This window comes from Hymenobacter mucosus (assembly GCF_900188255.1).
GTDB classification, from domain to species: Bacteria; Bacteroidota; Bacteroidia; order Cytophagales; family Hymenobacteraceae; genus Hymenobacter; species Hymenobacter mucosus.
In genome coordinates, this window is the sequence record NZ_FZNS01000001.1 from 344,103 (window position 1) to 401,773 (window position 57,671).

Below are 57,671 nucleotides of genomic sequence, written 5' to 3' on the forward strand. Positions count from 1 at the left end.
GAGTTCCCCTATACTGCTGGCGTGTTTCCCTTCAAGCGTGAGGGCGAAGACCCTACCCGCATGTTTGCGGGCGAAGGTGGCCCCGAGCGCACCAACCGCCGCTTCCACTACGTATCGGCGGGCCTGCCGGCTAAGCGCCTGAGTACGGCCTTCGACTCGGTGACGCTCTACGGCGAAGACCCCGACCTGCGGCCCGACATCTACGGCAAAATCGGTAATGCCGGCGTGAGCATCGCTTGCCTCGACGATGCCAAGAAGCTGTATTCGGGCTTCAACCTGGCTAACCCCAGCACCTCGGTGTCTATGACCATCAACGGTCCGGCGGCTACGCTGGCGGCTTTCTTCATGAACGCGGCCATCGACCAGCAGTGCGAGCTGTATATTAAGGAGAATGGCCTAGAGGCAGAGGTTGACGCTAAGATCAACCAGATCTATCAGGAGAAAGGCCTGGCTCGCCCCCACTACCAGGGCGAGCTGCCCGCCGGCAACGATGGCCTAGGCCTCATGCTGCTCGGCGTGACCGGCGACCAGGTGCTGCCTGCCGACGTGTACGCCACCATCAAGGCGCGCACGCTCAGCCAGGTGCGCGGCACCGTGCAGGCCGACATTCTGAAGGAAGACCAGGCCCAGAACACCTGCATCTTCTCCACGGAGTTTGCCCTGCGCCTCATGGGCGACGTGCAGGAGTACTTCATCAAGGAAAAGGTTCGCAACTTCTACTCGGTGTCGATTTCCGGCTACCACATTGCCGAGGCCGGCGCCAACCCCATTACCCAGCTGGCCCTCACCCTCAGCAACGGCTTCACCTTCGTGGAGTACTACGTGAGCCGGGGCATGGACGTGAACGACTTCGCCCCTAACCTGTCGTTCTTCTTCTCCAACGGCATCGACCCTGAGTACGCCGTAATTGGTCGCGTGGCGCGTCGCATCTGGGCTAAGGCCATGAAGCTGAAGTACGGCGCCAACGCCCGCTCGCAGATGTTGAAGTACCACATCCAGACCAGCGGCCGGAGCCTGCACGCCCAGGAAATCGACTTCAACGATATCCGCACCACGCTGCAGGCCCTCTACGCCATCTACGATAACTGCAACTCCCTGCACACCAACGCCTACGATGAGGCCATTACCACCCCCACCGAGGAATCGGTGCGCCGGGCCATGGCCATCCAGCTCATCATCAACCGCGAGCTAGGCCTGGCTAAGAATGAAAACCCACTGCAGGGCTCCTTCATCATTGAGGAGCTCACCGATCTGGTAGAGGAAGCTGTACTGGCCGAGTTCGACCGGATTACGGAGCGCGGCGGCGTGCTGGGCGCCATGGAAACCATGTACCAGCGCGGCAAGATTCAGGAGGAAAGCATGCACTATGAGATGCTCAAGCACACGGGCGAGTATCCCATCATCGGCGTGAACACCTTCCTCTCCTCGAAAGGCTCACCCACAGTCATCCCGGCCGAGGTAATTCGCGCCACAGAGGAGGAAAAGCAGTATCAAATCACGATGCTCCAGAACCTACACGCCCGCAACCAAGGCACCACCGAGCAGCGCCTGAAGCAATTGCAGCAAGTGGCAGTAGCCAACGGCAACCTCTTCGAGGAGCTGATGGAAACCGTGAAATTCTGTTCCCTAGGCCAGGTGACGAACGCCCTGTTTGAGGTAGGTGGTCAGTACCGGCGGAATATGTAAGCTGCAAAAGAAAAGGAGTGGCAAAACCCACTCCTTTTCTTTTGCAGTCTTATGTCTTTTAACCAAACATGTAAAATGAAATTCAATATAACTCAAGATAGCACTAGACTAAAAGAGCTTGTATCTAGGTTTAACAGCAAAACATTCATAGCAGAAATTATAGAGCTTATTACACATATTCAAGCTCCAAGAATACCATTCCATCCTTTTCAAGGGCTTGATTCGCCTTTCCGTCAACTCTCCTTTCTAGCTGCTTTAAATTTAAGCTCAGATCCAAGTTTAGAAGAAGCTCCACGGAAGATCAGTGATGATGAATGGAAGGAAATAGTAGTTCAGAGTATTAAGGTTAGAGCAGGCTATTACGATGAACTCCTACCCAAAGAAGATGATGATAACGAACAGTTTTATTCTTTCTATAAGACTAGTATGCCCGTATTCAATGATTATTTTGATACTGGTAACTTAAACTTTGAAGAGCAGGAAATCGAGAGGATTCAAGCACTTTTCTCTCCATTTGAAGATACTATTAACGAAGCTCTTGGACTAACGCCAAAAGAGTTCATAGAAATCTACCATGAGATTGATCTACAGCTCTTTAATAATGCAAACTTATCACTGCAGCTTTTAAAGGAATCAGAAACAGCCAAAGCATTTTGGGATGATATGCTTGTATCTAAAACAAGCCCACGCAACTGGAAATATACTGGAAACGATCAAAGCATCATTAAATTGATGAACTATTTTCAAGATAATTCAATTAAATATACTATTCATAAGAGCAAGTTACTCGATTCATTCCCAAAAAATAAAATAAATTCTTTCCTAAGTATTTTAACCATTGACCGAACCTTAGACGAAAAATATTTATATTACACACAACCTAATAAAGTTTTATTAAAACCCATATATAATATTAACAATGAGGACTATCTCATAATAGGCAAAAAACAAATATTGCATGCAATATTTAGAATATTACATAATACAGTTGACATGTCTAATAAAAGAGAGTCATATTTTTCTTTTAGAGGCAACTGGTTGCAGGACAAAACAGAAGAACTATTGCGCAGATATTTCGGCAAAGAAGCTCGTATATACAACGAGTATAAAGTCGATGGCAAAGCCCACGATATTCTACTACTACACAAGAGTCTAGCTTTGATTATCGAGAATAAAGCACATCAAGAAGTACAATTTAGCGGTGTTCCTAACACACTAAATATTTACAAACAATACTTTAGCAGGTTCAAGAAAAGTATTCAAGACGGATATGACCAATGTTGGCGTATTAAAGAAAATTTTTTCTTCGATGACAACTTTACCATTAATGATCTAAAAAACAACCCTATTGCATCAGTAAAAACTAAATCATATCGAGATGTATTTTCAGTTATAATAACATTAGACAAATTCAGAGGACCACAAATAAATACCGCAAATCTTCTTAAGCTTAACGAAGATGATGATGCATACCCTCTTTCAATATCGATTGATGACTTTGAAGTATTGCTTCTAACTTTCAAGAAGCTTAAAATAACTGCGGTAGGCAGGTTCATCCATTTTCTAAGACTAAGAGAACAACTGCAAGGACGACTTGATTCAAATGACGAGCTTGAAGTATGGGGGTCATTTATTCAAACGAAAAGATTTAAAATACCTGAAGACCCCAAAATGCATTTTCAAACAAATCCGTTTATGACTGAAATTTTCGACAGAGAATATGAAACAGGTCTTGGATTTAAAAATGAAAAACACTACAAGGAAAAGAGACAGAGGAAGTATCTAATATTAAATTCAGTAAACAATAGAATTGTTTAGTAACGTCCCACCTATCGCGAGTATAGCGAAGTGTAACTCGTGACAAGCTATGATGCAGAAGTCCTATCCTCCCCTGCCACACCAGGGGCCAGCCAGTGCCTTGTGGCTTGGAGTTAGCTGAGCGGCACAGTTTATCTAGATATACCCACAGCAGCTATGCTGGCCACAACGCAACCGCGCCGCCTGGAGCTATCCAAGCGGCGCGGTTGCGTTGTGGCCAGCATAGCTGCTGCAGAGAAGACAACTTCCCCCTATTCCTGGCCTTGCTCAGCGAGTATCCGCTGGGCGATGTCGGTGTGCTTGTCGTCGGCTTGCTTGGCTTCCTGCACGCAGGCTTTCAGGTTTTGCTCGGTTTGGGTGAGGCCGGCGGAGGCGGCGTACGAGGCTACCGTGCCGAAGGAAGCAATCCAGTAGTGCAGGGCCAGTTGGCCGCTGGCGATGATGCCTAGGTCGCGCGTTGTGTCGGAGGTAGCTTTGGCCCGAATTTCTTTGCTCACGCGGTAGTGTGCTTCCAAGATTTCGTTGTTCTGGTTTTCGGCACCGCCTGCTTCTGCAAGGGCATCCTCAATACGCTGGGCCCATTTCTTGGAGGTTTCGTTGCCTTCCTGCAGGGCAGCTTTCAGCTCGGGGTGCTTGGCGTCGTTGAGGATTTCGTCGGTGGCTTGGGCTGCCACTTGGCTGCCGGCCTGTTGGGCCGATAGGCCGTCTTTGATGAGTTGTTTCAGGTCGTCTGTGTTCATAGCTCAGAAGGATAAAGGGTCAAGAACAAGGTTAGCTTGCTTAGCCTCTCCAACGGTCCTCTGTGTCATTTGTTGAGGCAGCAACCTGTTACGGAATCAGCGTTTTGTTTGCCGCTATTGGCTTATTATCAATATTTTACACTCATCAGATATCCGTTTAGTTCTTGCTGGTAAGAATGATGCCCAGCCCTAAGTATCCGCTTAATGCAATTGTCGTAGCTACCTAAATTCATGCGTAATATTTCAATTCTCTTCTTACAAGCATGTACTTGGCAATCAACGCCGTAATACCTACTTCGTAACAAGATTATTATAGATTGGAAGGCTAAGCTTTCACGTGCAAATCGTTTTATAATAATACTCCACCATTAGTCATTGGGGAGCCAGAAAAGACATGTTAAGCATCGATGAACTCGTCTCCCAGAACTTAGCATAGCAGATTGCCTAAGCCAAAAATGACAATATCCTGTAGGTAATACTTGGTGAGTACAGGATCTATTTCATCTAAGCCAACAAGAAATGTACTGCTCGGTCTTGTGACAGCTCTTTAGAGTAAGTAGTAGCTACGGGGTGGCCAGCGGCGCTCTTTGGCTTATCAGTAGCGGAGGCCCCACGCTTGTCGGTTTGGGCAACACATCTAGGAACTCGGCAACTGCGTAGAGTACCCCAAATGCCCGTGGCTTTACCTGTTTGCAATTTGGAGAATGAGTTTACTAACCGTGTTTTTGGTGCTGGTCACCTGTTCCTCACTTCAACAACCGCAAACTGACATCCCGCCTCAGGCTCCCGATACGAGCATAGTCTACACTAAACGGCGCATCGTGCTGCCCGAGGTGCCGCAGCGCGGCCGCATCCTCGACCGCCACGATTCGGTACTGGTAGCCACCCGTCCGCAATACCGGCTTAAGCTGCCGCGCCGCCCGCCGCTTGATACCCTGGCGCTAGGCCAGTTGCTGGGCTGGGGCCCCACCACCCTCCGCAAGCGCATTGCCGATGCCCTCCCGTATGAGGAAGCCCCAGCGGGCTACCCGGTGCAGCTGCGCCTCACGGCAGCCGAAGCAGCGCGGGTACGCCGTAAAAGCCGCGACTGGCCTACCCTCACCCTGACCGAAAGCCGCCAGCGTACTTACACCACCAGCGTAGGCGCCCACGTGCTGGGTTATTCGGCAGCCGAGGCCGAAGCCTTCTACAGCCAAGCTAAGCGCTACCGCCGCGGACGGTTCTATCAGCTCCGCAACAGTGGCCTAGAGGGCTATTATAACGGCATCCTTAACGGGCGCCGAGGCGTTTTGCACCCCTTGGTAGATGCGCAAGGCCAGACCCAGGGCAGTTGGGCCCCCGACACCACCTTCCAGCAGGGCCAGGACCTGCACATGACCCTCGACGTGAAGCTACAGGCCTACGCCGAACAACTCCTGGGCCGCCGCAAAGGCTACCTGGTGGCCCTCGACCCGCGCACCGGCGAGATACTGGCCTACGTGTCGGCGCCCATCTACAAGCCCGCTACTATTACAGCCCCCGATTTGGCCGGGGTGCGCGCCAAGCTCCTGCAACAGGAAGGCATGCCGCTGATTAACCGACCCGCCATGCGGGCCAACCCACCCGGCTCAGTGTTTAAGCTGGTGAATGCCGCCGTGGCTCTGCAATTGGGCGCCATCACGCCCGCTACCGGCTTTCGTTGCGACCAGAAGCTGGTCAGCTGCGTGCATAAGCACCCGGCGCCGAGCAACCTTACCGCCGGGCTCAAGTACAGCTGCAACCCCTACTTCTATCAGGTAATGGGGAAACTCATCAACTACGTACCCGATAGTCTGGTGCAGGACACTGTAGCTGCCCGCCACGTCAACCTAGCCGAGTGGCGCCGCTACGTCCGCTCGTTTGGCCTAGACTCGGTGCTGGGCGTAGACATACCGCGCGAGGCACCGGGTTTCCTTCCTACCCCCGAGTACTACGATAAGGCCCGGGGCACCACCCGGTGGCGGTACCGCTCCATCTACTCGCTCAGCATTGGCCAGGGCGAAATCAATATGACTGGCCTACAAATGGCCAACATGGCCGCCATCATTGCCAACCGAGGCTGGTATTACCCTCCGCACTTGGTGCGAAGCGTGGGCGATGATGGACCGTTGCCGCGCTTCACCAAGAAGCGTTATACCCTAGTAGACAGCGCCCATTTAGCCGCCCTCATACCCGGCATGATGGCCGTAATGCAGAAGGGCGGCACCGCCGATGCCTCTAGTCTAGAAGATGTGAGCATAACGGTTGCTGGAAAAACCGGCACCGTGCAAAACGACGAAGGCGACGACCATGCCGCTTTCGTGGGCTTTGCCCCCGCCGATAACCCCCAGATTGCCGTAGCGGTGTATATAGAAAATGGGGGCTTTGGAGCGGATGCTGCCGCGCCCTGCGCCGCCTTAGTTATGGAGAAGTACCTACGCGGTAATATTGCCCCCAAGCGCAAACGTTGGGAAGCGCGTATTCAGAGCCGTGCCCGGCATGGATACTAGTTAGTGCTGAGATACACTCTTTGTGTGCCCTTTAAAACCATTTACTGAAGTAAAACTAAGCGCTGATCCAAGCAAACGCCCCTTGTATATGCTCATTGATACTCTCCGCCAGTTGTTTCAACGTGACCTAAATCGGGTGCAGCAAGAACTCACCTTGTACAACGACGAGCATCTAATCTGGCGCGTTGAAAAAGGTATAGCTAATTCGGCCGGCAACCTATGTCTGCATTTGGTCGGCAATCTGAACACCTATATCGGGGCTGAACTTGGCGGTATAGCGTATACCCGGCACCGCGAATTGGAATTTTCGCTAAAAAATATTCCTCGGCTGGAGCTGCTGGAAATGCTACAGGACACCAGCTGCAAAGTAGATGTATCACTAGAGCAAGTAAACCCCGACATATTGACGCGGGAATACCCCCTCCTGGTTTTTGACCAGAAGACATCGACCGAATATTTCCTGGTGCATCTGGCCACTCATCTGGCCTATCACTTGGGCCAGATTAATTACCACCGGCGCTTACTCGACTCCGGGCAGCAGCCTGTTTAGCTACACGCATAGGTAGGAGTTAAGACTTGGGGCCTGTGCTGTCCTCCTTTGCTATCTATGCTGCAAACCAGCATCGGGCGGCTCAGTAGCAAACCCGTTTACCTTGATAAAATGATAGATCCAGAAAAGCCACCCGTTGCCGCCCCTGTTACTCTGGTTCGAGCCTTCGGGGTCGTAAGCGGCACGTTGCTGGTAGCGGGCATCGTGATTGGGTCCGGTGTCTTCAAGAAGATTGTGCCGCTGGCGCAGAGTGGTTTAAGCGCAGAATGGATCCTGGCCGCTTGGGTGGTAGCGGGCCTAGTGACTATTTGTGGGGCCCTGAACCTGTCGGGCATGGCCTCGCTCACGGAAGAATCGGGCGGGGTGTACGAGTACCTGCGGCTGTCGTTTGGTAATTTTGCTTCGTTTCTGTTTGGGTGGACGGATTTCGCCATCATTGGCTCCGCTTCGGTGGCAGCGCTGGCGTTCATCTTTGCCCAATCCGTTAACGCCCTGCTACCCCTGCCCAACCCGGCTCAAGAATGGGCCCACCTCTCCATGGGCGGGCTGATTTACCCATTTGCTGACTCTGGCATTAAGCTCTTGGCTATTACTACCACGGCCGCGCTTACCTGGGTAAACTACCGCGGGGTGAGTGAAAGCGGGCGGCTCAGCAACGTCTTTACAGCGGCCAAAATTGGGGGCATTCTCCTGCTCATCCTCGCGGGCTTGTTTCTGGCCTCTCCTGACACGAGCGGCATTACGGCGGCAGTAGTACCCATACGGGAGGTGTCGTTGGGTAGTGCATTTTTTGGGGCCCTGCTTAGCGTGTTCTGGGCCTATGATGGCTGGGTAGACCTTTCCTTTGTCACGGGCGAAATCAAAAACCCACGGCGCAACGTACCCCGCGCCATCATCGGTGGGGTAAGCATTGCCATTGTGCTGTACGTACTTATCAACTACGTGTACCTGTGCACCCTACCCCTCGCGCAGCTGGCAGCCGTTGGCCCGAACGAAATTGGGGCGGCTGTGGTAGCAGAGGCCTTGCTGGGCAAATGGGGTAAAACGGGCGTTACGGTCCTGATTCTAGTCAGCGTATTCGGCACGCTGAACTCGGTGCTGCTTTCCCACACCCGCGTGCATTTCCGTATGGCCCAGGAAGGGTATTTCTTTCAATCGGCCGCGACGGTGCACCCACGCTACCGCACGCCCTACCGGGCCCTGGCCTTCACCTTTACGTGGAGCAGCCTGCTGATTATTTCCGGCACCTTCGAGCGCCTAACCGACTTAGTGATTTTTGCCACCTTCCTGTTTTATGGCCTGCTGGCGGTGGCCGTGGTAAAAATGAAGCGCCAGGGCCGCATACCAGGTCCGGTGCCGGGCTACCCCTTTGTGCAGCTTCTACTCATCCTGTTCGCCCTTACGTTCACCGGGCACACGCTCATTACGCAACCGACTCAGTCGCTGCTAGGCCTAGGCCTCATTCTGACAGGGCTTCCGTTTTTCGTGTACTTCCGTCGGCAAGCCCGGATGCAATCGGCCAGTAGTGTCAGTGTAGAGGCCTAGGCCATGCAACAATGCGGGGGCGTAGCGGTAGTGCGGGCCAGTTGGCGCGCTCGGGTTACTGCAGAAAGTTGAACACCGCCTCTAGTACCTGGGCTGGCTTTTCCTCGAACATGTAGTGTCCACTATCCTGGAGCCCAATAACCTGCACATTTTCGGCTATGTGGGGCAGGCCCATACTCATGTGGTTGTAGGCCACGTAGCTCGCAATGCCCAGCACGGGCATGGTCAGGCGGGAGTAGGTATTGGCATCGGCAATGTCCTGGTTAAAGGCTTGGTACCAGCCAGTGGCAGCCCGGATGCTGTCGGGGTGGTTGTAAGAGGCGGCGTACACCTCCCGGTCAAATTCCGTCATGTGGCGCTCGTCAATCATCACGTACCCAAAGAGCCAGTCGAGCAGGTAGCGGAAGCGGCCAGCCAGCAGCTGTTCGGGCAGCTCCTTGATCTGGTTGAACGCCATCCACCACATGTAGGGGTTATCGCCATTCATCTTGGCCTCGAAGGTGCCGGGGGCGGGCAGCATAGTCATGTAGCGCATGCCTTCGGTGGGGTGGCTGCCGTCTAACAAAATCACCTTGTCTGTGGCATCTGGGTAGTTGAAGGCAAAACTGAGGGCTACCATTCCCCCGATGTCATGGCCCAGCAATGCTACTCTCGACAGGCCGAGCAGTTGTGTCAGGGCGTACACGTCCTGGGCCATGGTCTTTTTGTCGTAGCCCGCGGCAGGCTTCTCGGAGCTACCCATGCCCCGGATATCCAGGATGATAATGCGGTAGTGCTCGGCCAGCTGAGCGGCTACCGGGTGATAGGACCACCAGGTTTGGGGCCAGCCCGGCAGGCAAATCAGCGGCTCGCCGCTCCCCCCTTCCACATAGTGGAGGTGGATGTCATTGACGGTGACGTAATGATTGGTGAAGCCGGGTAGCTTCTTCACCAGCTCTTCGTCTGAGTAGAGGCCTAGGGCTTCTGCTGGCGTTGGGGCGCTGGGTTGGGCACCCAGGATGCCATTGGCTACTGCAATTGGAGTATGCATAGGAATGATGTGGGGTAAAAGCAGCGGGTAACTGCCTGTTGCATGCTGCAAATTTCCCCGTAACCACTCCGGCGCACTGCCTGATTACTGCTTACTTCTTACAAATTCTTGCTCCCTTTACCCACTAGACTAGCGGTGCTGAAACGCGCGTGGGTTCTGGCCCACAGCCCGCTTGAACGCGGCCGAAAAGTGGGCAGGCGAGGCAAAGCCAAGCGCGTCGCTAATGGCGGCAACAGGCAGCTCTCCAGCGTGCAGCAACTGTTGAGCCCGCTTGATTTTCCAGTCCAGCACGTATTGATACGGCGAGCGTCCGGTAGTCAGCTTAAAACGCCGGGCGAAGTGAAAGACGCTTAGATTAGCTAAATCAGCCAGCGCCGCTAGCGTGATAGTCTGTTCAGCATGGGCTTCCACGTAATTATCTATGCGCGCCAGTACCGCCGCTGGCAGCCGCATGCCAACGCCCACAATGCGCCGCTCAAAAGAAGCATGATGCTCGATGAGATGATACCCCAGCGTGTTTACCAGCGACTCCGCGTAGAGTTGACCAAGCGCATGCTCACGCCCGGCCGCCGCCAGTAATTGACTTCCTAGGTAAGACAGCAGGCCATCCTCAAACCGAAACCGTTCGCGCAGGCTGAAGCGCACCAAGTCTAGACTTTGACGGGCTTTATTTTCCAACCACGCAGGGTCGATATGTACATTGATGATGTTGGCTGGGCCGTTCCAGGCAGAAGGCCCGTACTCCCCGGCAGGATACAACCCTGCGTCGCCGGCCCGGAACAACCCTTCCTCAACCCGGTTCCCACTCGAGCGGTGAGAGGGCACCGCCTGCTCTGCCTGATGAATGAGCAACAGGTGTTGGGCATGAAAATGCGCCGGTACTCCCCCCGCCGCCAACTGATAGCGTTCAACCCGCAGCCCGGGCCACGGCTGCGCCGCGCTGGTTTCCACCGCCGGCTGATTATACAACTCAGAGGTGTAGGTAGAGTAGTTCATGCAAATGGAGTCTATGTTCCGAGTAACCCTGGCACTAGCTGTATGTTCTGCTTTTGCGCTGCTCTAATTGGTTTGGATGTCTCCTCTGCAACCGCATGCTACCGCTTGCCAGCAACATGCCCAACGATGAGCCGGGCCGTAAGGTAACAGTCCAACGGGCAGTTCTGTGAAACAAAGGGTGCTACCTACAGCAGTTGTATCATGGTTTAAGCACTGATTAGATCTGTTCACCGAAAAGCGCAGAACCGACTTCCGGCAATTGGCTAGCTTTACCCCATGCGCACGTCTTTTAAGCGGTGGGAGAATATTTTGCTAGCTCTAGTGCTAGGACTAGCATCCTGCTCGTCCCCCGAACAAAAAACGAATACCCCAACACAGGACCCCGAAACCGGCGAGGTATACACTCGGCGCCGCGTAGTGATTTCCGACTCGCTCATCCGGGGCCGCGTGCTTGACCGCAACGACTCAGTGCTGGTAGACACCCGCTTACAATACCTGCTGAAGCTGCCACGCCGCCCCCCACTCGATACGCTGGCCCTAGGCCTATTGCTCGGCTGGGACTCCGTGACCGTCCGGCGGCGCATTGCCGATGCCCTCCCCTACGAAGGAATGCCGGCTGGCTACCCGGTTCAGCTTCGCATTACCGCGGCCCAGGCCAAGCGCGTACGCCGCGACAGCGCCAACTGGCCCAACCTCCTTCTAACCGAACGCCGACAGCGCGTGTACACAACTAGCGCGGGTGCCCCCGTGCTGGGCTACTTAGGGGCGGAGGCACAGGCCTTCTACCGCCAAGCGAAGCGCTACCGGCGGGGGCGCTTCTACCGCTTACGCAGTGGTGGGGTTGAAACGTACTACAACGGCCTGCTCAACGGCCGCCACGGCTACTTGCACCCTTTAGTAGACGCGAAGGGTCAGCAGCACGGCACCTGGGCCAAAGACACTACCTTTCAGCAAGGCCAGGATCTCCACCTGACTATTGACGTGAAGCTGCAGGCCTACGCTGAGAAATTGCTGGGCGGCCGCCGGGGCTACCTCGTGGCCCTAGATCCGCTAACCGGAGAAATTTTGGCTTACGTATCGGCGCCCGTGTATGACCCGGCTACCATCACCGCACCCGACCAGGCTGGGGTGCGGGCTACGCTGCTGGGGCACGAAGACATGCCCTTGCTGAACCGGCCCGCCATGCTGGCCAACCCGCCCGGCTCCGTGTTTAAGCTAGTAAATGCTGCCGTGGCGTTGCAGCTTGGCGCCATCACGCCGGCCACGGCCTTCCGCTGCGACCAGTCGCTGGTGAGCTGTGTGCACCGCCACCCCCAGGCCAATAACCTGACTTTAGGGCTGAAGTATAGCTGTAACCCGTACTTCTACCAAACAATGCAGAGCCTTATTAACCGTATGCCCGACAGCCTTGCGGTAGATACGGTGGCTACCCGCCACGCCAACTTAGAACTGTGGCGGCGCTATGTCCGGTCGTTTGGGTTAGATTCGGTGCTGGGCGTGGATGTGCCCCGCGAAGCGCCTGGCTTTCTACCTACCGCCGCGTATTATGATAAGGCCCGCCGTACTACTCGCTGGACGTACCGCTCTATTTACTCACTCAGCATTGGACAAGGCGAAATTAACCTGACGGGCCTGCAAATGGCCAATATGGCCGCCATCATTGCCAACCGCGGCTGGTACTACACACCTCACTTGGTACGCCAGGTTGGAACGGGTGGGCCACTGCCGCGCTTTACCGAAAAGCACCGCACCCTTATCGACAGCGCCCACTTTGCCGCGCTAGTGCCCGGTATGGTAGCCGTTATGCAGCGCGGCGGCACCGCCGACGCCTCCAGCTTGGCCGATGTGGGCATTACAGTAGCTGGCAAAACCGGCACCGTGCAAAATGATGAAGGCGACGACCACGCGGCTTTCGTTGGGTTTGCCCCCGCCAACAACCCCAAGATAGCCGTGGCAGTGTACCTCGAAAATGCCGGCTTCGGCGCTACGGCCGCGGCGCCGTGTGCTGTACTAGTAATGGAGAAATACCTACGCGGCAGCATTGCTCCCAAACGCAAACGTTGGGAGGCGCGCATTCAGCGCCGCGCCCGAAACGGGTACTAGAAATTACTAACCGGGTCCCATACCAACGCTTCCGCTGCAAAGCGGCTTTCGGTACCAAGGATAACCAGTAGTAAGCCGTATAAACCAACTAGAAACTACCAGGTGAGCTTTGCTAGCTATACCATAAAAAAGGCTGCCTCACGTGTGTGAGGCAGCCTTTTCTTTATACCTACTAAGGTAGAAGCACAGCTCTACGCAGCATCCAGCGCCTCGCGCAGCTCCTTAGCAGCGGCAGCAGGGTCGGCGGCTCCGTAAATAGCGGCACCAGCTACGGCCACTACTACGCCCGACTGCTTCACGGCGGCAATAGTTTTTACGTTTACGCCACCAGCAATAGATACTGGTACCCCAGCCCGGGCCGCTTCGTCGATGAGTACCTGAATGGAGTAGCCGGGCTGCGCCTGCTCGTCGAGGCCAGCGTGCAATTCCACAAACTCAACGCCCAGGGCGGTTACTTCCTGCGCCCGCTTTACACGGTCGGCAACCCCAATAGTGTCTACCACCACGGCTCTGCCGTGCGCTTTGGCGGCTTTCACCGCTCCCTCGATGGTAGCATTGCCCGTAGCGCCCAGAATTGTGATGTAGTCGGCACCTGCCTTGAAGGCCATATCAGCCTCTAGTTCGCCAGCATCGGCCGTCTTGAAGTCAGCAAACACCAGCTTATCAGGGAAAGCCTGCTTCATAGCGGTGATAACCGCCAAGCCTTCGCTCTTAATCAGCGGGGTACCCAGCTCAATGATATCAATGTAAGGCGCCACTTTCCCGGCGAGTTCCAGGGCATCTTTGGTGGTCAGAAGGTCAATTGCAACTTGCAGCTTTGCCATGTTATTCAAATTTTAATCTACTGTTAATCAATTAACTACAACCTGATTGTTACTCCAGGTTGGCGTGTCTTTTCCAAAGTTCTTCGGCCGGTGTACCGTCTTGGGCCCACAAAGTCTGGAACAGGGCATCACCGAGAAGCAGCACCGCTTGCTCGAACAGGCTCCCGGCATACTGCTGGGAAATGGTGCCCCCATGATCCTGCTTTTGTGCCGCCGGCAGCACAACTACCTGGGTGGCGAGTTTGGCCAAGGGCGACTCAGCAGTAGTAGAAAGTGCTACTACCTGCCCTTGGGCGGCTACCGTTTTTTCGGCGGCCTTCACAATGCTGCTTGTAGTGCCGGAGCCGGAGCCTGCCAACAATAAGTCGCCGGCTCCAATGGCGGGCGTGGTGGTTTCACCAACCACGAATACACTGAGGCCCAAATGCATAAGTCGCATGGCAGTGGCCTTCAGGGCCAACCCTGTACGCCCGGCGCCCACAACAAAAATCCGATTGGCCTGTTGAATCAGCGGCAGAAGCGCAGCCACTTGCTCAAAGTTGATTTTTTCTAGTAGCGCCTGATTTTCGCGCACAACCAGTTCCAGGTTGCGGTGCACAGCAGCAGCAGGCGTTTGTTGGGTTGGGCTCGGCATCAGGGTAGCGGTGAAATGGACAGCAGGTACTCCCGGGGTGAAAGTGCTGGCAAAGGTACCGGGTACTGGTGCGGAACAGGTTATACAATCAGCGCATCATATGGGACTATTTGGAAACGCTACAATGCCTAGTAGCTATTTTTTCTCAGCAATAGGTAGTAATTTCAGAATAGTGATAGTGCCATGAAGTAGAAACTCCCTGCCCGTTGCTCCTCGCTTACAGCCGCTTCTCTCCGCTTGGCGTCCTTACCTAGGTATCCTATGCCCTTCACCCTGAACGACACACTGATCTACGTTACGAACTTGGCTAATTGCCCAGGCAGCTACCTTGATGACCCCGTGCGGCGGGAGTTCTTCGAAATTGTCTGGCTTCAGAACGAGAATGCCCTGCACACCCTGAAAGACGCCACGCACGCATTGAAGGGCGACTGGATGTACCTGATACCGCCCTACCGGGTGCACCAGCTTAATAAGGCCGGTAAACGGGGCGTGCTGATTTCCTTTCGTCGCGAAGTGCTGGACGAGGACGTGAAAGAATTCCTGCTCGACGTTTTCAAAATTTTCAATATCCAAGGAGAGTTTTCGTGCCTACCTATTGACGCTTCAACGGCCACCCAGCTACACAAAATCTACGAACTCATTGATTCAGAATACGAACAGCCCGACAGCAGTCTTCTGATTCTTAAGTCGTTACTAAAAGTACTACTCCTAACCCTGGTGCGGGTGAAGGAGCAGGAATTCACCACGCAGGATGTCAACCAGAAACGCGTTTATGATTTCATGGTGCTGCTGGAAATGAACTACCAGCACATTCGGAACACCGATTTTTACGCCGCCAAGCTCAGCATCAGCTCCAAACGCCTAAACCAGATACTAAAAGAGAAGCTGGACAAAACTGGTATGCAGCTTATTCATGACCGTATTATTCTGGAAGCAAAGCGGCAGATCATCCATAGTGAGCACACCATCAAGGAAATAGCCTACTTGCTAGGCTTTAAGGATCGTCCGTATTTCAGTCGTTTTTTCAAGCAGCACACCACTCAAACGCCCGAGGAGTTTCAGAAGCAAGCGCGGCAGCATATCAATTCCAGGTTCAATACGCTGGTAGACTGAGTTACTACCCTTAGGCGGCAAATGCGCTAACCTACCGCCTACGCTACCCAACCCCAACCCACGGTCGTTTTCACCTCTTTCCTTACCACCCATGACGATTACTATTGCCCAACATTCAGCCCACCCGCTTACTGTAAACCGTTTCGGCTACGGCACCATGCGCCTAACGGGCCCAGAAGTGTGGGGCGAGCCAGCTAACCGCGCTGAGGCCCTGGAAATCTTGCGCACGGCGGTGCAATCGGGTGTTAACTTTCTGGACACCGCCGATTACTACGGAGAGGATGTCACGAACCGCTTGCTAGCAGAAGCCCTACATCCCTACCCCGCTGACTTAGTTATTTGCACCAAGGTAGGCGCTACCCGCCGACCCGATAAAAGTTGGGTGCCCTTCAACACACCCGAAAACCTGCGCACCAGCATTGAGAACAACTTGCGGACCCTGCGGCAGGAGCAAATTCAGTTGGTACACCTGCGCCTGATGGGGCCCGGCCCGGTGCCACTGGCAGAGCAGCTAGGTGCCCTATTTGAGATGCAGCGGGAGGGAAAAATCCTGCACGTGGGCTTGAGCAACGTAACGCGGGCCGAGCTGGAAGCCGGCTTGCAGTTGGGGCCCATTGCAACGGTAGAGAACATGTACAGCTATGCCCAGCGTACCACCGTATCGCTACCCCACGGCGCCAACCCAGGCGGGGAGGAAGTGCTGGACCTCTGTGAACAACACGGCATTCCCCTCATTCCTTTCTTCTCCCTACTCCACGCCTTGCCCAAACAGCTTGACAAAATTGCCGAGGTAGCTCGCCAATACCATGCTACGCCCGCCCAAATCAACCTGGCCTGGCTACTGCACAAGTCGCCTTGGATTCTGCCAATCCCGGGTACTTCGTCGTTGGCCCACCTGCGCGAGAACCTGGCGGCAGCCAGCATCAAGCTAACGGCGGCAGATATGGCGTACCTCGGTTAGTAAGTAACCCCTGGGTTGGTTGCGTAGCTGATTGAGAGCAGGAGCTTTGAGCACATAGGCTTCTCCAGCGGAGTCAAACCAGAGGCACCTCACTACGTGAAAGATCAGAGCCAGACTATGACGCAGTACCTTGTGTTATCAGCAGATTGGTTTGTATCATTCGACTTCAACTTGAGGAGTACTTGGTGGCAATGAAGAACAGCACGTGGTATAGAATACTAGTGGTCTTTCTGGGGGTATTGCTTGTGAAACCAGGCCAGGCGCAATCCTTGGCGGGTATTTGGCAAGGCGTGGAAACCGACAGCCGCGAACCGGGACAAACTTGGCCGTCGGAGATGCGAGTACAGAAGGGCAAGGATGCTGACCTGTTCGGCATACTCTACCAAGAAGTGGGTGAGCAGCCCAACATATCTGTCACGTTTCAGGTGGAAGCTACACGCACAGCCGCCGGCATGCGCCTAGACCACGTGCGCAAGCTCACGGAAACGGGCCGCAGCCCCGTTAGCTACTGGTGTGAGGGCTCCATCAGCTTCACCTACGACCCCAAACTGGAAAAGCTAACCGGCCAGGCAACCTACCAGCCAGTGGGCGACTGTGACATTGGTTCGTTTACGTTTTACCGCGTCAAGCTGCAGTCGGCGGCTACGGTGCGCGCCAACGCAGCCACTACTATTCGGGTATCGGGGCGAGATGTGCGCTGGTATGCCGATGCCGAGCTAAAGAAGCCCCTAGCCACCGGCAATTCCTACGCCACTAAGCTGCGCGCTACTACGACCTATTACCTCACCCAGGGCTACCACCCCACCCGACAGCGGGCCGTCACGCCCATTACAATTAACGTAACGGGGGCCGGCGCGGCGCCCAAACCAGCCGCGCCCGTGCCGCCGCGCCAGGTGCCACTGCCCACCCCGCCAGATACAGCCCGCTTGGATACTGTGCGCCGCAACCCAGCTCCCCTAGTGGTGCCCACGCCGGTAGTACTGCCAACCGTGTTGTTCCACCAGGGCAAGGCCGATCTGCTGCCTGAAAGCCGCCCCGCCCTCAACCAGCTAGCGACGGAGCTTATGGCCCGGCCCACGCTCAAGCTGCGTATTGCTGGCCACACCGACCGGGTTGGGGAGCCCGAAAAGAATCAGGTGTTATCGGAACAGCGCGCGGAGGCCGTGAAAGCCTACCTGGTGAAGGCCGGCATTGCAGCCGAGCGCATTAGCACCATCGGCTACGGCGACTCCCGTCCCCTTTACCCTTCCCCGGATGTGCGCAACCGCCGGGTAGAGGTTTCACAAGCTGCTGAATAAGACAAGCAAACGGCACTTATATACCTATGTTTTCAAAGGCCGCTTGATAGCAACTAGTAATTCCACATTACAAATCAAGAAGGCGGAACTGGTAATTAAAAAGTACAGCTTAGCTTGCGGGCACTCTGCTTCTACATGGAAGTGGCCCCGTTGCTGTCCGATTATATTCCGTATGACTCCTGCCCTCCGACTTCTCAGCTGTGTTTCTGCCTTCCTACTCGCCGCTAGCTTCGCGAGTCACGCCCAAACTACTCGCCCCTGGAACAACAAGCAGTGCGCCGTGGTACTGACCTACGATGATGCCATTGATGTTGACCTGGACAATGCCCTCCCCGCCCTTGACTCAGTGGGGTTGCGGGGCACCTTTTACCTCATTGGCTCCTCGCCGGTAGTGGCGCGCCGGCTGCCGGAATGGCGCCGGGCCGCCCAGAGCGGGCATGAACTTGGCAACCACGCCTTAATGCATCCCTGCGATGGGTCTCTGCCCGGCCGCAGTTTTGTCACGCCCGATACCGACCTGAGCAAGTATACCGTAACAAGGGCCGTCAGTGAAGTTCGGGCAGCTAATGTGCTGCTATCCGCCATCGACGGCAAAACCGACCGCACTTTCGCCTACCCCTGTGGCGACCGACAAATTGGAGGCACCTACTTTTACGAGCAGCTACGCCAGGATTTTGTGGGTGCGCGCGGCGTCACGGCGGGCTTGCAAACGGCAGCGCAAGTAGACCTAGCCAACATTGACAGCTATATGATCAACGGGCAGTCGGGCGACTACTTGGTGGATTTGGTGAAGAAGGCGCAGCAGTCGCACACACTTTTGGTGTTTTTATTTCATGGGGTAGGCGGCGGCCACGGCCTAAACGTAGACCTGAAGGCGCACCGCCAGTTACTGCGCTATTTGAAAGCCCACGAGCAAGACATTTGGGTAGCTCCTATGGTGGAGGTAGCCGCGAAAGTGAAGGCTACGCAACAAGGCAATGCCAAACCACGAGGGTAGCGGTACCAGCAGCATCCTACTGCTTACGGCCGCTTAAAAGCACTTAGTCAGAAAGACTCTTTCAAAAGAAAGGCCCCGCCCCCATTCGGGAGCAGGGCCTTTCTTTTAAGGTAGGCAGCTTACAGGTTTACTTTTCCTATTTCGCCACCCGAAACGCCGGTGCCGCTGCTAATGCTGTTGCCGCCTACGTCGCCATCTTCGGCATTGCCAGGCGCATCGTAATTAGGGGCCCCAGAGCGCACGCGGGCACCCGTTATTTCTTTGCCGCCTTCGGTGCCGCCGCTACCAGAGTTGTCGTCCGCGTTGAGGCCGGTGTCGTGGCTGCCGGGATTCTGGCGGCCTTCGGGCTGGCGCTGGGTCGATTGGTCGTCGGTAGACTTGGGGCGGTTATTAGCGTCGGCGGGGTTGTCGTGAGTAGCCATAGCGAGAGAAAAGGTGGAAAGGTAGATCGGGAGAGGATGCTCTCTATACGCACCAGATAGGAATAGCGTTAGCCTGCAAGCCTGTGGCCTCCATGCTCGCCTTGGATTTCCTACGCTACCTTTCCCAACTTTTAGGTCGATTTGCCCTGCCTTGAGCAGTAGATTCGTGACGACTATCCTCCTGTATTTCCGCTTCCCTCGTCTATGCCTCTCACCCAGCGTTTCCACCAGCTCTATCATCTGTTATTCTGGCTGCTAGGTGTTGCGGGTCCGGCGGCAGCCCAGCAACACCCCTCCCCCCGCGACACGTCTTTTACGGTACACAGCGCCTACAGCAAAGCCCGCAAGCAGCACCCTACCATCAGCATTGCTCGGCCGCCAGTGCCTGCTACCATCACCATCCACCCAAACCTCACCTACTGCACCCGTGGTAGTCATACCTTGCAGCTCGATGTTTTCTCGCCACGGCGGGCCAAGCGCCGCCAGCAGTTTCCGGCGGTAGTATTGGTGCACGGCGGCGGCTGGCGCTCCGGCGACCGGTCGCAGCACGTGCCATTTGCCCAGCAGCTAGCTGCCCGCGGTTACGTGGCCGTCACGGTCGAATACCGACTTTCTACGGAAGCGCCCTACCCAGCAGCTGTGCAGGATCTGAAAGCCGCCGTACGGTGGCTGCGGGCCCACGCGCGCACCTACACCATCGACACCGCTCGCATTGGAATATGGGGCTTTTCGGCGGGGGGGCAACTCGCTACCTTGGTCGGCACTACCAACGACAACCCGCTGTACGAAACCCCTGACTGCTACCCCACCCATTCCAGCAGCGTGCAAGCCATAGTTGATGCCGACGGCATCTTGGCTTTTTTGCATCCTGAGTCGGGGGAAGGCGACGACCGCAAAAGCACTTCGGCAGCTACCTACTGGTTTGGCAGCCCCAAAACCGAACATCCTGAGCTATGGGAACAAGCATCGGCGCTTACCCATGTTGGCCCGCATACTCCTCCCATTCTGTTCATCAACAGCGGCGTAGACCGCATGCATGCCGGCCGCGACGACATGATTCGGCAGCTTACCACTTTCGGCATCTACACGGAAGTGCAGCGCTTTCCCGGAGCGCCCCACCCGTTTGTGCTGTTCAATCCGTGGTTTGAGCCCACCTTGGAGTACACCGTCAATTTTCTGAACAAGACCCTCCGGGCCCGATGACAGCCCCATTACTAATTATATGCTACTGAGCGCGCAAAACTAGGCCCAACCCTTTAATGAAACGGGCAGCGTTGAAACTACTGGAGTAATAGTAACCCAACAAAAATATGATGCTTGCATAACACTTTTATACAACTTATGTTGTACATTTGCATGCAACAATCTGACTTGCACTACCCTACATACTGTACTATGAAAAAGAGCACTGCTGCTGTTTCCTCGCTGTTGTTTCTTGGCGGTCTTGGTTCGCTGGGTTACCTAGCGGCTCAGGTACTAGACCTGAATTTATTTTTCGACCTGCGCGACGAGGAAGAGCTAGACTTCTGCTAAGCAGCTGATACGTTGTTTTTTCGACGGACTCCGCCCCTAGCGGAGTCCGTTTTGTTTATGGGTGGGAAGAAACCGGGATTCTGAATCAATAGGTTAGCCTTCGGCTCTGAAAAAAAACACATCCATTCGCGGCCGTTTTCGGTACTTCACAGCAGCGGTCCGCGGTGGACCGTTATTCTTCTTTTCAAATGCTGTTGCACAGGCCCGCAAACGAAAGTCAGCCGAGCCGGTTTACCAGCAACAATCCGTGATTTATGAATCTGAGCAGCCTGAAAGAGCAGATCAGCTACATCATCGGCCGCGACATGGCCCGCAACTTCGCCCAACAGGGCCTGGACCTGGACGTAGATGTACTGGCCCAAAGCATGAAGGAAGCCCTAGGTGGCGAGCCGAGCCGCCTGAGCCCGGAACAAATGCAAAGCGCCATGCAGCAGCTGCAAGAGCAGCTAGGCGGCGCCGATGACGACGACAACCAAGACCCCTCTACTATGAGCAACAACAAAGCGGAAGGCGAAGCCTTCCTGAAGGAAAACGCCAACAAACCCGGCGTAACTACCCTCCCCAGCGGCCTGCAGTACGAAGTACTGACGGAAGGCACGGGCAAGAAAGCTGGCTCCAGCTCGTCGGTAACGACGCACTACCACGGCACCCTCATCAACGGTACGGTATTCGACAGCAGCTACCAGCGCGGCCAACCCGCTACCTTCGGTGTGAACCAAGTAATTGCTGGCTGGACTGAAGCACTTCAGCTGATGCCCGAAGGCTCGAAGTGGCGCCTCTACATCCCTTCGGACTTGGCCTACGGCCGCCGTGGTGCAGGCCGCGACATCGGACCCGACACAGCCCTCATTTTTGATGTAGAGCTGCTGAAGGTTAACAACTAATTCGCTTTTATCCGTGAAAGCCCCGCTGACGCCCGGAACCATCGTCCCGCCCCGCTGGACGCGCACTTCCACCGTCGGCGGGGCTTTTCTGGCTATGTCAGACGCACCCCACTCCTTCTCACCAGCGCCTACCGGGGCAGCACCAGATACGCCGGGCATCCCAGAGCAGCAAAAGGCTGCGCCTGCGGAGCCACTCCCCTCAGCTGTTACTGGCACTCCCATGCCAGCGGCATCAGTACCGGAGGGCTATGCTAATGAACCGATACCAGAGCTTGGGTTTCGGCCGCTGCTCCCACCTCCACCGGAAGTATTCGCGCTAGTACGGAGTGAGGACGGGCGCCTGAGTCTTACCAACGACGCCTTGGAGATTCAAGGGCAGACGTTCGGGTGGCGGGAGCTGGCAGGCGTGGACGTGCAGCCCGTCCGTTGGTTGCTGTGGTTTTTGCTGGGCTGCTTCACACTGGCTGGCTTCATGCTGGGCTTTCTGCAAAACTGGCTGCACACGGGTTCGGCCGCCTTGGGTATGGCCTCGGGCGCTCTGTTGCTGGCCTGGGGGATGCGCGGCACCAACCGCTGGCGTTTGCATCGGCCAGGCCGCGAGGCTGCGTACTTTGCCTTTTCCGGTGCGGCCCAAAGCTGGCAGCAACTAGCCACGGAAGCAAACCGCCGTATTCGCCAGCGCCACGATGAGGCAGCCGCTGATGCCGCCTACTGGTTAGCTACCAACGCCCCGGTAGCTGCGCCGCCTACCTCCCCTTCCGGGCAAGATTCTGCTCTCACTCATTAGCCTAGGCCGACACTTTTCCGGGCAGGCTGCGTAAGCCCGCCCAAGCCTATTCGCGCCCATCGCCTACCTTTGGCCCGATTCTAACTGCCTATTCTTCCTTTTTTACTCCTCTCATGGAAGCCAAACATCAGCACACCGCCATATCTACGGCTGGCTTGCTCATTGCCCTGGGCATCATCTACGGCGACATTGGAACCTCTCCGCTCTACGTGATGAAAGCCATTGTACCAGGACTCATCGAAGCTGACCTCGTGTATGGGGGCATTTCGTGTGTGTTCTGGACTTTGACGTTGCAGACGACAATCAAGTACGTGCTGCTGACGCTCAATGCCGATAACAACGGGGAAGGTGGCATTTTTTCTTTGTACGCCCTAGTGCGTCGCCGAGGCGCCTGGCTCTCGGCAGTTGCCATTGTTGGGGGCGCGGCCCTGCTGGCCGACGGCGTTATTACGCCGCCAGTATCCGTATCCTCAGCAGTAGAGGGACTGGAAGCAGTGTACCCTCACATCCAGACGGTACCCATTGTAATTGCTATCCTAGTGCTACTGTTTTTACTGCAAAGCTTCGGCACGCAAATCGTGGGCAAGGCCTTCGGCCCCATTATGTTTCTGTGGTTTTCCATGCTGGCGGCCTTGGGCGTGTACGGTATTTTACAGCACCCTGAGATTCTGAAGGCGCTAAACCCTTACTACGCCTACAACATGCTAGCCAATCGGCCCGGCGGTTTCTGGCTGCTGGGCTCGGTGTTCCTGTGTACTACCGGAGCCGAGGCGTTGTACTCCGACCTGGGCCACTGCGGCAAGGGCAACATCCGCATCAGCTGGGTTTTCGTGAAGCTCTGCCTGCTGCTTAACTACTTCGGCCAGGGCGGCTGGCTGATTGCCCACCAAGGTCAAGAGCTAAACAAACGCAACCCCTTCTATGAGTTGATGCCCGATTGGTTTCTGCTCATCGGCATCGGTATAGCTACTATTGCAGCCATCATTGCCTCACAAGCTCTCATCACGGGCTCGTTTACGCTGGTAGCAGAAGCTATTCGCCTCAATATGTGGCCCAAAGTACGCCTGAACTACCCTACTGACGTAAAGGGTCAGCTGTACGTACCTAGCATGAACCGCCTGCTCCTGTTGGGCTGCATTGGGGTTGTCTTATATTTCCGGCGCTCTGAGCACATGGAAGCGGCCTACGGTTTGGCTATCACCATCACCATGCTCATGACTACGCTACTGCTCTCCATGTGGCTGCGTACCAAGCGTGTACCCCTGCCCTTGGTGGTTTTGTTCTTGGTAGTTTATGGTCTGATTGAAGGCTCGTTCCTAGTAGCCAACCTCATCAAATTTCCCCACGGCGGCTGGGTGTCGGTGGCCATTAGCTTGTGCCTGATTACGGTAATGTACGTGTGGCTGCGAGCCTACTTCATCAAGCGTCGCTTGACAGAATTCGTCAAGATTGATCCGTACATGGATGCGCTGAAGCAACTCTCCAACGACGAATCGGTGCCGAAGTACTCCACGCACCTAGTGTTCATGACCTCGGCAGAGCGGGCCACGGAAATCGAGTCGAAAATCATCTATTCCATCTTCCAGAAGCGCCCGAAGCGAGCCGACATTTACTGGTTTGTGCACGTAGACACCACCGATGAGCCGTATACCATGGAATACAAAGTGGTAGAACTAGCTCACGACGACGCATTCCGTATTACATTCCGCCTGGGCTTCCGGGTAGAGCAGCGCATTAACCTCTACTTCCGTAAGGTGGTAGAAGACCTAGTGCGCAACAAAGAGGTGGATATTACCTCGCGTTACGAGTCCCTGAGCAAGCAGCATGTTACTGGCGACTTCCGCTTTGTGGTACTAGAGAAGTTCCTATCGGTAGAAAATGAATTCCCGCTGGTAGAGAAGCTCGTAATGCAGGCGTACTTTTACATCAAGCAGTTTATTGCTTCTGAAGACAAGTACTTCGGCCTTGATACCAGCTCTGTGAAAGTAGAGAAGGTGCCGCTCGTCATTACGCCCGTGCGCGACGTAGCTTTGAAGCGCGTACAATAAGACTCAGCTCAGCTAGACGTCACCAAAAAGCCCCGCCCGGAATGTCCGGGCGGGGCTTTTTGGTGACGTCTAGCTGAGCTGAATTAGCGGCGTACGGGCAGCCACTTAGCTAGCACTGTTTGCTGCTCCGCCGATGGGTTGGCCTGCCGCTCGATGCGGTAACGCCGGGCTGTAGCAGCCAGCAGAGGGAAGCTTACTTCTTTCACCTGGCCGTCGCGGTTCACCAAGAACTTCACGGTAGAGCCTACGGCCCGGCTGGTCAGGAGCTTGTTCGGGTCGTCAGTCACCCGAACTCCATCAACGGCCAGAATCTCGTCGCCTACGCTCAGGCCACCCTGCCAGGCGCTACCGTTGCGCAACACGCTAGTTACCGTTTGCTTGCCACCCGCAGGGCTGATGCCCGCGCCCAAGGCCACATCGGTGGTAGGGGCAGGCGTTACGCTCAGGTTTAGGCCGGCATAGCCCAGCGCGGTTTCGTAGGGTAGCGTTTCGGTTCCGTACACATAGCGGCGGAAGAAGTCGTCGAAGCGGCGACCCGCAACTTTGGCTACTGCATCTTGGTACTCCTCATCGGTGAAGCCGCGGCCTAGCTGCTTGTAATACCGGTCGTAGAGGTAGCGCATCACGTCGTCGAGGTGCTTCTGGCCCTTGGTCTCGTTGATGATCATCAGATCAAGCACGGCGCCAATCACTTCCCCTTTATCGTAGTAGCTGATGCCCGTATTCACCGAGTTTTCGTTGGGGCGGTAGTACTTAATCCAAGCATCAAAGCTCGATTCGGCTGCCGACTGCTGCTTGTTGCCCGGAGTATTCTCCACCCGGTTGATACCATTGCTTAGGTCGCCGAGGTACTCGTCGGGGCTCAGGAAGCCGGCGCGTTGCGTAATTAGGTTAGAGAAATACTCCGTACCGCCTTCGCTCACCCACAGCATGCGGGTGTAGTTTTCGTTGTCGTAATCGAATGGGCCCAGGGCTATAGGGCGGATGCGCTTCACGTTCCACAAGTGGAAGTATTCGTGGGCTACCAATCCGAGGAAGCCCTTCCAACCTGCCTCCGAAGAGTAGGCGTTGCGCGACACTGACAGCGTGGTAGAAAATAGGTGCTCCAAGCCACCCGTACCCCGGTCGATGTTGTGCACAATGAATACGTAGCGGTCCAGGGGGTTTTGCCCTACTACCCGCTGGGCCTCCTCGCATACCCGCTGCATGTCGCGCGTCAGGCGGGTCTCATCTACCTTGGGGTCGCCGAACATTGCCACCGTGTGAGGCGTGCCATTCGCAGTGAAGGTGTAGATCTTTTGATTGCCGATTTCAATGGGTGAATCCGCCAGCTCATCGTAATTAGAAGAGCGGAAAGTAAACGAGCCTCCGGCTGGCTTTAGGCTGGTGCTTACCTGCGTCCAGCCTTGGGCCGGCCGCACCTCCAACGTGCTAGGCAACTGCTTGCCCTCGGCGGGGTACATAAACACGCTGGTGCCATTGAGGTAGCCGTGAGCCGCGTCAATAAAGCTGGTGCGCACGCTCAGTTCGTAGGCGTACACCCGGTAGCGCACCGTGAAGGCTTTGCTTTTGGGATGGTAAACGCGCCACGTGTTTTTGGTTACCTTTTCGGTACGTAGCTTCTCACTACCAGCCGCGGCTTCAAAGCCTTCCACGTTTTTGGCAAACTCCCGAACCAGATAGGAACCAGGCGCCCACACAGGCATTTTTACGTCGGTATATGCCTTGTTGAAACCTCCCAGCGTCATCTCTACTTCAAAGTAGTGCGTTTGAGGAGCGGGCATGGAAAGCGTGTAGCGCAAGGTAGGTGTGGCCGCCGCAGCCGACCCAACGGAGCCGGCCGCTAGTGCCAACCCGGCCGCCAGCCACAGGCGGGTACGAGATTGAAGCATGAGGTAATGAAAGAGTGAGGTGATGAGAAACGAAGCTTCGGAGTGGGGCCCAGGTGTGCCCCAGGAGCCAAAGAACGGGGAAAACCCACCGAGGCTGCAAACCAGCGCCCGAAAAACCAGTGGCCTACTCAACTAATCTGGTGCGCTAGGCCGGAACCCGTGCCCTAGCTCCGCCGTTACGAGAGCAATTTCCGGGCTTGTTGCTTTTGGTCTGTTATGCGCTACGTTTGGCTTGTTTTTCTACTCTTAGCATCCGGCATGCTCGGCCGTTTGGCTTGGAATCATTTTCATACGCCGCCTTCGCCCTCACCAGCAGTTGCTAGCATACCCCCCACGCCAGTGCAGCGGGTAGCGTACGTCACTTCCACGCGGCTCACCCCGCGCGCCGACAGTATAGTAGCTTTTGCGCTTCGCCAGATCGGAACCCCCTATTTTTACGCCGGTAGCACTCCCGAAACGGGCTTCGACTGCTCCGGCTTTGTCAATTACGTGTTTGCGCACTACAAAATACCGGTGCCCCATTCCACAGCGCTGCTTATCTCCACGGGTCGGGCCGTGGCTCGCGCAGAAGCCCGCCCCGGCGACATTGTGGTATTCACGGGTACTGCCAGCACTTCTACTACTCCTGGGCACGCCGGCATCGTTATTTCTTCGGTGGGCCAGCCCATCCGATTTGTGCATTCCTCTTCTGCTCGCCGCGAGTCAGGGGTGAAGATCAGCCAAGTGGAAGGCACCGATTATGAGCGCCGATTCATGCAGATCCGACGGGTACTGTAGCGGTAGTTTGCTACTTGTGCTGTCTTTAGTAGCCACGATGCCCTAGGTATAAAAGAGCGATGCCCGGCCGCCTATGCAGACCTTATGGTAAGGCTGCTGGGCGAACCGGGCATCTAATCCTTCAAATCTTACCAAGCGATGAGTCTGGGGTACAGCCCCATCATCTACTTATCAAGTAAGACCTTGCCAGAATGCGGGAACTGCTAGAATAGAAGCGAGTTCCGCGCGAAAGCTGTTGTTAAGCGCGTCCGGCGGTGAAGCGGACTACATTCGACAGGCTTGGCAGGATTTGTTTGGGACTACTAGACATTTTGTACCTCCTTTCTTTAGATCCGACATAACCCCGGCCGCGCTTCCCAGCACCTTAGGGCGGCTTGGCGGGGGCTGTAGCACTCGCTACGGTAGGTAAAGTTAAAAGCCGGCAGGATGGTTCAAAATAAAAACCCCTTTATTTAGGCCCCTGGCCTAACTTTTATTCCATGCATCTGAGCATCAGGCACTAAAAACCGCTGTAAAAATTTACGCGCCTTCTCATTTTTTCTCTGGCCCTAAAGTTGCCTTACTGCTCCAAGGTAAATCTTGGGTCGGGCACTGGCACTCCACAGTATTTGTCCTATCTTTTTCCCACAAAACCCACTCTCATTCTCCTATTACCATGAAAAAAACCGTATTTATCTGCTTTGCCTTACTGTTGGGCTTAGTAGGTATGGCCTCGGCCCAAAAGCTCTCCCCCCTCGGTGTGTGGACCAACGCTGAAAAGAAAGCGACGTTTGAAATTTACCAGTGCGGCAATAAGCTGTGCGGAAAGATTGTGAGCCTAACTGTTCCTAACGACCCTAAAACTGGCAAGCCCAAAACCGATACCATGAACCCCGACCCCAAGCTGCGCAGCCGTACCCGCCTGGGTATGGTATTTATGCAGGGGTTTGAGTACGATAGTGATGATAAGTGGGACGATGGCAAAATCTATGACCCCGAAAGCGGCAAGACCTACTCGTGCTACATGAAGATGATGAACGCCAATACGATGGAAGTGAAAGGCTACATCGGCTTCTCGCTCATTGGCAGGTCACAAACCTGGACTCGCGTGAAGTAGTCGTTGGGTCTGATACTCCTTTTTGTGGCGACGCCTTCCTGACCGGGAGGCGTCGCTTTTTTTGGTGTGCAGACCATTATACTTCCGAAGTAGAACGAGCTTGCTGACGGCGGTATTTCACGCTCAAAAGCAAACCGAAGCGCTACATTCCGCGAAACTATTTGCGGCCCCCGGTGTTCCCCCTGAAACACCACCTACCTTGTTTACTTTCCTAAAACGACTTCTTTCCACGGCGCCTCCCCCAGCCCCATCAGGTAGCTGGCAGCCACTGCAACGTAGCGCTTCGCAGGAGCATGCGCACCAGCAATGGGTGCAAGACCAGGTATATCTGAACTGGATGGGGCCGTTTTTTAAGGCGTATCACTATGCGAAGGCGGGCCTGCCTAACCCGCAGTGGCGAGTAGAGCTGCTCCAGGAAGAGGGCCGGCAAGGAGCACTCTTCTTTTACCATCCGAGTATTGGGCCGGGCAACTTCCGCCACTTGTTCGATTTCCTCCGCGACCGAGTTATAGCCCTGGGTTACAACCTAGCTACTTCGGATCAGCGTAGCCGGCGCCACGACTCGTATACGGAAACGGTAGCCAAGCACTTTCTCAAACCTCAACCGCGCGACTGTACGGCTACTGGGCGTTGCAACCAACGGTTTGGTACCATCATGGTAGATTTGATGAGTATTAACAACCAGCCGGGCTTCATACGCATATTCTGCAACCCGTATGACAACGATATTTTCACACCGCCGCATAGCTTCGATGAACTAATGGAAGCTTTGTTTAAGCTACCCGATGCGCCGCCAGAAGTGCAAAAGCTCATTACAAAGTACACCAAGCCGTGAAGTAGGCCTTAAGCTTACCCCTCACACAAAACGACCCTTCTCGCACTAGCGCGGGAAGGGTCGTTTTGTGTGAGGGCCAATAGAGATGACTGCCTACTCGGCTGCGCGAATAAAGCGGGCCTGCGATACATTGCCATCGGGAGTTATGAGGCGCAAGTGATACCAGCCGGGAGCTAGGTGGCGCGTATCTAGTAGGGGTGCCGTACTGGTCACTGCCTGACGCAGCACTATCCGGCCCAGGGCATCACGCACTTCCGCATGGGCCCGAGCCGCGGTGAAGTCGGCCAGGCGAAGTTGGTTGCGGCACGGGTTTGGGAATACTGTAATGGGTACAGAGGCCGCAGCTTGGCGCGTGGCAAGCACCAGAGCATTATCGCGCTCCACGGTGCCAGCGGTTCCGTTCAGCACCCACTGATCGGGGTCGATAGTAATGCTGCTGACGGTGCGCGCGTCCGTTAGGCCGAAGGAGGCGACAAGTTGACTTTGCCGTTGGCGCACAGTACGTGTGGTGCCATCTGTGAACGTGAAGCGGTAGTCCAGCTCTGTGTCGAACAAGGGCGTAACGCTTGGCATGGAGGGAGTTTCGGTAGTTTGCAGGTAGATGCTGCTGCCAACTTGGTTCCAACGCACGGCAAACGTGGGGAAGCCTTCACCCCGATACCACTGGTCAAAGAAATACTGTAGAGAGCGGCCCGCCTCAGCTTCAAAAATGCGCTGTAGGTCGGCGGTGCGGGCTGTGCGCCCGGCATAGGTGTTCTGGTAGGTAGTCAGCGCGCGGAAGAACTTCGTGTCGTCATTGAGCAAGTAGCGCAGCATGTGAACGACAGCGGCGCCTTTCTTGTAGCTCAGCCGAGAGCTGAAGATACGGCCTACGCTGGTTGTGTCCGACACGCGGATGCTACCTCCCGGGGCCGTTTCCCAGACGCCCGTGCTTGCATTACGGATGTTCATGGATACGAAATGAGCGTTGTCCATCCACTGCTGGGCCGCGCTGGCACCCGAAAAACGATTCAGCGCCAAGTACTCGCCGTAGGATGCAAAGCCCTCATTCAGCCAGATATCCTCCCAGGCTCCGCAAGTTACGTTGTCGCCAAACCACTGGTGAAACAGCTCGTGAGCCGTAAGGGTGAAATTAAATTCACTTTGCGTGGTCATGGTTTGGTGCTCCACACCGCCTCCGATAGGTGCCATAGCGTGGCCGTATTTCTCGGTGGCAAAGGGATATAGGCCTACCAAGCTGGAGTAATAGTCAATAAAGCCCGGTGTCCGGTCAATTTCTGTCCGGTAGAAAGCAAGTGCATCTTGGTTGTACACGTAATTGACAATGGGAATGCGAGGACCGCCAGCGGGGTTGGCGTAGTTCACATACTCCGTGTAGGGAGCCACAGCCACCGAAATCAAGTAGTAGTCAATGGGTTTGCGAGATTTCCATTCGTAGCGCACCTTACCGTTGGGGAGGGCTACAGTGCGGGCAAGTATTCCATTGGAGCCTACTTTATTAAGCGCCGTAGTCGTCACCCACACATCGGAGGAATCAGCCTTGTCAGTCAAAACTTGCTTGCAGGGCCACCACTCGTAGGCATGGTAGGGCTCAGATAAGCTCCACGTGCAGCTCACCCCAAAGTTGGGGTCTACCCCCGTATCTAGCGCGTTGCCGATGGCAGCCGCGCTGCCGTTAGGAGCCGTACCGTGGTAGTATACTAGGGTACTAAACAACGTATTGGCGGCTACTGCCCGACGCAAACCAACCGTCACGTCGCCTTCTTGTCGGCGCCAGCCTGGGCTGCGCTGCCCATCTACTACCACCGAGTCGATGACCAGGGCAGGATACAACTCGAAGGCCACCGAGTCGAGGTTACTGACCAGGGCCCGACTACGGATGGTAACTACCCCACTCACACTGCGAGAGTTGTTTTCGAGGCTGATGTTGAGCTTGTAGTAGCTCACGTCGTAGCGGGCCATTTTCTGGCGGTGGCTCACGGTAGCAAAACCGGGGCGCTCGGCGCCGGCCGTACGCACGCGTGCGCACAGTTCTGCCACTGAGCCATTCACGTCGGCCGGTCGGGCCCGGTAAGCCGGAATCTGGGCCGGAGCCTGTTTATAGACGAGGGCCAGCAACAGGCCAGCAGCAAACATAAACACTTGTCGCATAGAAAGTAACAACAGCAAAACCCATCTTGAAGCCAGGTGGCAGAAGGTATACGAAAGGTACGCAGACAGCTCGGAATTTGGGTTGCCAAACCTGAGGGATACGACTAGGCAGTTCGTATCTTTCCACTTTCCCACTACCTAAACCGCCCGTCTATAGAATGTCTATTTCTACTCCTCAGCGACTCCGAGCAGGTTTGCTGCTGGTGCTGCTGTTGTGTTTACTGGGCCCAGCCGCCCGCGCTACCCACATTGTGGGCGGCGAGCTAGACCTGCAGTACCAGAACGGCAATACCTACCTGCTGACTCTAAACCTGTACTTCGACGCCGTAAACGGCAATGCGGGCGCTCTAGATGACGACTTGGTGGCCAGCATCTTTTCCAAGAGCACCAACCGGCGTATGCAGAACGTGACGCTACCGCTCACCACCAACACGCTGGTATCTTACACCAACCCAGCTTGCACGTCTCCCTCCTTGATTACGCGACGGCTGGTATACGCGCAGCGGGTTTCCCTCCCCGATGCTACCTATGATGACCCCGCCGGCTACTACGTGGCCGTAGAGAGGTGCTGCCGCAATAATGGCATCAGCAATATTCAGGTTCCTGGCAACGCCGCGCAAACCTTCTACTTAGAGTTTCCGGCCGTAGTGCGCAATGGGCGGCCTTTTATCAATTCTACGCCGCGCATATTCCCGGCCCTAAGCGACTATGCCTGCCGGGGAGAACTATTCTACTATAACTTCGGCGGGCAGGATGCCGACAAAGACTCCCTGGTATATGAGTTGGTAACGCCCCTCAATGGTCGTTCCAGCACCTTCGACCCGAAGCCAACTGTGGCCAGCTCGGCTCCCTATACCAACGTGGTTTGGAATTCGGGGCTTTCAACTACCAACCAGATTCCTGGCAACCCCACGCTAACCATTGGACGACAAACCGGGCGCTTGGAAGTGCGTCCTACCCAACTAGGGTTGTTTGTATTCGGCATTAAGTGCTCAGAGTATCGGGATGGGGTAAAGCTTGGAGAGGTGCGGCGCGACTTTCAGCTCAAAGTCATCCCCTGCGCCACCAACTCCCGGCCCAAGGTGCTTGTGCAGATGCCTGGCCGCTCCCTACCCTACGTGGTTGGCCGCGACACCCTCCGCCTGACGCCTAGTTCGCCCCGCTGCTTCCGCCTGAGCTTTACCGATTCCGACCCAACGTCGGCGCTTACGCTTTCGCTTAATCCTATCAACTTCAGCGCGCCCCTCCCCACGCTAAGCGTACTGCAAGGCACGGTAAACACCGCTGGCGTACCCGATACCATTGTGTCGCAGCTATGTTTTCCCTCGTGCCTGGACACGAAAGGCAAGGTGTACTTGCTGGACGTGATAGTGGCCGACAATGGCTGTAGCTTACCCAAGCGCGACACGGTGCGGGTAGCCTTCACGGCAATACCAGACCCCAATGGCCCGCCCGTGCTGCGAACTACGGCGGCTAGCCCCTTGCGCGTCCGGCCCGGCGACCTGGTGACGTTTGACCTGACAGCCACCGACCCGGAAAACGATCCGCTAACCCTAGAAATGATCGGTAAGGGCTTTTCGGCAACTAGTCTGGGCGCCCAACTCACGCAAGCCAGCAACGGCAACCAGCACACCGGCCGCTTTACTTGGCGCGTAGACTGTGCAGCCGTCGATAAGCCCTTGTATGAGTTTGAGTTTACCGCCGTAAGTATGCTCTGCGGTGAGCGAAAAACCACGTCGGTAGTAGTACCTATTCAGGTAGAGTACCAGAACGCTGCTCCTACCCTCACCTCCTCGTTGCCAGTTGCTACCGGCCCCACGGCGCCGCCAGTGGTCATTCAGGTTCCGCTGAACGGCGTGTATGAAGCGACTTTTGAGGGCCTTGATGCCGACCAAGACCTGCTTGCGCTGTCGGCCGCGGGCCAGGGGTTCGATTTGGCAGCCGCGGGCATGACCTTCACCCCGCGCAACGGGGCTGGGCAGGCAGCCGCTACCTTCCGCTGGGTTGCCGACTGTGAGGCTGCGCGGCAAGATGGGTTAACCGTCACGTTTCAGCTTCAGGAAACTACCTGCCGCCCGCAGCCTCAAACGCGCACAGTCCGGTTTGTGCTCACTAGCCCGGATACCATGCGCTTTCTGCCGCCCAATATTATCACGCCCACTACTCGAGACGGAAAAAACGACTTCTTCGAGCTAGATAACGTGCAGGTGCACTTGCCGCCCGACTTCTGCGACGCACGCTTTGCCGGAGTGAAAATATTCACCCGCTGGGGCAACCAGGTGTATCAGTCGGGCAGCCGTAGTTTTCGCTGGGACGGCAGCGGCCTGCCACCCGGCGTGTACTATTATCTAGTAGAATACACCAACAAAAAGCGCTACAAAGGCACTATCACCATTGCTCCTTAATCCTGAGCGGACACTACCCAGTATGATAAAGCATACCCGCATACTTTCCTTTTTACTAACAACCTGCGTGCTGGTTAGTAGCTGTCGCGAATCCGGCTCCCATTCTATCTTTCGGGACGAAGTGGCTAGCACGCAGGCGCCAACCCCACCAGAAGCGTCCCCTGATCTACCACCGCAGAGCAGTTCCGACCTAGTGCCCCTTGCAGAACCTGCTGAGCAGCCGAAGGCAGCAGCTGAAGTTGCAGAAGAGAAAGCCTACACGTTTGTAGAACAAATGCCTGAATTTCCGGGCGGTATGCAAGCCCTACTAGCGCACATCACACGCCAGGTGCGCTACCCTGCTGCCGCCTTGCGAGATGGAGTAGAAGGCAAGGTGTTCGTGAAGTTTATAGTAGGAGAAGACGGGGCTGTGCGCAATGCAAAAATCGAAAAAGGTATTGGCTCAGGTTGCGACGAAGAGGCTTTGCGGGCGATACAGGCCCTACCCGCTTTCAGGGCAGGTAAGCAAAATGGCCGGCCGGTACCCGTGTACCTGACTGTTCCGATTAGCTTCAGCGCCCAACCTAATTAGGCTGGCACCCAGCCCAGGTGATTTATAGCCCAAGGCCCCGCTACCAAATAGGTAGCGGGGCCTTGGCTTTGAGATTTGTAGCTTCTTTAAGCTTTAGTACAGAAAAAGGAAAGTTGCGAACAAGACGACCCACAGCACATCAATGAAATGCCAATATATGGTAATCATGTGTAGCTGCAGGCGGCGGTAGGGGTTTCGGATAAACACTAGCGTACGTACCCCGTCTCGGGAGGCGTGTATGGTGCGCAAGAGCAGAGCCAGCAGGAACAGCATACCACCTAGCAAATGCGCTACGTGCAGCCCCGATATTAGGTACAGAAACGTACCGCTAGCTAATTCGTCCATGGCTACGCCGTGCTGTAGTAGCTCGCGCCAACCAAGTAGCTGTAACCCTGCAAATACGCAGCTAAGTAGTAGCGTAGCGCCCAAGCAACGCGCAAGATTTGCGAGGTCGTCTTGCTGATAGAGCCGCTTGGCTTGGCTGATTACGTAGCTACTGATTAGCAAAACAATCGTGCTCAAGGAAAACGTACGGGGCAAGGGGTATAACTCCGTGGGGGAGTTACTATCGTAGCGCATCTTGGCATACGCCGCTACCAGTGCTACAAACAGCACCGTAATGCCGCCGAGCCCTAGGTACAGCATCATGAGCAAGGAAGGCATGCGCTCAATGCGCTGGAAGGTGGAAGCAGGACGGCCGGCACCGACCTTATCTTTGCGTTCTTTATCAGAATTCATTGAGTGGAAAAAAAGGGCTGCGTGCGTATAAGCAAACCATTCCGAAGCCCATTAGTTCCAGCCCGTCAGGGCACTACCAGTATCCTGGGCCTTTCAGCAAGATACGCAAAATACCAGCCACCGACTACGCTTTTTCGCCTGAGTTATCCGTAAGATTCGGGGCTTTTCCAGCCTTAATCGGCGCGAAAAAACGACCCTATTTTTCCTAACACTGCGTTGATGGTGATCTTGGCCGAGCGACCCGCGCCGAACGTTACGTGCGTTTTGCCAGCTACCCGCAAATCCAGAACAAGCCCAAGCTGCAAGGCCAAGTCGTTTAGCTGCTGCAACGGGTCAATACGGGGGCCAGTTTTAGGCTTAGGCGGGGCGTTTGGGTCTTTGGGTGGGCCACTGGTAAGCTTATCGAGTACGCGCTGGCTGGGCAGGTTGATAATCAGATAGCCACCAGACGCCGCTACTTGAATATCATCCCCATCAAACGTAATAACCAGCCGCGCTTCCAGCTCTATGCCACTAGCCAAGGGGCTTGGGAGCTGGAGTTGCCGACGCCCCTGCTGCGGGGTTTTCGCCGCGGGTGCGAATACGCAGGGCCCCGTTTAGCCGAAACGTAGTAGGAGCCGCCGGATTTTGAGCATTAGGCATTTGCAGCTCCATTTGGTCGAAGTTCAACGACAGCTCAACGCCACCGGAAAGCTTGGAAAGCAAAGAAGCAGCCGTGTCGGCCCAGGAAGTTGGTTGGTTAGCGTCAGGCATAAGAGGGAGAATTAAGGGACAAACTAGGCACTCTAGACAACGTTGGAGCGCGGCGCAAGTTACGCGAACGAATGCCTCCGCCCTACCCCCGCGGCCCTGGCAAGACCTTTGCAAGAGCTGACACCGTGCTTTTGCTGGTGTAAGCTAAGCAGTAAGCACAACCTTAGGCGCTGCGGATTTCGTATGTGCGTGCGGCAATTTGCCCATCTTTTTCTGCCCTCTTTCTCATGACCCGTTCCCCGCTTTTTGCTGCCAGCGTATGTGCGCTGCTGCCTCTTTTACCCCCTGCTGCTGCTCACGCCCAGGCGCCTACCGCCTATGACTGCACTCATCCCTTTGGGCTCTACGACAATATGGAAGTGGTGTACCAGCTTCAAGATGCTGATGGGAAAGCGGCGGGTACTATTCGCAACCGGGTGGTGCTGCTCGGCTCGGAACAGAACAAGAAGCAAACCATTACAACGAACACGGTGCTACTAAAAAGTGGCCTCTACGATACCAAGAACAGGCTATTGCGCTTGCAAGACGTCACGTACCTGTGCCGCCAAGACACGAGTTTCACAGATGGTACCAGTGAGCTAAACCCCGAGAGCCTCCGCTCCTTCCGCGACCGGCGGTTTGCGTATGCACCTGTTCCACTGGCGTGGCCAAATCAGCCCACTGTGGGTAGCACCCTGCCCGGGGGCGGCGTTACTGTGCAAGTAAGCAGCACGGCCGTGGATATTGCTCAGGTGTATACCCGCGTGCAAAAGCGGCGCATTACGGGCACCGAATCCGTAACCACGCCGGCTGGTACATTTGAGTGTTACAAAGTGGAGTCGGAACGGGAAAGCGCCACTGCTGCCCGGGCTGATATGGTCATGCGCACCGTAAACCGCACCGTAGATTACTACTCCCCCGCCGTAGGGCTGGTCAAGACGGAGGTGTATGGGAAAAATGGCAAGCTAGAGCAGGTTCGTTTGCTCACCACCATCAACAAAACGGCGGCCCAACCCGAGCAGCAACTCAAAGTAAAAGAGAAGTACAAGAGCAAAAAGTCGTAAGTTGAGTTTCTAATTGCATGCAATATGAAGCTCTTCAACTACTTACTCGCGGGCACCTTGCTGGCTGGTGGTGCGGCCTGCCAGTCGTCGCCGACTACCCAGCCCACTGAAACAGCCGCTACCACTCCCGCTGGTACGAGCGGCAAAACGTACGGCGCTGCCATTACCGCAGAAGGCGCGCAGCCTCTATCGGCTCTCAACCAGTTACTCGGCAATAAGGATTCGGCGCAGGTAAAGCTAGTGGGCACTGCCGATGCCGTGTGTCAGGCCAAAGGCTGCTGGCTCACGCTGAAAACTTCGGAAGGCCAGGATATGCGGGTGCGCTTTAAGGACTATGCCTTCTTTGTTCCCAAAGACATTGCCGGCAAAACTGTGATTATAAATGGCTGGGCCCACCGCGAAACAGTGCCCGTAGAAGACTTACAGCACTACGCCAAAGACGCCGGCAAATCAAAGCAGGAGGTGGCAGCCATTACCCAGCCGGAGCACCAACTGAACTTTGAAGCCGACGGCGTACTAGTAACTGAATAAAAGCAGCACCGCCTAGCACCTAGACTAGGTATGTGGAGCCCCGGCAGGTTGTCGGGGCTCTTGTATTTTACCTTCTCGCAACCAACTAGGCAGCGCCAATACGGCTGACGCCGTTTAAGCCTTGACTACGCCCTGCTTGGAAAGGCGCGTAGTTTGTAGCTTGCAGCCCCAACCCCCACGCTTGTCATGTCCGACGTTCAGCAGCATATCACCGCCCTCACCGAGCGCCTTCACCACCTCAACTACCAGTACTACCAGCGCGACATCTCCGAGATACCCGACCAGGAGTTTGACCGCCTGTTGGCCGAGTTGCAGGCGCTGGAAAAACAATACCCCGAGTTTGCCCTTCCCAACTCGCCCACGCAGCGGGTGGGTGGCACTATCACCAAACAATTTCCCACGGCCGAGCACCGCTACCCCATGCTCAGCCTAGGCAATACCTACTCCGAAGCTGACCTCCGCGAGTTTGATGAGCGGGTACGCCGGGGCTTAGAAGGTGCCGACTACGCCTACGTCTGCGAGCTGAAGTTTGATGGTGTAGCCATGAGCTTGACCTACCAGGATGGCCAACTCACGCAGGGCGTTACCCGCGGCGACGGCACCCGCGGCGACGTGGTAACCAGCAACGTGCGCACCATCAAAAACCTTCCCCTCCACCTACGTACGGAGGGTCCTACCCAACCCGCCGAGTTTGAAGTGCGCGGCGAAATATTCATGCCCCTGCCGGTGTTTGCGGAGCTGAACGCTGAACGTGAAGCCAATAGCGAGGCCTTATTAGCCAACCCCCGGAATGCCGCTAGCGGGGCCCTCAAGCTCCAGGACTCGGCTTTGGTTGCGGCCCGCAAGCTGCGCTTCTTCGCCTACTCCTTTCTGATGCCGGGCCGAAACATCTTTCCCACTCACAGTGCTTCCCTCCAGGCCTTGAGCACCTGGGGGCTCCCAGTGTCCGATACGTGGCGCCAGTGTCATTCCATTGAAGAAGTGCTGGATTTCGTGCATCAGTGGGACAAGCAGCGCTTTACGCTGCCCGTGGCTACCGATGGGATTGTAATTAAAGTAGACGATTTTCGGCAGCAAGAGCTGTTGGGTTTCACGTCTAAGAGTCCGCGCTGGGCTATTGCGTACAAATATCCCGCCGAGGCTGCCCGTACCCGGCTGCATACCATTCAGTACCAGGTAGGCCGCACGGGCGCCGTCACCCCGGTAGCCCTCCTAGACCCCGTACCCCTGGCAGGTACCATCGTAAAGCGTGCCTCCGTACACAATGCCAACCAAATTGCCGCCCTCGACTTGCGCCTTGGCGACATGGTATTTGTGGAAAAGGGTGGCGAAATCATTCCCAAGATTACGGGTGTTGACTTGGCTGCCCGCCCGGCCGAGAGCCAGCCGATTGTATATCCTACCGAGTGCCCGGCTTGCGGCACGCCTCTTATCCGGCCCGAGGGCGAAGCGCACTTCCGCTGCCCCAACGACCGGGGCTGCCCGCCTCAGCGGAAGGCCAAGCTGGAACACTATGTGTCGCGCAAGGCACTGAACATTGATGGGCTGGGTGCCGAAACGGTGGGTCGTTTCTTTGATTTAGGCCTAGTATCCGACGCTGCTAGCTTGTACGACCTACCCGCCAAAGCCACTGAGCTGGCTCAGCTTGAGCGCATGGGCGAAAAGTCAGTGCAGCGCTTGATGACCGGCCTAGAGCAGAGCAAGCAGGTCCCCTTCGAGCGGGTACTGTTTGGACTGGGCATCCGCTACGTGGGGGAAACCGTGGCCGAAAAGCTGACAACTCACTACCGCACTATTGAGGCGCTGGAAAATGCGTCTGTGACGGAGCTTGCTGCTACTCCCGAGGTAGGCGGTGTTATTGCAGAATCCGTAGCGGCGTGGTTTCAGGAAACCGAAAACCGAGCCATGATTGAACGACTGCGCGCAGCGGGCGTGCAACTAGCCCTCACGGGCGAAGCACCCCAGGCAGCCAGCGACCGGCTAGTGGGCCTCACGTTTGTACTGTCGGGAGTGTTTGAGGAACACAGCCGCGAGGAACTGCAACACCTGATTCAGCAGCACGGCGGCAAAGTAACGGGTAGCATCAGCAAGAAACTCAGCTACCTAGTAGCCGGCGACAAAATGGGCCCCGCCAAGCGCGAGAAAGCCACGGATTTAAAGGTGCCCATCATTACGGAGGCTGAACTGCTGGCAATGCTACCCAAAGCAACTGAGGCCATTGGCGGCGCTTCGGAGGATGTTCTACCTGGCATTGATACACCAACTCCGTCCGCCCCTACCACAGCGCCGGAAACTAACCCTGGGCAGCAAGGGTCTTTGTTCTAATCGTACACTAAGGCAGGTATAGGATCTGTACAGCTCCTGGCACAAGCCTGTCATGCTCACTTCGTTTCGTATGGTATTTCGTTTGCTTTTTGGTGCTGGTATTTTGCTGGCGCCGCTGTCTACGTTAGCTCAAACTACTGCTCCGGCAGTTCCCACTGCTACTAGTACGCCGCCGACGGTGCCTATTGTGGCAGTAGAGGAAGTAAAAAAAGCGCTACTGCAGCCCGGTGCAGTTTTGCTAGACGTGCGCACCCCTGAAGAGTATGCCGCGGGTCACTTGCCTGGGGCGCAAAATCTTAACTTCCGCGCCGCCGATTTTTCTACCCTGGTAGCCCAGCTCGACCCGAAAGTATCCTATATTATCTACTGCGCCTCCGGCAACCGCAGCAGCAAAACCATCCTACTGATGCAGGATAAAGGGTTCGAGCAGCTCATCAACGCGGGAGCCTACACCACGCTGCTAAAAGGTGGGGTAAAAAAGTAGGCACCTTTTGCCAAGTTAGCCTCGCCCCTACCAAAAAGGTCTGTTTCCGATGCCCTCATGGCACCAGAAACAGACCTTTTTCTTTTTGACAGTACGGTCTGGTCGGTAAACCTAGAAGCTGTTCACCATGCTATTGTGCAGGGTGCGGGGGCTCCAATAGCCGCTGGCAATGATGCGACGAATAGTATACAAGGGGTCCTGCTGGTCGCGCTTTTCGGCGAGGATAAAGGCGGCGTCCATGCCACGCTTTTTCAGCTCTGGAATAGCCTCGGGGTTCCAAAGGCCAAAGGGATAGGCGAAGTAGTTGATTTTCTTGCCCGTGATTTCTTCTAGTTGCTTGGTAGGCTTCTCAATCTGCGTCACCCAGTCTTGGCCCTGGTACTTCTTCACGTTGTGGTGGTCCCAGGTGTGCGAGCCAATGATGTTGCCTTCGTCGGAAAGCTGCTTCACCTGCGCCTTGCTCATGTAGTTGGGGCGGCCCAGGCTTACCGTCATAATGAAGTATACGGCCTTGTAGCCATATTTATCCAAGGTGGGCTTGGCAATGGTGAACTGGTCGAGGTCGGTATCGTCGAACGTTAGCATCACCGGCTTGCTGGGCAGGGCCGCACCCGTGGTCAGGTAGGCGTATAGCTGATCGGGTAGAATGGTGTGGTAGCCCGAATCGGCCAGCATTTTAATTTGAGCCTTAAACTGCTCCACCGGCACGATGTAGTCCTTCGCGCCCTTCGAGTCGCGCGGGCGCCAATCCCGGATCTGGTGGTAGCATAGAATGGGCACCTGAGGCCGCGCCGTAATAGTGGCGGCATCGGCCCGCTCGGTAGCCGGAATAGTAGCGGGGCTACCAGCATTGTTGGTCGTAGCGGCCGTGGCTGTACCAGCCGTCGTGATGGTGGCCGTTTCGGCAGAGTCGGTGGCGGTGCCCAGGGTTACTGCCTTGTTTTCGGAGGCGGCTGCGGTTTTAGCATCATTGCAGGCAGGCAGGATGCTGAGGGTTGCCAGCGCAGTAGCGGCCAGCAAAGAGTAATGCGTAAAGTTCATGCGGGAGATAAGGCGGCTTGGCGCAAACCGCACCGTACTTTTGAAAGGAAGCGGGTCAACCTTCGCCGTTGGTAGTGTACCTTTGCGGCGGGTTTCCCCTTACAAATCAACCGCTAATTTCCCGCATGGACAAACTCCGTGGCACTGGTGTAGCTCTCGTTACTCCCTTCACTCCCACCCCCGACCACGCTATAGATTACCCGGCCCTGCGCCGCCTGATTGATTTCACCTTGGAAGGCGGCGTGGAGTACCTCGTCATCAACGGTACTACTGCCGAATCGCCGACCATCAGCTCGGAAGAAAAAGCTGAAATTCTACGGGTAACGAAAGAGCACGTAGCGGGCCGCGTCCCCCTGGTATACGGCATCGGAGGCAACGATACGGCTGGGGTAGAAGCTACCATTCGCGCAACTAATCTGGAAGGTATTACGGCTATCCTATCGGCTAGTCCCTACTACAATAAGCCTAGCCAGGCGGGCATTATTGCCCACTACCAGCGCCTCGCCGACGCCTCGCCCGTGCCCTTGTTGCTGTATAACGTACCGGGCCGCACAGCCTCAAACATTACGGCGACTACTACCCTGGAGTTAGCAAAGCATCCCAACATCATTGGTACCAAAGAAGCTAGCGGCAACCTGGAGCAGTGCATCGCCATTGCCGCCGGCAAACCCGACGACTTCCTGCTGATTTCGGGGGATGATATGATGACAACCTCACTCATTAGCTTTGGCGCCGTGGGCATCATTTCGGTGCTGGCCAACGCCTTCCCGCGCCGCTTCTCCGACATGACTCGATATGCCCTGGCCGGCGACTTTCAAGCAGCTAGCCAGCTTCTTTTCGGTTTCGTGGGGTTGAACCCCCTAATGTACGAGGAAAGCAACCCCGTGGGCGTGAAAGCTGCCCTGGCCGCCCAGGGCCTCTGCGCCGACGCCGTGCGCCTACCCCTGGTAGAAGGCTCCGAGAGCCTGAAGCAACGGATAGGGCAGCTGGTGTGAGCGAGCTTTTCAGCTCTTACCTGCTACCTGTTTGCCTGCTTGGCTTTTACGCGCCGATGCTTGCTAGTAGCAGATATCGATATCGGCCCATTCAGCAAAAGCCCCAGCTACTCAAGTGGATTCATTTGGGTGGCTGGGGCTTCTCTGTGCTGCAGCTGGCAGCTTTCGAACTGTTTAATGTTTCCCTGCGGAGCCAATGGGCAGATGCTATTCCCTTCGGGTTAGCTTGGCTTGCTGGCGGCAGCTATTTTACCATCCGCCGCCGACACCTCCGGACAAGTAGCAGGCTATACTTTGGGGGCTGGTTTTTATACCCTGGTTTATTAGCCGGATCTTACTTCCTGGACCGAATATGCTTTTCACTTGTTTCCCTGCCTATTCTGGTCTTTCTGCCCAGCACCGAATTTTACTCCAGTGCTGATTGCTCCCTCCGCGCAGCCGCCAAAGGTTTTTTAGCGCCTCCTCAAGTAGCGCTGATAACCCCGGCAGGACTAGCACTGGAGAAACATCACGGCACCGTGAACCGGGACGAAGTGGCCCTGGATGAGCCCACCGCTGTAACCGATGTGACTATTATTCCTGCCTTTTCGTCTGATACGCTTTCCGTGATGATAACTAGCCCTACCGGTAAACAGAAGCTAACTTTTCCTCACTGACTACCAGCCGCTGGCTAGCACATCTGCCACGTGCAGGGTTTTGATGGGCTTTTTCTCCCGGCGGATGTAAGCATCAAGGTGCATGAGGCAGCTTGTATCAGTACTAATGAGGTAGTCGGCACCGGTGGCAAGGGCATGCTCCACCTTCTGCTCAGCCATGGCTACGGATATGGCCTCAAACTTCACGGCAAAGGTGCCACCAAAGCCGCAGCACGTTTCCGTTTCGGCCATTTCCAGGCGCTCTAGGCTAGGAATAGCATCGAGAAGCTGGCGGGGTGCTTCGCGGATACCACACTCGCGCAGGGCCGAACATGAGTCGTGGTAGGTGTACTTGCCGGTGAGGCGCGCCTTGGGAATGGACGTTACGCCCAGCACATCTACCAGAAACTCGGTCAATTCAAAGGCGCGACGCTGCACTCCGTGGTAGCGGGCGGCATCAGCGGTACCTTCAAATAAATCGGCGTAGGTGTTGCGCACCATGCCAATGCAGGAAGCCGAGGGGCTCACAATGTAGCGTTCCTCCTGGGTTGGAAAGTCGGAGAGAAACTTGCGGGCTACCTCGCAGCTCTGCTCCTTGTAGCCCGCATTATAAGCCGGCTGTCCGCAGCAGGTTTGGTTAGCGTTGTAGTGCACTTCGCAGCCCACAGCCTCTAGCACCTTCACCATGTTTAGGGCCGTTTGGGGGAAAAGTTGATCTACAAAGCAGGGAATAAACAGGTCGACGGCTGGCATGAGGAAAGAAATTCAGAGGATTGGCCTAAGTAGAGGGCAGCCGTTCGTACGTTGCAAAGGGCTCCTTTTCGGCGCACTCCCCCATTCAAAAACAAAGTAAGCTTAATGCGCTGCGAAAATACGCTGATTCCATTCTTGGGCCTCGGCTAGCGCTACTAGGTTTAAACCAGGCGCCTGCCCTACCTCCTGCGCGAAGTCCAAGAGGCGTTCGGTGGGCATATTGCCCGTGAGCTGGTCGGCAGCCATGGGGCAGCCACCGTAGCCACCCAAGGCCCCATCGAAGTGGCGGCAGCCTGCTGCATACGCGGCCTGCACCTTCTCGTGCCAGCTGCCAGGGGTAGTATGCAGGTGGGCGCCAAACCGGATGGTGGGGAAGGCAGCCGTAAGCTCCCGAAATGCCGGACCAATCGTGGCAGGCGTAGACACGCCAATAGTGTCCGACAAGGCCACATTGCGCACGCGCAAGTCCGCAAGCTTCTGGGTGAACTCCCCCAGCACGGCGGGGCTCCAGGCATCGCCATAGGGGTTGCCGAAACCCATGCTCAGGTACACCACCTGCTCCTGCCCACTGCGGGCGCACAGCTCCTGCATTCGGGTCACGTCGTCGAGGGCTTGGGCAATGCTTTTGTTGGTATTACGCTGCTGGAACGTTTCCGACACGGACAGGGGAAAACCGATGTAGTGGATTTGGGAGTACTGAGCCGCCGTTTCAGCGCCGCGCAGGTTGGCCACAATAGCCAACAGCTGCGTTGTCGATTTGCTCAGCTCTAAGCCAGCCAGCACCTCGGTGGTGTCGGCGAGTTGGGGTATGGCTTTGGGCGAGACAAACGAACCGAAATCAAGCGTATCGAAGCCCACTCGCAGCAAGGCATTGAGGTAGGCTATTTTATCGGCGGTGGGAATGAAGGTCGACCAGCCCTGCATGGCATCGCGCGGGCATTCGGTGAGGTGGAGCATAACAAACGGGTGGGTAGAAAATGGAGCTTCGCAAAGGTAGGATAACCTGGCCCTAGGGCGCGTACCAACTATTACAGCTCTTCGGACCCGCAGTCCGCTGGCCTCCACTATATGCCTGGTACAAGGCAGGTAGCCCTACTCCCAACAGATAGTATGCATACCGAACTACTCCTACCGGCTTCGGGTTTAACTAGGTACCTCTTTTGCTACTTACTCCCGTTCGATGTTGCCTCGCCTGCGCGCCTTACCTGCTTTTCTACTTATCTTATTTCTAACCGCCTGTAGCCAGTCACAAACCCTGCAGGGCATTTTTCAGAAGGCCAACCCCCACGAAGAATACGAACGTCGTTTGCGCCAAGCCCGCCTCGACGAAACCGCGCTGGGCCGCGACTGGCTTCGGGCAGCCGACCAAGCACTGCGCGATTCGCTGACGGTTAGCCTGCCTTTCCAGGAAAGCGGCTTTTTCCCCGCCGACCGCGCCGTGGCAGTGGGCTACCGCTACCTTGTTCGCACTGGCGAGGCTATTCACGTGAGCCTCACGCTAGCACCCGGCACGGAAGCCCCGCGTGTTTTTCTGGATGCCTTTGAGTTGCGCCCCGATCAGCAAGCCGCTCCGCGCCTGCTAGCCTCCGCTGATACGGCTGCTCTTTCCTTCCGGTACGTGGCCGAAGATAGCCGCCAGCATGTGCTGCGGGTGCAGCCAGAACTGCTGCGCGCCGGGCGCTACACGGTCCGTATTCAGCGGGAGCCAAGTTTGGGATTTCCTGTGAAAGGGAAGAACGACGTAGCTGTGGGTAGCTTCTGGGGGGTGGCCCGCGACGGTGGCGCGCGCCGGCACGAGGGCATTGATATTTTTGCCAAGCGTGGCACTCCGGCTGTAGCCGTCACTAATGGCTATATCACCCGCGTCAATGAAACCAAGTTGGGGGGCCGCGTGGTGTGGCTGGCTGATGCGGAGCATGGCCAGCACATTTACTACGCCCACCTCGATAAGCAGCTAGTACAGCCCGGCCAGCAAGTGCGCACAGGCGACACGCTCGGCCTCGTTGGCAACACGGGCAATGCCCGCACTACCCCACCCCACTTGCACTTCGGCGTGTATCGTTCGGGCCAGGGCGCTGTTGACCCCTTCCCGTTCGTGCGCCACGCCGACGTGCTGCCCCCGGCACCTCGCACCATGCCCAGCCGCCTGGGCCAGTGGGTGCGCGCTCGGGAACCCCGGGTAGGATTGCGCCACAGCCCAACCACTAAGGCTACTTCGTTTACCACCGCTACCCGCTCGACCCCCCTGTTGGTACTAGGAGCTACCGCTGATTGGCTGCGGGTGCAGTTGCCAGCTGGCGGCACCGGCTTTGTAGCGGCGAAGGCCGTGCTTACGGCAGCTCCCCTGCGCCGGGAAGCACTACCAAATTCCGCCGACTTGTATGCCCTGCCTAGCCCTAATGCCCCCGCGCTAGACACGCTGGCAGCCCGTACGAGTGTCGCCGTCATCGGCGAATTTGGGGGCTACCGTCTCGTGCGCAAACCCAACGGGCGCGTAGGGTGGCTTGCTCCCGTAGCATCATAGCCAGCCCGGAGGGCCTAGCTCTAGCTATTCATCAGGGTCTTTTTTGATGCCCCAGGCTAGCTTCATGTTTTGTTCATGTACGGGTTGGTAGGTTTGCCCCGGTGATTGGAGTAAAGCGCGGTGTACTTCTCAACGGAGAGGTACACCGCGTTTATGTTTCGCCAGCAACCCAAGGCCATATCTTCTAGAACCTACTACCTAAGGGCCGAGTGCATCTACTGCTATCTAGTTGACTAGAAAGTAACAAAAAAGGCCTCACCATCTGGTGAGGCCTTTTTTGTTTGGCAGTAGTGACAAGTTTATTCAGCAACTATCACCGCACGACCTAACTTCTTCGAGAAAGCAAGCCGACGCTCCCGTCCTTCCGATGCGGTGTAGTCAAACCCGATAGAGCGGGTATCTTCTTTCACGGAGCTCCACGATTGTACATCTACATTCTCAGGCTGCGCGGAAGTGCGTGGTATGGCAGGCTGCACAAACCGGTCGGTAGCAAAAAAGGAATTCATGCCCTGCAGAATGGCAATTTCCTTGTCGCGGACAGTAGCGGCTCGTGGGTCGGCTAGGTCACGCTCGTTTATAAGCGCAGTAGCGGGCATCACTTCCTTGCGCAAGGTGTCGCCGGTACTACGCACGATGATGAAGTACGCCTGCGCCGTGGCAATCTTTGGCCCGCGCAACTGCAGAATAAAATTGTCCTTCGTCTTGGCGTTGGAGAAGTAATGGGTGGTATTCACTGTGCGCAGCACCGTGCGTTCCGAAACCCGATTGCGGCTACCTTCTGGGGAGGGAGAAAATATCTGCTGGGAGTTCTTGGAGTTCCCCACTTCCCGCTCCGTGTTGATGCAGGAACTGGTATACAGCAGTAACAGAGCGCAGGTGGTGGGGAGGACAAGCTTTTTCATTGTTGGACAGTCGACCATCTTCTAATCAGTTCGGCAAATTACAAAACCTCCGATAGCCTTTTCGGATGAAGAGGTCGGCCTAGCCATTTTTATACCAGAACAGCGGGCAAGAGCCCTGTACCGTAAAAAACAACTGGAGGTTATGTGAGAATCTATGTGGGCTGGTGTGGTAGTCTCTGTGCTGACTCTATGTAAAAACCAGCCACCACAACACCCGCTTTTTTTACGATTATTTACGCGTCAAATGCATTTACTGTTCTTAAAACTGCCGTGGTTTCACGGTATTATGCGGCTTCCAATACTGTTTTTTTGCCTTACCTCCTCAGCTTTATATTATATCAAGCTCTAATCCTATTACTACGCGGGGTAGCTCGGGATAGAACGTGCGGGCGCTGGGCGTGAAAGTGTGCGTGAGCCGGTAGCGGCCTACTGCCACCAAACGACCCGAGCCTAAGCGCGCACCCACTGTCAGGGGCCACCGCTCCAAATAGTCCAATCCCCGCTCATTTACTATAGTCCGCTTCGCCCTATTGCTGCCGCCTCTGTCCTGGTAGGTGTGCAAGGTACCAAAAACCCAACCAGCTCCAGCCGTCAGATCCAGATAGCGCCCAACTACGTTGCCCCGGCGCCCGAAGTTTAGGCGCATATATGGCTCCAGTACTGCCTGCTGAATCACCAGATTTTCGGAGTGATGAGTGGTAGCGTTAGGCAGCACTTTCTGGGCGTTTTGCACCAAGGCATAGTTTAGACGCACGTAACGTACATCAAACCCCACGGCAGCCTGCTGTGAAAGGCGGAATTTATACCGCATTCCGGCAAATAGCTCCGCAGAGCTAAAACTACGCAACTCGGCTCCCGAATTCTTAGAGCGCCCTACCACGGGAGCATACCCTACATAGGCATGCTGAAAAAAAGCTCGGTTAGGGCCCGTGCGCGTTTCTACCGTATCAAAACGCGTTACGGAGCGGAGCAGCACACGCTGGGCCTGGGCAACTGAGGCCGTCAAGCTACTCAAAAGCACCGCTGCCAACAGGATGCGCGCGAAAGACTTCATCCTCATGGAGCAGGGTATGATTGGGTGTAGCCGCGGTAGTGCACGCGTAGCACGTCACCGGGCTGTAGGCGTTCCAAGGATAAGCGCAGAATTACCCGCTGGCTTACTTCTACTACTTCGTAGCGGCGCAGTACGCCCCGCTTGTTTACGATATGCCAGTACAGGTATTCTGGCGGAGCTGCCGCCGTGGCAATGGGAGTAGGATCAGCCGGGTCTTCTTCATTAGGCGTAGTAGGAAGGCCTTCTTCCCGCCCAAGCTTACCAGGGTCGGCGGGTGGCGTAACGGACGCGGCAGAATCGGCGTAGAGTGGTAGCAGGCGAGCGGGCACGCGGGCCGCTTCGGGCCGGATGATAACGGCCAGCATGGAATCCTTTTGCTCCACAAAATCAAACGTGGCCGCCGGCGCTGGAACTGGCTGGGTAAAGGCTGCTGCCCGAGGGATGCCGTACCCGTGGGCATAGTCAAAATAAGGATACAAGCTAGCTCCGCTTTGCAAACGGCGGAACAGCTCCATCACGGGCAAGTTCCGATTCTGTTGCAGCACACAGGCAGCAAAACCGGCTACCAACGGACTAGCAAACGAAGTTCCCTGGGTGTGCACGTAACCACCAGGAGCAGCTGCTACCACCGTTCCGAAGGCCACCACGTTGGGCTTGAGGCGCTTATCAGCAGTGGGCCCATAGCTACTGAAATCGATGTGCAGGAAAGTATCGGGGTCAATGCCTCCTACGGCTAGTACGGAGTCGCCATCGGCGGGGGTCCCCACCGTGCGCCAATGCCTGTCATCGCCATCATTACCAGCCGCGTTTACCACCAAGATACCTTTGCGCACCGCTAGTTCGGCAGCCCGTGCAATTAGGCTAGTGCGGCCGTTCATTTGCTCGGGGAAGTAGCGCCGGGTAGTATAGCCCAAGGAGGAGTTGATGATATCGGCCCCGTTTTGGTCTGCCCACTCGGCGGCGGCTAGCCAAGCAAATTCCTCTGCGTACCGTTCCCGGTACATCTGCTCCGTGCGGGCCAGTAGAAATTCGGCTTGCGGGGCCAGCCCTAGGTAGGTGCTATCAGGCAGGCGCCCTGCAATACACGACAGTACCTCGGTTCCGTGCGAGCCTCCCTGGTATACATTAGGCGTGTGCCGTAGGAAGTCATACGTTTGCACAATGCCCTTCCGACGGCGAATATGGGCAAATGCACGATGATGATCGGCGGAGTTGAAGCCCACGTCGAAGATAGCAATCCGCACTCCTTGCCCATCCAAATGGTTGCGCTGGAAATCGTTGCTCCCGAGACTAGTCGTCTGACGGCGCGCCAACTGTCGGTCAGCTGCTGACAAGTACATTGAGCCTTCGGCTACGGCGGAGGCAGCTTTGCTAGCAGGTAGCAAAGCAGGAGTGCTTAGTTCTTCCACAGCCAGTACGCCCGGCAACCGACGCAGCGCAGCGGCCTGCGCCGAAGAAGCTCGGCAAGCCACCCCGTTAAGCCAGCGACTCACATAGAATATACTGTCCGCAGAGGCTCGTACCTGCGCCACGTAGTCGGGACGAACAGGGTAGTCGGTACTGTCAGCGGCGGGCAGGTGCTGGCGGCGGCGGCGGGCCTGAGCTTCCGGGGTAAAGTAGTGGCTGGGGGAAAAGCGTTGGCCGGCTTTATCCCGAAAGGTTACCCAGTAGCGAACTGGCGTGGGCCCCGCAGTGGCGCCTATTCCACTGCCTCCCCATAGCGCCAACAGGGCTACTGCCTTCAAAACGTAAGAATAGAAACGCAAGCGAAAAACTGTAATTCGGAATTATTCTCTAGCAGCTACCAAGGTACAACAAACCCAGCGGTACCCCATACCCTGCGCTGGTTTTTGCTAAGCCACACTTCCTACCCACAAACTGCCAGCCTATTATAATACATGCTACGCTTTTTACTACCTACTTATATGGTATAACATTCTTAAAATTTCATATCACTCATATCAATTCTAATTATGCAATCGATTTCATCAATCTTAACTTCGTTGGAAGAACTTGCTGCATTATAGAATATGCTTATTGATAAGTGCTGCACTACTAATAGATTTTTCCTATACAATGTTTATACACCGAAAGTATGCTTGAAACCTTCCGAGCCCTGTCAATATACTATCAGCTTTCTTACTTATGCATAATTTAACAGCTAGAGGTGCATATGCAGTACATTATAGATCAGCAGGATGCAGCAATAAAATTATACAAAGGAATCAGTGATTTACAGCTGCAATAACCAAGCATAGAAAGCGCGCCCACTCATTGCGCACTAAGCAACCGGGCGCATCACGGTGATTAATACACTCCTGATCAATCATTGCACAAACAACTTATAAACCTGATAAGCTTCGGCGAGCTGCCCACTAAAAGAAATAGAAAGCAGCAAGATGATGCTAGGAAGAAGCCTATAGGAACCGGGCGCTACAAGTGTGGTAAATACATAGAAACAACAACCTGCTTTTTAAGCTGATTTTACCGACTAGATCATATATTCCGCCCATATCCATTACCTCCAGTAGCTGATGCATTACCGTATGCATAAGCCCTAACAATTACGCGAGCTTATCTTCACAGGTGGCCAAGCTAGTTTATTAGTTAGTTCAACCACATCTATTCGCCTCAGACCTTGCTACAGCTTGGCACACGCGCAGAATTGATTGCTTATAATATTCTAACAAATATCGTTTACTTGCTATATTTATCCACTACCAGATTGTTGTACTGAGCATTCAAACGCATGAGTAGTTAAAGAAAAATTCCTTATTAGCTGCTAAGAGCCCACAATTATTTTATGCAGAGCACTAACTTACCTCACGCGGTTGCGTAAACTTGATTGTATTTATCTTCATGCTGCATTCTTATTTTTCCTACCAGGAACGTTAATGTTCTTGTTAGGCTACTCCAAAAAACGCAGGGCATGGATAAATATATTTGCAGCAAATAAAAAAATACATCAATTTTGGTTCGCACTACAAAATTCTCACAATAAGAATACTCATGGCAGCTCCTGACCTTAACAAACTACAGCAAATTCTAGCCAGCGCCGAAGATAACGAAGCCGTTATCACCCAAATTCGTAAAAGCTTCGCCAAAGTAAACGAGTTGCTTTCCGAAATCAATACCATGCTGGAGCCCGGCTATCGCATCGAAAAAAAGGAGCGTAAGCCACGTGCTACTAGCAGCACCGGTAAGCGCCCTGGCCGCCCGAAGAAAAACGCCAGCGCTGAATAATTCAGCCTTGTTATGTACAAAAGAAAGCCCCGCTACTAATTAGTAGCGGGGCTTTCTTTTGTATCCTTAGCCAGATTACAGACCGTATTTGCTGATTAAATACACAAGGGAAGCCATGCTCGCTCCACCAAGCTCTAATTCGCGGCGGTTTACTTTATCGAATGTGTCGGCGGCCGTGTGGTGAATATCGAAGTAACGCTGAGAGTCGCATTCGTAGCCAATGAGGGCTTTGGCCTGCCCTTTTAGAGGCCCAATATCGGTGCCGGCATGACCCGCCGAAAAATCAGCGCTGCCGTAGCTGTGAAACAGGGGCTGCCACTGCTGCAGACGCCGTACCGTGGCTTCGGGGGCCTCCACGTTGAACCCCCGGGGCGTGAAGCCACCACCGTCCGACTCCATAGCGGCTATGTGCTTCTCGTTGGCTGCTTTGGCTAGCTCCGCATATTTGTTGCCACCGCGGGTGCCGTTTTCTTCGTTCATAAACAGCACGGCCCGCACCGTACGCTCTGGCCGGAGTCCCGTGGCTTTCAGCAGGCGAAGTACCTCAATGCTTTGTACGCAACCAGTACCGTCGTCGTGAGCCCCCTGGGCTAGGTCCCAAGAATCAAGATGACCACCAACGGTGATGATTTCATCGGGGTACTTAGAGCCCTTTATTTCGCCCACCACGTTGTAGCTTTTCACCTCGGGCAAGGTCTGACAGGCCATTTCCAGCTCCACCGTTAGGCCAGCGTCAGCTTTGAGCAGTTGGCTAAGCTCATCGGCACTATTGGTGCTGAGCGCGGCGCCCGGCACTTTGGTTACCTGGTTATCGTAGGCCATGGTACCCGTGTGGGGAAAATCGTCGTGGGCCAGGGTGAGGCTGCGCACTAAGGCTCCTACGGCCCCACGCTTGGCCGCCTCAATGGCACCGCTGCGGCGCTGGTCGCCGGCCTCGCCGTAGGCCCGGCCGGTTTCTACGTACAACGGGTTCATTGGCCGGTTGAAGAACACAAACTTACCCTTTACCTTTTCATCGGGCAGGGCTGCTAGCTCCTGCATGCTACGCACTTCTACCACCTGTGCTCTCAGCTTGCCATTGGTGCCTACTGAGCCGCCCAGAGCGCAAACATTTAGGGTTAGCCCTTTGCCCTTGTTGCCCTTCACGGTGGCTTTTTCCTTGGCCCCACGTACCCAGTGCGGTACCATTACTTCTTGCAAGTACACCCGGTCTACCCCCATTTTTTCCAGGGTGATTTTGCCCCACTGCACAGCTTTCTCGGCCTCGGGTGAGCCACTTAGTCGGCCCCCAATGGTGCCCGTGAGTTCTCGCAGGTTTTCGTAGCTCTGCCCGCGAGCCAGCGCCTCATCGTAGATTTTGCGGATGGCTAAGGAGTCGATTTTGGTTGCGCCCGTTTGGGCGGTGGCAGTTCCGGCAGCACCGAGCAGAACCAGAGCACCTACGGTTAGGCGGCGGAGAGATGTACGCATATGGCAGGAGAGAAATGACAAAAGAAAGCCGCCCATCGGCCTGCAAAGGAAGATGGACGGCTAAAAGTAGCAGGAAATGTGAGCTAGGTTGCAGGCGGGCTCAGTTAGTGCTTAGCACCGTAATGCTCCGCCACGGCCGTAGCGGGCCCTGCTGCACTCCCTGGAATAGTGACTTTCAACAGATAATCATACGTGTCGTCGCCAATGCTGGCTACGGGACGAGCGGCGCCAAAAGCTTCTACAGTTTCGAGAATGGTATTGGAATGCCCAACAATGAGCACTGCTTGGCCGCGAAAGTCGCGCTTGATGCGTTCCGCCAGCGCTGGGAGCTGCTTGGCATCATAATTTTCAATAGGTAGCCCGTAACGCTCAGCCAGGGGTTGCGCCGTAGCTCGCGTGCGGCCAGTATTTGTACTGAAAATACCCCTGATTCTGGGGCGGGAAGCCAGACGCTTACGCAATGCCAAGGCCCGCGCCTGCCCAACCGGCGTGAGGGCGGGGTCAGGTAAGTTAGGGGTCAGATCCTTCTCAGCATGGCGCACAATATATACAACCGTGTCGGGGGCACTGGTGTAGCGCTGCCCTGCCTTCGGGCCGAAAGCAGTACCCAGAATAAGCACAGTGAGCAGCCACAGCACAGGGCGTGAAAGTTTGTTCATGAAAAAAAGTATCAGGTAGGCGTGTAATGATACAATGGGAAAGGCTCCTTAGCGACGAGGCTTCTCCGCCTTACAAGCTCAGGATTTGTTTCAGCTCCGCGGCGCTTACGGTAAGCAGCCCTACCTTGGGTAGGCGCTCCGTAAGGGTACGCCAGTTGGGGTCTTGCTTGAAAATAGGCTGCAAAAGCTTCATGGCCTGGGGCACCTGCTGCTTGTTGGCAAGGCTGATGGCGTGCCAGTACTTCATTTCCAGGTTCTGAGGAAAAAGCTTCTCGGCTGCTTCATACTCGCGAATAGCACCGGGCACGTCATTTTTCTCCACGGCTAGGTCGCCAGCGTTCATGTGCTCGTAGGCGCGGTGCAGACGCAGAAGGCGACTTAGCTCCTTTAATGGGTCGGCGGCATCGTCTACCCGCAGGTCAATTGCACGATCTTCCCAAACGCCGGCCCCAGGCTTGCCCCGCACAACCAGTAGCGCCGCCGATTGTCGGCCCCGAACGTCGCCGCCAGCAGCCTGGGCCGCATCCAACGCCGACACGACACGCTCGGCGAAAGGCAGCTTGGCATTTTGCTCGTAGGCGCTGGCCATGGCTGCCGGCACCTTGTTGGTGAGCATCATATTGGCTTGTACCGAGAACTGCGGCCCTTGCTGATGGCCGGCCATATCAATGCACTTAGCACCGGTGTGGGTAGCCACCCGGCCCTGGTTGTCGATGACGGCTACTTGGCGCACCTCGCGGCTTTCGTCGGTGCGGAGCAATTCATCCAGCGTTTCTTGGGCCGACTTGCCACTCTTCAGTAGGGCTAAGCCACGAGGACCAAACGACTTGTTGGTGAAGGATTGGGTAGCAACGGCCCCTACCCCAGCCTCGGCCCAGCTTACGGACGTGCCCACCGAAAACCAATGGCTTTGCACAGCCACGGCCATATCACCAGTTTGGGGGTCGCGGGCCACAATGGAAAAGGTGTGGGCCAGTGGATCAGTTTGGGTGTATACCTGGGCCGTAGAGGTACGGACGAAGCCCAGCAAAGCAAGAGGTAGCAGGGCGCGGCGAAGAAGTTGTGGTAACATCATAGCAAGGTTCAGAGCAGCCAAGATACGCAGTGTGCTCAACCCGAAATAGACGCTGCTTTATTTCTCCTGGTAGGTGAGGCTGCCGCAGATGATGGGTATCTACCTACCTTACCAGTCTGTCAGCCTCTACACCTATGCCTTCTCCTGTTCCGCCCGCCATTGAAGCCCGCGGCCTCACCAAGCACTACGGCCGTCATACGGTGGTGCAAGACGTATCCTTTACGCTAGCGGCGGGCGAAACGCTGGTATTGCTGGGCCCTAGTGGCTGCGGCAAAACGACGCTGCTGCGCATGCTTAATCGCCTAGTGGAGCCAGACACTGGGGCGGTGTACATACAGGGCCAAGACGTGCGCAGCCAAGCGGCCCCGGCGCTGCGCAGGGGCATTGGCTACGTCATCCAGCAAGTAGGCCTCCTGCCCCACTACACGGTAGGCGATAACATTGCCGTAGTGCCGCGTCTCCTGGGCCATCCCGCGGCCCAGGTGGCAGCCCGCACCGAGGCTCTACTTGCCCGCCTACACCTGCCTCCGGAGCGCTACGCCGCGCAGTACCCACACCAGCTTTCTGGGGGGCAACAGCAACGGGTGGGTTTGGCCCGTGCCCTGGCCGCCGACCCACCCATCATCCTGCTCGACGAACCCTTTGGTGCCCTGGACCCCATCACGCGCGCCAGCGTGCGGCGCGACTTCCGGGAGTTAGAGGAACTGCGTCGCAAAACTGTGGTGCTCGTTACGCACGACGTAACTGAAGCCTTCGAACTAGCCGACCGAATCATGCTGCTTGATGCAGGCAAGGTGCAGCAGTTGGGCACGCCCCGGGAGTTGCTCTTCCAACCTGCCAACGACTTCGTACGACAGTTCTTTGAAGCCGAGCAACTTGCCTTACAGCTCCGCACCCTGCAGGTATGTGACGTAATGGCAGACGCGGTTTTTAATCATGAATCACTATCCATACCAAACTATAAATCAGACAGTAACACCATATCACCTATTGCAAGCATTCAAGATGCAATTGCGCTATTGAGCACAGCTGATGCTACCGTTTCGGGTAGTACGGCGCCTGCCTTGGTATGGGTAACACCTCTGCCCGAGCAGCCTGAGACTGGTCCTGTTCCTTTCTCTTTACCAACCCTGATGACGGCCTTTGGGCGGACCATTCAACGCCTGCGCACCTCCTAAACTATGCTTACCGAACTCTTTACTTTCTGGCAAGCACAGGCCGGCAAATTGGGTGAGCAAACCCTTCAGCACATTGGTCTCACGGCGGCTTCTCTGCTGCTGGGCGTAGTGATTGGTGTGCCCTTGGGGCTGCTGCTCACGCGGCGGCCGCGGCTGGCACCGTGGGTACTGGGCACCGCGGGCGTCTTCCAAACCATTCCTAGTATTGCCTTGCTTGGCTTTCTGATTCCAGTCATCGGCATTGGGTGGAAGCCCGCCATTCTTGCACTGTTTCTGTACTCCCTGCTGCCCATTATTCGCAACACGGTGGCGGGCGTGCAGGGCGTAGATGCGGCTGTGGTAGACGCGGCTCGGGGACTAGGTTTTACGGATACACAGGTGCTAACTCAGGTGGAGCTGCCGCTGGCCTTGCCGGTGCTGCTGGCCGGTATTCGCACGGCGGCCGTTATCAATGTAGGGGTGGCCACCCTGGCCGCCTACATTGCTGCGGGCGGCCTCGGTGAGTTCATTTTTGGTGGCATTGCGTTGAACAAGCCCGCCATGATTTTAGCCGGAGCCATTCCGGCGGCTGTGTTGGCTTTGCTGTTTGATGGGGTCCTGGGCTGGCTCGCCCGCAAGCCTACCCGCCAGCTTATGCGTACGGGCCAAGTGTTGCTACTGATGCTCCCGCTCCTAGCAGGGTTGCTGCTCGTTCCTCGGGCTACCAGCCGACTGCTGGCGGGGTTCAGTCCTGAGTTTGTGGGCCGGGCCGATGGCCTGCCGGGCCTACGCCAGAAGTATGGCCTCAAGCCCGCCTCCGTGGTGCTGGCCCCGGCGCTGGTGTACGAAGCAGCCCGCCACGGCGACGTAGACGTTATCGACGGGTATTCTACCGACGGCCGCATCCGTGCTTACGACTTGCGCGTGCTACACGACGACCAGCGCGCCTTCCCGCCCTACCAGGCCGTACCCGTAGTGCGCCAGCAAGTACTACGCCAGCACCCCGAACTAACCGCCGTGCTAGCTCGCCTCAACGGGCAGATTTCCGACTCGGTAATGACCGAATTAAACTACCGCGTCGATTACCGACACGAAACGCCGCGCGCCGTAGCCCAGGATTTTCTGCGTCAGCGGGGACTCTGGCACGAGCCCCAACCGGTACGGGGCGCTACTATCCGGCTGGGTTCCAAAATCTTTGCCGAGCAATACATTCTCATTGAGATGTACGCGGCCCTTATTCGTGGCTATACCGATTTGGATGTAGCTACCAAAACTGGCCTGGGCGGCACCAGCATTTGCTTCGAGGCGCTGCGTAATGGCGACATCGACTTGTATCCAGAATACACAGGCACGGGGTTGCTGGTGATTCTGCAGCCCCCAGCCGCTACCCTCGATTCGGTAGGCAGCGCCTCGCCGGCCGTGCTGGGCTACGTGCGTCAGGAGTTTCGCAGGCGCTACGGCTTGGAGTGGCTGGCTCCTATTGGCTTCAACAATACTTACGCCCTCCTGATGCGCCGCCAACAGGCCCAGCAGCTTGGTATTGCTTCTATTACCGAACTGGGCGCCTTTCTGCGGCACTAATCTACCACCTGATCAGGCGGTTGTACACGCGCGCTAGCCAGGGCTGGGGTACCCGCAGGCGGTAGAGCAGGCAGAGGAAAGCAAAAATGCTTTGCAGCCGGAACACCCCATTTTCCAGGTATTTGCGGGCGGAGGTAACCACTGCCTGCGGCAGCACCCGAAAGGCGCCGTGCCGTCGCAGTCGGGTCACAATTTCCTGATCTTCCAGCAGCAGCAACTCTTCCCGGAAGCCTCCCGCTTGCAAAAACACCTCCCGGCGGGTAAACAAGCTTTGGTCGCCGAACCGGAAGGCATCCACATCGAAGCGCGTAAACCAAGCATTGGCCCGCAGAAACCAGTGGGGATGATCGAAGCGCAAGCGGAAGCAGCCGCTACCGGCCCCAGTGGCTAGGGCTTGCCTGATGGCGGGTAGAAAGTTGGCTGGGGGGTAGGTATCGGCGTGCAGGAAGTACAGAATGTGCCCCTGGGCGGCAGCGGCGCCAGCATTTAACTGCGCGGCACGCCC

50 protein-coding genes (2 of these 50 cut by a window edge) are annotated in these 57,671 nt (G+C 55.8%); 29 read left to right on the top strand and 21 right to left on the bottom strand.

The window, feature by feature from the left end; translation table 11 throughout:
• Nucleotides 1-1,686, top strand: the 3' end of a protein-coding gene (locus tag CHB83_RS01490; RefSeq protein ID WP_089331428.1) for a methylmalonyl-CoA mutase family protein. The gene continues 1,794 nt to the left of window position 1, outside the view; only the last 1,686 of its 3,480 coding nucleotides appear in the window; the start codon falls outside the window, past its left edge; its stop codon occupies nt 1,684-1,686.
• 75 nt (nt 1,687-1,761) lie between these two features.
• A complete protein-coding gene (locus CHB83_RS01495; RefSeq protein WP_089331429.1) occupies nt 1,762-3,504 on the top strand; it encodes a hypothetical protein in 1,743 nt (580 codons plus the stop codon).
• 251 nt (nt 3,505-3,755) lie between these two features.
• On the opposite strand, the gene CHB83_RS01500 is transcribed toward CHB83_RS01495, so the two are convergent.
• On the bottom strand, nt 3,756-4,244 hold the full coding sequence (locus CHB83_RS01500) for a DUF892 family protein (RefSeq protein ID WP_089331430.1): 489 nt from the start codon (nt 4,242-4,244) through the stop codon (nt 3,756-3,758).
• A gap of 704 nt (nt 4,245-4,948) precedes the next feature.
• On the opposite strand from CHB83_RS01500, the gene CHB83_RS01505 reads away from it, so the two are divergent.
• The 3 genes from CHB83_RS01505 (at nt 4,949) to CHB83_RS01515 (ending at nt 8,846) form a co-directional block, all read left to right on the top strand.
• Nucleotides 4,949-6,751 (top strand): peptidoglycan D,D-transpeptidase FtsI family protein, encoded by a 1,803-nt coding sequence (locus CHB83_RS01505; RefSeq protein WP_089331431.1) that lies wholly within the window; start codon nt 4,949-4,951, stop codon nt 6,749-6,751.
• 88 nt (nt 6,752-6,839) lie between these two features.
• Complete coding sequence (locus CHB83_RS01510; protein ID WP_089331432.1) at nt 6,840-7,301, top strand: DUF1572 family protein; 462 nt, start codon at nt 6,840-6,842, stop codon at nt 7,299-7,301.
• A 111-nt stretch (nt 7,302-7,412) separates the two neighbouring features.
• Nucleotides 7,413-8,846 carry an APC family permease gene (locus CHB83_RS01515; RefSeq protein WP_179225424.1) on the top strand — a complete coding sequence of 478 codons (1,434 nt, stop codon included), beginning with the start codon at nt 7,413-7,415 and terminating at the stop codon, nt 8,844-8,846.
• A 55-nt stretch (nt 8,847-8,901) separates the two neighbouring features.
• Here CHB83_RS01515 and CHB83_RS01520 read toward each other — a convergent pair whose 3' ends face one another.
• Both CHB83_RS01520 and CHB83_RS01525 read right to left on the bottom strand, forming a co-directional pair.
• The gene (locus CHB83_RS01520) at nt 8,902-9,876 is read right to left on the bottom strand and encodes an alpha/beta fold hydrolase (protein WP_089331434.1); all 975 of its coding nucleotides are present in this window, start codon (nt 9,874-9,876) and stop codon (nt 8,902-8,904) included.
• A gap of 129 nt (nt 9,877-10,005) precedes the next feature.
• Nucleotides 10,006-10,872 carry a helix-turn-helix transcriptional regulator gene (locus tag CHB83_RS01525; protein WP_089331435.1) on the bottom strand — a complete coding sequence of 289 codons (867 nt, stop codon included), beginning with the start codon at nt 10,870-10,872 and terminating at the stop codon, nt 10,006-10,008.
• A 276-nt stretch (nt 10,873-11,148) separates the two neighbouring features.
• On the opposite strand from CHB83_RS01525, the gene CHB83_RS01530 reads away from it, so the two are divergent.
• Nucleotides 11,149-12,975, top strand: coding sequence for a peptidoglycan D,D-transpeptidase FtsI family protein (locus tag CHB83_RS01530; protein WP_089331436.1), 1,827 nt, complete (start codon nt 11,149-11,151; stop codon nt 12,973-12,975).
• Nucleotides 12,976-13,166: 191 nt separating this feature from the next.
• Here CHB83_RS01530 and hxlA read toward each other — a convergent pair whose 3' ends face one another.
• A complete protein-coding gene (hxlA, locus tag CHB83_RS01535; protein WP_089331437.1) occupies nt 13,167-13,799 on the bottom strand; it encodes a 3-hexulose-6-phosphate synthase in 633 nt (210 codons plus the stop codon).
• Between the two features lie 49 nt (nt 13,800-13,848).
• Entirely contained in the window at nt 13,849-14,433 is a 585-nt protein-coding gene (gene hxlB / locus CHB83_RS01540; protein WP_045690113.1) for a 6-phospho-3-hexuloisomerase, read from the bottom strand.
• Nucleotides 14,434-14,694: 261 nt separating this feature from the next.
• Between hxlB and CHB83_RS01545 the strand changes: the two genes are divergently transcribed.
• The 4 genes from CHB83_RS01545 to CHB83_RS01560 all read left to right on the top strand — a co-directional run bounded on the left by CHB83_RS01545 (nt 14,695) and on the right by CHB83_RS01560 (nt 18,802).
• Nucleotides 14,695-15,546 (top strand): helix-turn-helix domain-containing protein, encoded by an 852-nt coding sequence (locus CHB83_RS01545; protein WP_055562625.1) that lies wholly within the window; start codon nt 14,695-14,697, stop codon nt 15,544-15,546.
• 91 nt (nt 15,547-15,637) lie between these two features.
• Nucleotides 15,638-16,507: an aldo/keto reductase gene (locus CHB83_RS01550; protein ID WP_045690112.1), complete on the top strand. Its 870-nt coding sequence runs from the start codon at nt 15,638-15,640 to the stop codon at nt 16,505-16,507.
• A gap of 191 nt (nt 16,508-16,698) precedes the next feature.
• Nucleotides 16,699-17,805, top strand: a complete 1,107-nt coding sequence (locus CHB83_RS01555; RefSeq protein WP_089331438.1) for an OmpA family protein — start codon at nt 16,699-16,701, stop codon at nt 17,803-17,805.
• Between the two features lie 172 nt (nt 17,806-17,977).
• A complete protein-coding gene (locus CHB83_RS01560; protein ID WP_089331439.1) occupies nt 17,978-18,802 on the top strand; it encodes a polysaccharide deacetylase family protein in 825 nt (274 codons plus the stop codon).
• A gap of 119 nt (nt 18,803-18,921) precedes the next feature.
• On the opposite strand, the gene CHB83_RS01565 is transcribed toward CHB83_RS01560, so the two are convergent.
• Entirely contained in the window at nt 18,922-19,224 is a 303-nt protein-coding gene (locus CHB83_RS01565) for a hypothetical protein (RefSeq protein WP_045690543.1), read from the bottom strand.
• 204 nt (nt 19,225-19,428) lie between these two features.
• On the opposite strand from CHB83_RS01565, the gene CHB83_RS01570 reads away from it, so the two are divergent.
• The 5 genes from CHB83_RS01570 to CHB83_RS01590 all read left to right on the top strand — a co-directional run bounded on the left by CHB83_RS01570 (nt 19,429) and on the right by CHB83_RS01590 (nt 24,476).
• Nucleotides 19,429-20,427, top strand: a complete 999-nt coding sequence (locus tag CHB83_RS01570) for an alpha/beta hydrolase (protein ID WP_089331440.1) — start codon at nt 19,429-19,431, stop codon at nt 20,425-20,427.
• A 192-nt stretch (nt 20,428-20,619) separates the two neighbouring features.
• A complete protein-coding gene (locus tag CHB83_RS23735) occupies nt 20,620-20,757 on the top strand; it encodes a hypothetical protein (protein ID WP_161806891.1) in 138 nt (45 codons plus the stop codon).
• Between the two features lie 254 nt (nt 20,758-21,011).
• On the top strand, nt 21,012-21,641 hold the full coding sequence (locus CHB83_RS01580; RefSeq protein WP_089331442.1) for an FKBP-type peptidyl-prolyl cis-trans isomerase: 630 nt from the start codon (nt 21,012-21,014) through the stop codon (nt 21,639-21,641).
• Nucleotides 21,642-21,654: 13 nt separating this feature from the next.
• The gene (locus CHB83_RS01585) at nt 21,655-22,428 is read left to right on the top strand and encodes a hypothetical protein (protein WP_143436963.1); all 774 of its coding nucleotides are present in this window, start codon (nt 21,655-21,657) and stop codon (nt 22,426-22,428) included.
• A 113-nt stretch (nt 22,429-22,541) separates the two neighbouring features.
• Nucleotides 22,542-24,476 (top strand): KUP/HAK/KT family potassium transporter, encoded by a 1,935-nt coding sequence (locus tag CHB83_RS01590; protein ID WP_055562403.1) that lies wholly within the window; start codon nt 22,542-22,544, stop codon nt 24,474-24,476.
• An 83-nt stretch (nt 24,477-24,559) separates the two neighbouring features.
• Here the strand turns inward: CHB83_RS01590 and CHB83_RS01595 are convergent, their stop codons facing one another.
• Nucleotides 24,560-26,368: a M61 family metallopeptidase gene (locus tag CHB83_RS01595; RefSeq protein WP_089331444.1), complete on the bottom strand. Its 1,809-nt coding sequence runs from the start codon at nt 26,366-26,368 to the stop codon at nt 24,560-24,562.
• A 258-nt stretch (nt 26,369-26,626) separates the two neighbouring features.
• Here CHB83_RS01595 and CHB83_RS01600 point away from each other — a divergent pair, with 258 nt between their 5' ends.
• The 3 genes from CHB83_RS01600 (at nt 26,627) to CHB83_RS01610 (ending at nt 29,076) form a co-directional block, all read left to right on the top strand.
• A complete protein-coding gene (locus tag CHB83_RS01600; protein WP_055562404.1) occupies nt 26,627-27,145 on the top strand; it encodes a C40 family peptidase in 519 nt (172 codons plus the stop codon).
• 655 nt (nt 27,146-27,800) lie between these two features.
• Complete coding sequence (locus tag CHB83_RS01605; protein ID WP_089331445.1) at nt 27,801-28,241, top strand: DUF2147 domain-containing protein; 441 nt, start codon at nt 27,801-27,803, stop codon at nt 28,239-28,241.
• Between the two features lie 199 nt (nt 28,242-28,440).
• Complete coding sequence (locus CHB83_RS01610; RefSeq protein ID WP_143436964.1) at nt 28,441-29,076, top strand: hypothetical protein; 636 nt, start codon at nt 28,441-28,443, stop codon at nt 29,074-29,076.
• Nucleotides 29,077-29,169: 93 nt separating this feature from the next.
• Here CHB83_RS01610 and CHB83_RS01615 read toward each other — a convergent pair whose 3' ends face one another.
• A complete protein-coding gene (locus CHB83_RS01615) occupies nt 29,170-31,227 on the bottom strand; it encodes a M1 family metallopeptidase (RefSeq protein WP_089331447.1) in 2,058 nt (685 codons plus the stop codon).
• 158 nt (nt 31,228-31,385) lie between these two features.
• Between CHB83_RS01615 and CHB83_RS01620 the strand changes: the two genes are divergently transcribed.
• Nucleotides 31,386-33,632, top strand: coding sequence for a gliding motility-associated C-terminal domain-containing protein (locus CHB83_RS01620; protein WP_082455441.1), 2,247 nt, complete (start codon nt 31,386-31,388; stop codon nt 33,630-33,632).
• A gap of 274 nt (nt 33,633-33,906) precedes the next feature.
• A complete protein-coding gene (locus CHB83_RS23740) occupies nt 33,907-34,203 on the top strand; it encodes an energy transducer TonB (protein WP_179225425.1) in 297 nt (98 codons plus the stop codon).
• 93 nt (nt 34,204-34,296) lie between these two features.
• On the opposite strand, the gene CHB83_RS01630 is transcribed toward CHB83_RS23740, so the two are convergent.
• From CHB83_RS01630 to CHB83_RS01640, 3 genes are all read right to left on the bottom strand, one after another.
• Complete coding sequence (locus tag CHB83_RS01630; protein WP_045688001.1) at nt 34,297-34,941, bottom strand: cytochrome c oxidase subunit 3; 645 nt, start codon at nt 34,939-34,941, stop codon at nt 34,297-34,299.
• A 173-nt stretch (nt 34,942-35,114) separates the two neighbouring features.
• On the bottom strand, nt 35,115-35,462 hold the full coding sequence (locus CHB83_RS01635) for a hypothetical protein (RefSeq protein ID WP_045688002.1): 348 nt from the start codon (nt 35,460-35,462) through the stop codon (nt 35,115-35,117).
• A complete protein-coding gene (locus CHB83_RS01640) occupies nt 35,455-35,694 on the bottom strand; it encodes a hypothetical protein (RefSeq protein ID WP_045688003.1) in 240 nt (79 codons plus the stop codon). The genes CHB83_RS01635 and CHB83_RS01640 overlap by 8 nt, the downstream gene beginning before the upstream one ends.
• Before the next feature lie 227 nt (nt 35,695-35,921).
• Here CHB83_RS01640 and CHB83_RS01645 point away from each other — a divergent pair, with 227 nt between their 5' ends.
• The 4 genes from CHB83_RS01645 to CHB83_RS01660 all read left to right on the top strand — a co-directional run bounded on the left by CHB83_RS01645 (nt 35,922) and on the right by CHB83_RS01660 (nt 40,077).
• Nucleotides 35,922-36,737, top strand: coding sequence for a TapB family protein (locus CHB83_RS01645; protein ID WP_089331448.1), 816 nt, complete (start codon nt 35,922-35,924; stop codon nt 36,735-36,737).
• Nucleotides 36,738-36,761: 24 nt separating this feature from the next.
• Complete coding sequence (locus tag CHB83_RS01650; RefSeq protein WP_089331449.1) at nt 36,762-37,268, top strand: DUF4920 domain-containing protein; 507 nt, start codon at nt 36,762-36,764, stop codon at nt 37,266-37,268.
• 186 nt (nt 37,269-37,454) lie between these two features.
• On the top strand, nt 37,455-39,593 hold the full coding sequence (gene ligA, locus CHB83_RS01655; protein WP_089331450.1) for an NAD-dependent DNA ligase LigA: 2,139 nt from the start codon (nt 37,455-37,457) through the stop codon (nt 39,591-39,593).
• A 52-nt stretch (nt 39,594-39,645) separates the two neighbouring features.
• Nucleotides 39,646-40,077: a rhodanese-like domain-containing protein gene (locus CHB83_RS01660; protein WP_089331451.1), complete on the top strand. Its 432-nt coding sequence runs from the start codon at nt 39,646-39,648 to the stop codon at nt 40,075-40,077.
• 111 nt (nt 40,078-40,188) lie between these two features.
• Here CHB83_RS01660 and CHB83_RS01665 read toward each other — a convergent pair whose 3' ends face one another.
• Complete coding sequence (locus CHB83_RS01665; protein ID WP_089331452.1) at nt 40,189-41,118, bottom strand: polysaccharide deacetylase family protein; 930 nt, start codon at nt 41,116-41,118, stop codon at nt 40,189-40,191.
• Between the two features lie 125 nt (nt 41,119-41,243).
• On the opposite strand from CHB83_RS01665, the gene dapA reads away from it, so the two are divergent.
• The gene (dapA, locus tag CHB83_RS01670) at nt 41,244-42,113 is read left to right on the top strand and encodes a 4-hydroxy-tetrahydrodipicolinate synthase (protein WP_089331453.1); all 870 of its coding nucleotides are present in this window, start codon (nt 41,244-41,246) and stop codon (nt 42,111-42,113) included.
• A gap of 656 nt (nt 42,114-42,769) precedes the next feature.
• Here dapA and CHB83_RS01680 read toward each other — a convergent pair.
• Nucleotides 42,770-43,501: a (Fe-S)-binding protein gene (locus tag CHB83_RS01680; protein ID WP_055562409.1), complete on the bottom strand. Its 732-nt coding sequence runs from the start codon at nt 43,499-43,501 to the stop codon at nt 42,770-42,772.
• A 102-nt stretch (nt 43,502-43,603) separates the two neighbouring features.
• Nucleotides 43,604-44,458: a hydroxymethylglutaryl-CoA lyase gene (locus CHB83_RS01685; protein ID WP_089331455.1), complete on the bottom strand. Its 855-nt coding sequence runs from the start codon at nt 44,456-44,458 to the stop codon at nt 43,604-43,606.
• Nucleotides 44,459-44,681: 223 nt separating this feature from the next.
• On the opposite strand from CHB83_RS01685, the gene CHB83_RS01690 reads away from it, so the two are divergent.
• Nucleotides 44,682-46,025 carry a M23 family metallopeptidase gene (locus tag CHB83_RS01690; RefSeq protein WP_089331456.1) on the top strand — a complete coding sequence of 448 codons (1,344 nt, stop codon included), beginning with the start codon at nt 44,682-44,684 and terminating at the stop codon, nt 46,023-46,025.
• A gap of 299 nt (nt 46,026-46,324) precedes the next feature.
• Here the strand turns inward: CHB83_RS01690 and CHB83_RS01695 are convergent, their stop codons facing one another.
• The 3 genes from CHB83_RS01695 to CHB83_RS01705 all read right to left on the bottom strand — a co-directional run bounded on the left by CHB83_RS01695 (nt 46,325) and on the right by CHB83_RS01705 (nt 49,747).
• Nucleotides 46,325-46,927: a hypothetical protein gene (locus tag CHB83_RS01695; RefSeq protein WP_045688012.1), complete on the bottom strand. Its 603-nt coding sequence runs from the start codon at nt 46,925-46,927 to the stop codon at nt 46,325-46,327.
• 328 nt (nt 46,928-47,255) lie between these two features.
• Entirely contained in the window at nt 47,256-47,981 is a 726-nt protein-coding gene (locus CHB83_RS01700; RefSeq protein WP_045688013.1) for a hypothetical protein, read from the bottom strand.
• Between the two features lie 2 nt (nt 47,982-47,983).
• Nucleotides 47,984-49,747, bottom strand: a complete 1,764-nt coding sequence (locus CHB83_RS01705) for a S8 family serine peptidase (protein ID WP_179225426.1) — start codon at nt 49,745-49,747, stop codon at nt 47,984-47,986.
• A 1,243-nt stretch (nt 49,748-50,990) separates the two neighbouring features.
• Between CHB83_RS01705 and CHB83_RS01710 the strand changes: the two genes are divergently transcribed.
• The gene (locus tag CHB83_RS01710; RefSeq protein WP_055562410.1) at nt 50,991-51,224 is read left to right on the top strand and encodes a hypothetical protein; all 234 of its coding nucleotides are present in this window, start codon (nt 50,991-50,993) and stop codon (nt 51,222-51,224) included.
• A gap of 75 nt (nt 51,225-51,299) precedes the next feature.
• Here the strand turns inward: CHB83_RS01710 and CHB83_RS01715 are convergent, their stop codons facing one another.
• The 3 genes from CHB83_RS01715 to CHB83_RS01725 form a co-directional block, all read right to left on the bottom strand.
• A complete protein-coding gene (locus tag CHB83_RS01715) occupies nt 51,300-52,694 on the bottom strand; it encodes a M20/M25/M40 family metallo-hydrolase (protein WP_179225427.1) in 1,395 nt (464 codons plus the stop codon).
• A gap of 104 nt (nt 52,695-52,798) precedes the next feature.
• On the bottom strand, nt 52,799-53,353 hold the full coding sequence (locus CHB83_RS01720; protein ID WP_089331459.1) for a histidine phosphatase family protein: 555 nt from the start codon (nt 53,351-53,353) through the stop codon (nt 52,799-52,801).
• A 70-nt stretch (nt 53,354-53,423) separates the two neighbouring features.
• Nucleotides 53,424-54,428 carry a DUF1028 domain-containing protein gene (locus CHB83_RS01725; RefSeq protein ID WP_317044766.1) on the bottom strand — a complete coding sequence of 335 codons (1,005 nt, stop codon included), beginning with the start codon at nt 54,426-54,428 and terminating at the stop codon, nt 53,424-53,426.
• A gap of 134 nt (nt 54,429-54,562) precedes the next feature.
• Here CHB83_RS01725 and CHB83_RS01730 point away from each other — a divergent pair, with 134 nt between their 5' ends.
• A complete protein-coding gene (locus CHB83_RS01730; protein WP_089331460.1) occupies nt 54,563-55,606 on the top strand; it encodes an ABC transporter ATP-binding protein in 1,044 nt (347 codons plus the stop codon).
• Between the two features lie 3 nt (nt 55,607-55,609).
• Nucleotides 55,610-57,166 carry an ABC transporter permease/substrate-binding protein gene (locus CHB83_RS01735; RefSeq protein WP_089331461.1) on the top strand — a complete coding sequence of 519 codons (1,557 nt, stop codon included), beginning with the start codon at nt 55,610-55,612 and terminating at the stop codon, nt 57,164-57,166.
• 1 nt (nt 57,167) lies between these two features.
• Here the strand turns inward: CHB83_RS01735 and CHB83_RS01740 are convergent, their stop codons facing one another.
• Nucleotides 57,168-57,671: the 3' portion of a TIGR04283 family arsenosugar biosynthesis glycosyltransferase gene (locus CHB83_RS01740; protein ID WP_089331462.1), read on the bottom strand. It continues 198 nt past the right edge of the window; the window shows 504 of its 702 coding nt (coding positions 199-702); its start codon lies off the right edge, out of view — the gene reads right to left on this strand; its stop codon occupies nt 57,168-57,170.

Excerpts from the sequence above, each read along its gene's own strand:
- CHB83_RS01650 (WP_089331449.1), top strand. The coding sequence starts at position 36,762 with ATGAAGCTCTTCAACTACTTACTCGCGGGCACCTTGCTGGCTGGTGGT.
- CHB83_RS01710 (WP_055562410.1), top strand. The coding sequence starts at position 50,991 with ATGGCAGCTCCTGACCTTAACAAACTACAGCAAATTCTAGCCAGCGCC.
- CHB83_RS01620 (WP_082455441.1), top strand. The coding sequence starts at position 31,386 with ATGTCTATTTCTACTCCTCAGCGACTCCGAGCAGGTTTGCTGCTGGTG.
- CHB83_RS01530 (WP_089331436.1), top strand. The coding sequence starts at position 11,149 with ATGCGCACGTCTTTTAAGCGGTGGGAGAATATTTTGCTAGCTCTAGTG.
- CHB83_RS01695 (WP_045688012.1), bottom strand. The coding sequence starts at position 46,927 with ATGAAAAAGCTTGTCCTCCCCACCACCTGCGCTCTGTTACTGCTGTAT.
- CHB83_RS01580 (WP_089331442.1), top strand. The coding sequence starts at position 21,012 with ATGAATCTGAGCAGCCTGAAAGAGCAGATCAGCTACATCATCGGCCGC.
- CHB83_RS01690 (WP_089331456.1), top strand. The coding sequence starts at position 44,682 with ATGTTGCCTCGCCTGCGCGCCTTACCTGCTTTTCTACTTATCTTATTT.
- CHB83_RS01645 (WP_089331448.1), top strand. The coding sequence starts at position 35,922 with ATGACCCGTTCCCCGCTTTTTGCTGCCAGCGTATGTGCGCTGCTGCCT.
- CHB83_RS01515 (WP_179225424.1), top strand. The coding sequence starts at position 7,413 with ATGATAGATCCAGAAAAGCCACCCGTTGCCGCCCCTGTTACTCTGGTT.
- CHB83_RS01680 (WP_055562409.1), bottom strand. The coding sequence starts at position 43,501 with ATGCCAGCCGTCGACCTGTTTATTCCCTGCTTTGTAGATCAACTTTTC.
- CHB83_RS01715 (WP_179225427.1), bottom strand. The coding sequence starts at position 52,694 with ATGCGTACATCTCTCCGCCGCCTAACCGTAGGTGCTCTGGTTCTGCTC.
- ligA (WP_089331450.1), top strand. The coding sequence starts at position 37,455 with ATGTCCGACGTTCAGCAGCATATCACCGCCCTCACCGAGCGCCTTCAC.
- CHB83_RS01640 (WP_045688003.1), bottom strand. The coding sequence starts at position 35,694 with ATGCCTGACGCTAACCAACCAACTTCCTGGGCCGACACGGCTGCTTCT.
- CHB83_RS01555 (WP_089331438.1), top strand. The coding sequence starts at position 16,699 with ATGAAGAACAGCACGTGGTATAGAATACTAGTGGTCTTTCTGGGGGTA.
- CHB83_RS01495 (WP_089331429.1), top strand. The coding sequence starts at position 1,762 with ATGAAATTCAATATAACTCAAGATAGCACTAGACTAAAAGAGCTTGTA.
- CHB83_RS01615 (WP_089331447.1), bottom strand. The coding sequence starts at position 31,227 with ATGCGACAAGTGTTTATGTTTGCTGCTGGCCTGTTGCTGGCCCTCGTC.
- hxlA (WP_089331437.1), bottom strand. The coding sequence starts at position 13,799 with ATGGCAAAGCTGCAAGTTGCAATTGACCTTCTGACCACCAAAGATGCC.
- CHB83_RS01590 (WP_055562403.1), top strand. The coding sequence starts at position 22,542 with ATGGAAGCCAAACATCAGCACACCGCCATATCTACGGCTGGCTTGCTC.
- CHB83_RS01700 (WP_045688013.1), bottom strand. The coding sequence starts at position 47,981 with ATGAAGTCTTTCGCGCGCATCCTGTTGGCAGCGGTGCTTTTGAGTAGC.
- CHB83_RS01730 (WP_089331460.1), top strand. The coding sequence starts at position 54,563 with ATGCCTTCTCCTGTTCCGCCCGCCATTGAAGCCCGCGGCCTCACCAAG.
- CHB83_RS01550 (WP_045690112.1), top strand. The coding sequence starts at position 15,638 with ATGACGATTACTATTGCCCAACATTCAGCCCACCCGCTTACTGTAAAC.
- CHB83_RS01570 (WP_089331440.1), top strand. The coding sequence starts at position 19,429 with ATGCCTCTCACCCAGCGTTTCCACCAGCTCTATCATCTGTTATTCTGG.
- CHB83_RS01520 (WP_089331434.1), bottom strand. The coding sequence starts at position 9,876 with ATGCATACTCCAATTGCAGTAGCCAATGGCATCCTGGGTGCCCAACCC.
- CHB83_RS01685 (WP_089331455.1), bottom strand. The coding sequence starts at position 44,458 with ATGCTCCACCTCACCGAATGCCCGCGCGATGCCATGCAGGGCTGGTCG.
- CHB83_RS01565 (WP_045690543.1), bottom strand. The coding sequence starts at position 19,224 with ATGGCTACTCACGACAACCCCGCCGACGCTAATAACCGCCCCAAGTCT.
- CHB83_RS01505 (WP_089331431.1), top strand. The coding sequence starts at position 4,949 with ATGAGTTTACTAACCGTGTTTTTGGTGCTGGTCACCTGTTCCTCACTT.
- CHB83_RS01510 (WP_089331432.1), top strand. The coding sequence starts at position 6,840 with ATGCTCATTGATACTCTCCGCCAGTTGTTTCAACGTGACCTAAATCGG.
- hxlB (WP_045690113.1), bottom strand. The coding sequence starts at position 14,433 with ATGCCGAGCCCAACCCAACAAACGCCTGCTGCTGCTGTGCACCGCAAC.
- CHB83_RS01595 (WP_089331444.1), bottom strand. The coding sequence starts at position 26,368 with ATGCTTCAATCTCGTACCCGCCTGTGGCTGGCGGCCGGGTTGGCACTA.
- dapA (WP_089331453.1), top strand. The coding sequence starts at position 41,244 with ATGGACAAACTCCGTGGCACTGGTGTAGCTCTCGTTACTCCCTTCACT.
- CHB83_RS01630 (WP_045688001.1), bottom strand. The coding sequence starts at position 34,941 with ATGAATTCTGATAAAGAACGCAAAGATAAGGTCGGTGCCGGCCGTCCT.
- CHB83_RS01605 (WP_089331445.1), top strand. The coding sequence starts at position 27,801 with ATGAAAAAAACCGTATTTATCTGCTTTGCCTTACTGTTGGGCTTAGTA.
- CHB83_RS01525 (WP_089331435.1), bottom strand. The coding sequence starts at position 10,872 with ATGAACTACTCTACCTACACCTCTGAGTTGTATAATCAGCCGGCGGTG.
- CHB83_RS01660 (WP_089331451.1), top strand. The coding sequence starts at position 39,646 with ATGCTCACTTCGTTTCGTATGGTATTTCGTTTGCTTTTTGGTGCTGGT.
- CHB83_RS01665 (WP_089331452.1), bottom strand. The coding sequence starts at position 41,118 with ATGAACTTTACGCATTACTCTTTGCTGGCCGCTACTGCGCTGGCAACC.
- CHB83_RS01545 (WP_055562625.1), top strand. The coding sequence starts at position 14,695 with ATGCCCTTCACCCTGAACGACACACTGATCTACGTTACGAACTTGGCT.
- CHB83_RS23740 (WP_179225425.1), top strand. The coding sequence starts at position 33,907 with ATGCCTGAATTTCCGGGCGGTATGCAAGCCCTACTAGCGCACATCACA.
- CHB83_RS01725 (WP_317044766.1), bottom strand. The coding sequence starts at position 54,428 with ATGATGTTACCACAACTTCTTCGCCGCGCCCTGCTACCTCTTGCTTTG.
- CHB83_RS23735 (WP_161806891.1), top strand. The coding sequence starts at position 20,620 with ATGAAAAAGAGCACTGCTGCTGTTTCCTCGCTGTTGTTTCTTGGCGGT.
- CHB83_RS01600 (WP_055562404.1), top strand. The coding sequence starts at position 26,627 with ATGCTCGGCCGTTTGGCTTGGAATCATTTTCATACGCCGCCTTCGCCC.
- CHB83_RS01720 (WP_089331459.1), bottom strand. The coding sequence starts at position 53,353 with ATGAACAAACTTTCACGCCCTGTGCTGTGGCTGCTCACTGTGCTTATT.
- CHB83_RS01560 (WP_089331439.1), top strand. The coding sequence starts at position 17,978 with ATGACTCCTGCCCTCCGACTTCTCAGCTGTGTTTCTGCCTTCCTACTC.
- CHB83_RS01735 (WP_089331461.1), top strand. The coding sequence starts at position 55,610 with ATGCTTACCGAACTCTTTACTTTCTGGCAAGCACAGGCCGGCAAATTG.
- CHB83_RS01500 (WP_089331430.1), bottom strand. The coding sequence starts at position 4,244 with ATGAACACAGACGACCTGAAACAACTCATCAAAGACGGCCTATCGGCC.